Here is a 56,857-nt window from a genome sequence, read left to right as displayed (position 1 = left end):
CTCGGCGGGCCCTCCCCGCCTACACCTCGCTCTAGTCTGTTCAGTTGCGCACGCCAATAGCCCCGAACATCTCGCGATCTTCGGGGCTATCCTATCTGATGCAGCGGCGTCCAGTCGGGCGCAGGTTTTTTAAAGCGCGTCGCGATCTTTCAGATTCGCTACCTCCGCTTTAGGTCCTTGCTCTCTCGCATGTCGCGCAAAACCACCCTTTTGCGCGACATGCTTCAGTGGCTTCGCACGCTCACCTGCGGAACCGGAGAACTCAACTCGGCGAGATCCCTGGTCAGGCCCCCTCCCACTTCCTGTTTCACGGCCTCGAGTGCGAGATCGAGGCAATGCGTCGCAAATTGCAGTTTGACGTCTTGGGCGACCTGCCGCGCATAGGCGATCATTCGCGCAAGTGCGACGAGTTCGTCCAGACCGTCTTCCGCCCCTTGGTCTGTGTTTATCCTGGCAACCGATGTCACGCCCATGCCCTATTCTCCCACGAATTCAAGGCACAATACGCGGGCGGCGGCGTTCCAGCCCGTGAAAAAAGCGTGACACAACCCTTGGTGACGTTCGTCACATTCGGCTCACAGCACAGGTCGAGTGCGGAACGAGGTTTCGTGGAGCTTCCAGGGCAGAACGGCGCTCGAGCGGGCGTCTTCGGCTTCCTGCACGGCTTTCAGCAATTCCAGGGCATCGATGCGTTTTTGATCGATGGAATGGGCAATGAGCGCCGCCAGCAGCTGCGGGCGATCCGCTTCGACCAGGTCGGTGCATCGCTCGACAACTGTCCGCCATGTCCTTTTCTTGAAGAAAATCGCAGCTGCGGCTTTTTCGAGCGCCTCTCGCTGCCCGTGTGTCAGCAGCCCGTCACGCTCCATCTCATCGAGCGTTGCCGTGACATTGACCAGCGGCACCGTCAGCGGCTTGTTGCCGAGCGCGCTCGGAGCATGGGTCAGAGCGACGGCGGCATCGTCGACGAGCCGGCCGGTGCGGTAGTCTTCGAAAATGCGGCCGATGCCGATCATGCCGAACGGATGGCATTCCGCGGCCCGTAGCGCCCCCATGCTCGCTGCCCCCAGCACCGTCACGCCGAGCGACAGGGCATGAAGAATTTCCTTGTGCCAGACCGGCGCCGCATATTCGAAGCCGCCGTCGATCAGGCCGATGACATTGGCGCCCTCTGCCACCGCGGCCTGCACGTCGCCCTGCGTGGCGGGCGGCAGCACGCGTATCCCCTCGCCGGCATGCGTAGCCGCGTCGGGAAGACTGGGGCCCGCAAAAATGATCTTCAAAACCCTATCGCTTTCGCAAGCGCCCTCGTTCCAAATCGCCGCGCGCGCTCACCCTCAGGATTTTCGAGCTCGGGGATGACGGTTTTGACGACGCTGAAGGGAAGCGCCTCATCGCTGAGGCGCACGACGACGACCGAAGCGATCCCCCTGCTGCGCAGGCTATCGAGCACGTGCTGCAGCAGGAGCGGCAGATCCTGTTGCCCATCTCCCATCGCGCCGTCACGGCGGACGGCGGCAGCGGGCGGTGCGGCGACGGCATCGAAAGCCCGCCGCATGAACGGCGGCAAGGCTCCTGAGAACGTGGCCTGAGAAATATCGTCCCGGGCGCCACTGATATAGGTGAGCCGCGACTGCACCGCCTCCGTCACCGCGCGCATGGCCGCCCGGACGGGAGACGGATGCGCTCCCGCCCCGCCCGTCACTTCGACCAGGCGAATATCCCTGTCGCCCCGGACGTCGCCCGGGCCAAGCATGGCGGTAAAACACGGGATCGCGATGTCGCTGGTGATGTCGAAGAGCTTAAGCGCCAGGCCCGATGCCTCGATCCTGTCGATCAGCCCGGTAAGCGCGCTATCCCCAAAGCCGCGGGGATCGACGCAACGGGCATAACGTTCCGCTTCGCTGCCGACCTGCCACAGCATATGGGCGTCGCGCTCGATGCGCTCCAGCACGCCGTGAAAGACCGCCTCGTCGGCATTGTTTCCCGATGCCAGCCCATCCGACGACATCCAGTATCGGGCCTCGCGCGTGCGGTCGAGCACCACCGCCTCGAAGGGAATGTGAATGGTGTCGCCTGTCAGAATATTGACGCCGGCGACCCATTCGGTCTCCTCGTCCGGCCCGAGATCCAGCTTATGGACGGCGGTCAGGCAGTCCAGCCTGTCGATCATGCAGCCCTTTGCCTGGAGACCGGAAGCAGAACCATGGACGAGCTTGACGGAGGGTTCACCGGCAACCGCCCGTTCCAGGGCCTCCATGACGGCGGAGACCTTGGCGTCGAGATCTGTCAGGCCCTTTCCCTGGGCGATCACGATCGATCGGGAGTTCGGGGTATAGGCGCACCAGACGGGGATGCCGATATCGTCCAGTCCGGTATGCCTGGCGACCCTGGTAATGCCGAACCGCGTCAGCAAAGGTTCGACGCGGGAAAGGGTTTCCCGCGGCGAAATGATCCTGTCGGAATATAGGCTCGGCATCAGCTGTGTCAGAGAGCCCGCTCAGCCGTCGACGTGACCGGAAAGAGCAACCTGCACCGACGAAACGGCGACGGCGAGATCGACGTTGTTGGAGAACGTGCCGCCCTTTTTGCGCAGGCCGTTCGCTGTCGCCAGATCGCCGGTGGGATTAAGAGGCGTGACCGTGCCCGCATCGAGATCGGCGAGCCATAAACCTGCTTCGCCCGGTATTCCTATAATAACTGCCTTTGCCATGTAATGCCCCTCAATGATTGTTAAAAACCAGCCCTCAACAGGCCCTCCCGATACAGCTCCTTTTGCCAGTGCTCCTTGAAGGGAACGATGGCGAGCCACTTCTCGACGTCGAACACCGGGTTGATGCTCTCGGCGCGCTGCCGATGGAAAAGCGCCCGTTTTCGATCGCCGATCATTGCGCAACTGGCCGCCGCGATGCGATGGGCCGGCGCTTTGTCCTTCATCGCCTCGACATAGACGACAGCCTCCTCATACTGCTCCAGGAAGAAGCTCGCTCCCGCGGCACACCAGAGATAGGCGTCGGGCGCGAGCGGATTGAGCGAAATCGCCTTTGTGATCTTGGCGAGCGCATCGCCCGGGCGCGACGCATGCACGAGCGTGTCGGCGTGGCTGTAGATGACATCGGCGAAATGCGGGCTGAGCTCTTCGGCCAGATCAAGCGCCGCGACACTGGCATCGACATCGCCGAGATAGAGTTTGGTGACGCCGAGCTCGCGATGCCCCGCCGCCGAGGACGGGTCCCGCTCGATGGCGCGCAGCGCGTGCTGCTCGGCCAGATGCAGCAATTCGTTGTCGCCCTGCGCCGTCACGAGCCATTCGCTGGTAAAGGTTCTCGCCAGCCCGGTGAAGGAGGGCGAAAAATCCGGCTTGTGCGACAGCGACTGCTTGAATGCCTTTCTTGCCCGCCGGATATGCGGCAAGGTCAGCTTGCTCATCAGGCTCGAGCCGACGAGATAGGAATGATAGGCCTGCGGGTTGGCTTCGAAACGCAGCCGCTCTTCCTCGTTTTCAGCCAGTTCGCTCGCCACCGACAAAGTCAGTTGCTGGGCGATCAGCCGCCGCTGGCGCGGCAATATATCGGGCGTCATCGCAAAGCGATTGGCCCAGATGATCTCGTCCGTCGGGAAATAAATCAGCTGCGCGAACAATCCCTCTTCGGAGAAGCGCGTATCGAGCAGATAGGCGATCGAATGCCGGGCGACGATGGCCGCCTTCTCGGAGTCGCGGCGGATCTGTCCTGCCGTATGCGGCGCGACGATGGAAATGTTCCTCACCGCGCAGAGTTCGATCGTGACGTCTTCGATGAGCGCATTCGCAAGAGCAAGCCCGGCATCTGCATGTTTCGATGTCGGCGGGAGCAGCACCAGGCGGGGCAGGATCAGCGGCGCAGGCAATATGCGCCCGGTGTCGCCGGGCCCCTCGCCGCCGACCTCCGAACGCTTCACCTCCACTCTTGCGGGGCGATCGCCCAATCGCTCGCTTAACGAGGATCCACCGGACAGCTGATGCAGCAATGCCCTGACCTGCTCGTCATTCGGGTCGTGTTCGAGGATCTGCAGAGCCGCGCTGGAAATGACGCGCGCATCCCCTGGATTTTGCGCCTCGGGCAGCGCATCGAGCAAAGCCTGCCGCAATTGCAGCGCCTGGGCGTCCCGCTGCGCCCTGATCCAGGCATCGATCGGCTTGGTCGCCGGCTTGATATTTCCGATGAACCCGCGCTGGGTCAGTTCGGCGATCGCCTTCAGCCGCTCCAGCGGCACGCCGCCGGCGCGGAAGATATCGAGGTCGCTGGAAACCGCTTGGGCGTCGAGACGAACGCTGGTGGCCGTGAAATCGAAGGGCAGTTCGGCGCGTGCACCATCCATTTCGCGGATGCGCGAAAGCAGTTTGCGCAAATTGAGCCGCGCCTGCTCGGGCTCGACATCGCTCCACAGGAATTGCGCCAGTTCATACCGGCTGAGCTCACGGCTCGGGCCGGCATAGAGAAGGGCCATCATCAACAGGCCCTTGATCGGATAGCGAACCGGATCGCCACTCGTCTCGATCAACCGCAGATCGCCAAATGTCTGCAGGTGAAACACGATCCATCCTCAGCCGTTCACAACCGGATCCTGCAGGTCAGCATCGAAGTCGGACAGTCCCGCGACGGCCAGGCTTTTGGCCAATGCCACCAGCTTTTGCCGGATGTTCGGATCCTCGATCGCGATGAACGCCCGGTTGAGGGCAAGGCCCTCCTTCGACGACAGGAACTTGTTCAATTCGCTCGTTTCGCCTTCGATCGGCCCGGAGCCGCTATTCTCGAAGAAGAAGCCGATGGGCACGCGAAGAATCTCGGATATGCGCTGGAGCCGGCTGGCCCCTATCCGGTTCGTTCCCTTTTCATATTTCTGGATCTGCTGGAAGGTAATACCGAGAAGGTCGGCCAGACCGTGCTGGGTCATCCCGAGCGTCTTTCGCCGAACGCGCACGCGGTTACCAACATAGACGTCGATTGAATTCGGCGATTTAGCCTTCATGTGAACAACTCTCCCGCTTGATCAGCACGCCCCGCTGTATAATGGAGAGTTTAACCAAGAATGCAACTAAAAGTAAATACTTTAGTAAGGAATTTTTTCACCGCCCAACACAGTAAAAAACAACCTGTGGATTATTGGGGCGCGAGACGATTTGAGCCCGGCCCCGAGGCAGGCAGCAGGGCGGACAGGCCGCCTGCGACCGGCCGCCCGCTTTAAGCAGGCTTCTGGGCGACGGCGATCATCGACTTGGCGAAAGCCGGGATCCTGCCGACATATTCGAAACGAATATTGTCGAAGCCGCTGTCCATCAGCAGCGTGCTCAACGTGCTTTTCGACCAGAACTTGATATGTCCGTGATCCCTCAGCGGCATGAAATGATCGTCCATCTTCCCTACCGCTGCCAAGGCGAGGTTCTTCAGATAGCCGTGATAGGGCGTCGACATTACGGCGATGCCGCCGGGCTTGACGAGATCGTACATCGTCGAGGTGAATGTCTTCGGGTCATAGACATGCTCGACGACCTCGAGACTGATGACGGCATTGAATTTGCCGTACTCCTTGGAAAGGTCTTCATAGGCCGAGCCGACATTCAGCGGCAGGTCGGGATAGTTGATATTGGCCTTGGTGATACCGTCGTTGGACGGATCGACGCCGACGACATCATATCCCTTTTCCGCAAGAGCAGCCGCTGCCCCTCCGGTTCCACATCCCAAATCGAAGACGTCGTTTTCCAGAGACCCGTCGAAATGGTTCTCCAGCACGTCGAAGACCGTCGGCAAAATGTAGGAGTGCGCGGTCGTCGGTTTGGCGTGCACGTAGGTGGTCGCGTCTAGCTCTACAGACATGTGCCTCTCCTTTCTGCTCTGCGATTGCACCGGACCCTATAGAAAAATACGTCGAAAATTTGGTGAAAACCGATAAACCTGACAAAGCGGATAGGATATCGGAAATAAATCTATAGTTTAGTCACGGGAAAACAAAACCTTTTGCGCGAGAATTGGATATTTATGAAAATAAATAATGGAAAACCAAATGGATAAGCTATCGCTCCGACACAGGTAAGCTTACGCACCCAACCGGATTTTCAATAATATTTGAAAGCCATCTATGGGGACAGCAATCCAAGCCATCCTGCCGGCCGGCTCGCCGTTGTTCGAAAGCTCGGATTATCCTCTATCCCCCGTTGCAATTGTCGATAGCGGTATTGGAAATTCTCGGTTGAAATGGCGCCGAAGCGTCTCTGCCGAAATCTGTAGCGCCCCCGAGCCGACGGCGAAGGGAAAAGATGCCCAATTGCCGACATGAAGCCAAAGATATTTAACGGATGACTGTATACTGCTGGATTTAGACAGCCCGATCGAAACCCTTCTCGCGTTCCGGAGAAGACAAGCTTGCCCGATACCTCGCCCGCATATGCGAAACAGCCGGTAAAAAAGCCGCGGCTTCCCGTGGCTTTCTGGTTGTTGCTGGCGATTTCCCTGTCGCTGGTCATGGGAACGGTGCTTCTTTCCAACGACATGAAACACTTGAAGGAAGCCGGCCGTTACTTCGGCTACGATCTCTTCCCTCAGGAGGTGAAGCCGCCTCCACCCAAGGCCCTTCCCCGCCCGGCGCCGCCGACGACGTTCAAACTGCCTTTGCACGTCATCGAAACGCCCATGGCGCAGACCGCATCGGCTTTTCTGCGCACATGGCGGATATCCGGCCCGGCCATGTGCGCGGCGCTGCGCGATGCCGGCATTGAGACCAGCGAGTGGGCGGCGGCAAGCTTCAACGCCGACACATATGAATGCTTCTTCGAGCATAGCGGCAAGCGGGAGAAGGATCAGCTTCCGAGCTCCATCTTCGTCATCGTCCGCGGCGACGCCGCCGGCACGATCAACAATATGCGCGTGAAGATCATCAATCCGCAGACCGATCAGCACGGCCAGCTCGATCCCGGCATTCTGCGAATTTTCGAAATCATGCTGCGCCAGCCGCAATGGCTCGATTTCCACGAAACGCTGAACGCGATCCAGAATTTGCGGGACGTCAAGGAAGACGGCTTCGGAGCCAACATCAATTTCAGCCGTGAGGTGCTCAACGAGGGGCGGTATAATTTCACCCTTTCGCTCGATCCGACCTCGCCTCGTCAGAAACGAACGAGGAATTATTTCTCCGAGAGAAGATGGCTTCTCTCGCCGGACCCCTCGGGCAAGACCGGCGACGCGCAATCGGAAGCGGCAGCCGAGCCTCCCGATGCGGCCGCGCAGACGGAAGATCCGCAGCAGCGGCCTTAAAGCACGTCGCCACGATAGCGAAAACCAGAACCTGGAGCCGCAGGCCGGGTTCGGACCCGGTCAGGCTATGTGGCTTGCGTCTTTGTGGTGCCGGGAGAGGATCTTGTAAAGCTCGGTCAAACTGTCGGGATCCGGTCGTTCCGTGCTGTCACCGCCCGTCAGGCGCCAGACGCGTTCGACATTGAGGTCCTGCGTGACCTGCGCAAGGTCGTCGTTCAGTGACTGAATGACGACCGCCGATTGCCGCAGCCGCGAAGAGGCTCTGAGAAGCGCGACGAGCAGGGCGAGAATGATGCCGATGACGCCGAAAACGAGGGCTGAGAACAAGCGATCATCGAGATGGGATAGGTCGTTTCGGGCAGTCGCCATAAAAAAAGCGGCATTTTGAAATGCCATATGAAAACAGCTCGTCAGATAGCTAAACCAATCTTCCATTAAGAGCGTCCTCCATAGCGGCTTATATCTTGGAGCATGCTGAAAAGTCTAGAGAATACTGCCAGAGCCGCCCCACAGCGGAAGTATATTCGAAGTGGTATTACCCTATCGATTTGAGCGCGAACCGCGGAAGGATCGGCGCCGCCGAACCGGGCCTCGAGCTCCACCGCAGACGTGAAACCAGCGAACAGTGAGAGAAAGAATGAATAGAAGACGTTTCCTCGCCTCCGTTCCGCTCGCCCTGTTATATGCGCGTGCCGGTCAGGCGCTGGCGCAAGTGCCGCCGTCCGCCGGGCTGCGCGCCCTCGCCGACGGGAAATCGTTCCGATTCGGCTCGGCCATCGACGCGGCGGATATCAACGATCCCGTCGCTTCACAGCTCTACATCGACAGCGTCAACTCGATCACGCCGCGAAACGAGCTGAAGTGGAACGCGACGGAAAAGCGACCGGGCGTCTTTTCCTTCGGCCCCGCCGACCGGATCGTCGCGTTTGCACGCAAAAATAACATGAGGGTTTATGGGCACACGCTGATCTGGTATCGCGTCCCGGACTGGGTGTCCGCCATCAGCGATGCGCAGACCATTCGCACAGCAATGAACCGTCATATAAAACAGGTTGTCACTCGCTATAAGAGGTCGATCGATGCTTGGGACGTGGTGAACGAACCTTTGGAGTATGATGCGCCAGATCTGCGGGATTGTGTTTTCCGACGCCTTCTTGGCGACGACTATATCCGCATGAGTTTCGACATGGCGCACGAGGCCAATCCCGACGCGATGCTGGTTCTCAACGAGACGCATCTGGAGAAAAAGTCCGACGTGTTCGAGCAGAAGCGCGCGCGCATCCTGAAGATCGTCGAGGATCTCGTCGCCAGGAAAACGCCGATCGGCGCCGTCGGTCTGCAATCGCATTTCCGCCCCGGCCTCGACCGGATCGATCCGGAGGGAATGGGCCGTTTCTGCGCGGCGCTGAAGGATATGGGCGTCGGCGTTTTCATCACCGAACTCGATGCGTCCTGCCACTTCCTCCAGCGCGACAAAGGCTTCACGCCGGCCTCCTATGCCGAGATCTTCGGCGACGTCATCACCGTCGCTGCCGAGCGTGGTGACTTGAAAGGTGCCACCGTTTGGGGCATGTCGGAGAAATATGGCGAGCTTGACGAGAAGGACACCAATCCCGGCGCGGCATGCACGAAGCGCGTTAATCTTTACGACGAAAACAACGATCCGAGAAGTTCGGTTGATGGCATCAAGCGGGCAATAGAGGCAATGTGATCGCCAAGACAGCGGAGACGCGAATAGATTCATGAGAAAAGCCGTTATTTACGTGGAAAAATTTTTGCCTGCGAGCCAGGCATTTGTTCTCAACCAGGCGGTGGCATTTCGTTCTTTCGAAGCTGAAATTCTTGCCGGTTCGCGCATCTCTTCCGCCCACACGAAAAAATCCACTGTCCCGGTTCATGACATCCGCCGCTCTCCCGTGGCGCGGACCGGCGAGCTGCTTCTGAAAATCCCGCAGATCGGCCTGCCTTTCCTGTTTCCGGCGGTCGGCCAGGCCGATCTCGTCCACGCCCATTTCGGCAAGAACGGCTATGTCATCGGCCCCCTGGCCAAAGCCGCAGGCAAGCCGCTGGTCACGACCTTCCACGGCTTCGACGCCACCTATGGCGGCGACCCGAAGAAGCCGGGCGGCTTCAACCAGGTGCGCTTCTTCGCCAAGGGGCGCCGGGAAATGGCCGGCTGGAACAGCTGGAACATCGCCGTTTCCGATTTCATCCGCGACCGGCTGCTGGCGCTCGGATTCCGCCCCGATCGCGTCTATCGCCACCATATCGGCATCGATCTCGATCTCTTCAAAATGGAGCCGCGTCCACGAAAAAAGGGCTTGGTGGTTTCCATTGCCCGTTTCGTCGACTATAAGGGCCACCGCTTCATGATCGACGCGCTTTCACGCGTGGCGGCCGCCGGCACCCCGGTTGAATTCGTCATGGTCGGACAAGGACCATTGAAGGAGGAAATCGAAGCCCTGGCGCGTCGTTCCTTGCCAAGCGTCACGATCCATGAAAATCTGTCTCAGACTGAGATCAGGGATCTGCTCGCCAGTGCGGAACTCTATCTTCATGGCAGCGTGACCCTCGATAACGGTCATGCGGAAGCATTCGGCCTCGCCAATCTGGAAGCCGAAGCCGTCGGTACTCCGGTTGTCGCATTTCGCTCGGGAGGTGTGGGCGAAGCGATCGAAGAGGGGAAAACTGGTTATCTCGTGGAGGAGCGGGATGTCGCGGGCATGGCGGAAGCGGTCGGAAGGCTGCTCAACGATCAGGCCCTGTGGACAGCCTTCAGCGCGCGGGCACCGCTTCTGGTGACCGAGCGCTTCGACATACGTCGTCAAACGGGGATGCTAGAGGACTATTACAGTTCCGTTCTAGACGAATTTGCCAGCCGGGGTCGGACTTGATGGTGCAGACAGGAAAGAAGCCGAAGTGGGGACTGAACGTATTTCGGCCGCTGCGGAACGGGATCGTTAAGGCCAAGTGGCTCTATTATACGAAATTCTGGGGCATGGACATCGATCCGACCGCCAGCTTTTCCTTGAGCGTGCGCTTCGACAAGACCAATCCGAAGGGATTGCATATCGGCGCCGAAACCTACGTCGCCTTCGAAGCCGCGATCCTGACCCACGACCTCACACGCGGGCTCTACCTCCACACGAGGATCGGCAAACGCTGCTTCATCGGCGCCCGCAGCATCATCCTGCCCGGCGTCGAGATCGGCGATGAATGCGTCATCGGCTCCGGCTCGGTGGTGACCAAGAGCGTGCCGCCGCGCTCGCTCGTCGCCGGCAACCCGGCAAAGGTAATCCGCAGCGACATCAAGATCATTTCGCGTTACGGACGCATGGCCCGCGAGGACGAAACGGTCACGCAGATCGTGACGCACTTGCCGACTGGAGAAGCACGATGAAGATGTTTGCCTATCGTGGGAAACACGAGAATTTCGGCGACGAACTGAACCATTGGCTCTGGGAGCGTCTGCTGCCCGGCTTCTTCGACGAGGACGAAAGCCAGCTCTTTCTCGGCATCGGCTCGATCCTCTATGACAATTTCGATCCCAACATGCAGAAGATCGTCTTCGGCTCGGGCTATGGCGGCTACACCAATCCGCCGAAGGTCGACGGCAACTGGACGTTCTATTTCGTGCGCGGGAAGAAGACCGCCGAAGTCCTCGGTATCGATCCGAGCTACGCCATCGGCGATTCGGGCATCCTCACGCGCAGCTGCTGGGATGCAACGACCGTTGAGAAGCGGTATCCCATCTCCTTCATGCCGCATTATGAAAGCGCGATGTATGGCAGCTGGGACAAGGTCTGCGACCTCGCCGGCATCCACTATATCGATCCCCGCTGGTCGGTGGAAAAGGTCCTTACCGAGATCAGCGCATCGCAAAAGGTCGTCTCCGAGGCGATGCATGGCTGCATCATCTCGGATGCGCTGCGCGTTCCGTGGCGGGCGATCCGGCCGATTGCACCCGGCAACCGCGCCAAGTGGTATGATTGGGCGAGTGCGCTCGATCTGGAGATCGATTTCGATCCGATCGGCCCGTCGAACCTCGTCGAGGCCGGCGCGTCGCTGGTTCGGAAGAATACATATCTGTTGAAGAACATAACCTTCCGTCATCGCCGCATCCGGCAGCTGACCGGCAACTATGTCTTCGGCTCGACGGTCAAGACGCTGCAGCGGGTGGCTGGAAAGCCAGGCCAGCTCAGCTCCGATCAGGCGATCGTGAGAGCGCATGAGAAAATGCTGGTCGAGCTGGACCGGCTGAAGCAAGATTTTTCGAAGAAGACGGCAAGCGCCCTGTGATGTCGCAAACCGGGTTCCTGACGAGGCAAGAAGGCATGATGCTTTCCAACGCCATCAACACTTGCTGCTCCCTTCACGGAGAGAAGCACGCTGGCCGGGCGCGCAGCCCGCTTAAATGGTCAATGTCCCAGACCTCAGGAGCCATTCGCCCATGAGCAGCGTTACCGACCGACTGATTCAGGGCAGCATGTGGCTGAGCCTCTCCCGCGCCATCGTCAACGGGCTTTCGGCACTCAGCACCTTCGTGCTCGCCTGGTATCTCGTGCCGGCAGATTTTGGTCTCGTCGCCATCGCAACGACGATCCAGGTCATCCTGAGTTCGGTCACCGAACTCTCGCTCAACCAGGCGCTCATCCGCCACGAGTCGCCGAGCGAAACGCACTTCAGCGCGGTCTGGACGTTGAGCGTGACGAGAAGCGCGATCCTGGCGCTGCTGTTTGCCGCCGCCTCCTATCCGATCGCCGAGTTCTATAATGAGCCGCGGCTGACGAGCGTCATGCTTGCCCTGAGCTTCAGCCTGCTGTTGAGCGGCCTCGCCAATCCGCGCCGCGTCATGCTCCAGCGCGATCTGATCTTCTGGCAGGAATTCGTCCTCAACGTCTCGCAGAAGCTGGTCGGCTTCATCGTGACGGTGGCGATTGCCGCCATCTATCAGAGCTATTGGGCCCTCGTGATCGGCACGCTCGCCTATCAGGTGACCAATATCATCGTTTCCTATACCGTTCTGCCCTTCTGGCCGCGCATAACCTTCCGCCATGCACGGGAATTGTTCTCCTTCTCGGTGTGGCTGACGGCCGGGCAGATCGTCAACACGCTGAACTGGCGGATCGAATATCTGCTGATCGGCAAGATGCTCGGCGCCACGCAGCTCGGCCATTACACGGTCGGCAACACGCTTTCGACGCTGCCGACGCGCGAAGCCACGGCGCCGTTGAACCAGACGATCTATCCGGGCTTTTCCAAGGTCCGCAACGATCCCGTCCGGCTTGTCGCGGCCTATCAGCGCGCACAGGCGCTGCTGGCGGCCGTGGCGCTTCCGGCCGGTATCGGCATGGCTGTCGTGGCCGATCCGATGATGAGGCTTGCCCTGGGCGAGAAGTGGGTTCCGGCGATCTTCATCGTCCAGGCGCTGGCATCGGTCTTCGCCCTGCAGACCCTCGGTTCGCTCGTCCAGCCGCTCGGCATGGCCAAGGGCCATACCAAGATGCTGTTCATCCGCGACACGCAGATGCTGGTGGTTCGCGTTCCCATCATCATCGCCGGTCTCATGATCGGCGGACTTACCGGCGTCGTTTATGCGCGCGTGCTGACGGGCTTGATTTCCACCGTGGTCAACATGCTTCTCGTCAAGCGCCTGATCAACCTGCCGTTCTTCCAGCAGCTCGCGGCCAATTTCCGCGCGCTTGCCAGCGTCGCCCTGATGGCTGCCGGCGTCTGGGGACTGTCGCACATTGTCAGCATGCCCGCAGACAAGCTGCATTTGGCGCTGTATCTCGCCTTCCTCGTCATCACCGGCGGCATCATCTATGTCGGATCGAGCTTCGTTCTTTGGGTTGCGATGAAGAAGCCCGCCGGCCCGGAAACCGAAGTTCAGCGCATCGCTGTCAAGTTCCTGTCAAAAGCAAAACGTATTGCCGTACCCAAGTCGGCCTGAAGCTAAACGAACATCAACAAGAGAGGCAGAATGACCAGCCAATCCAGATCGGAGCTGATCGCAAAACTCAATGGCATGATTCATGATTGCCTGAAAGACTATGTCTCGCGCGATGAACCGCTTGCGATTCTCGACTTTCCCGACATCCGCAACTGCGGCGACTCGGCAATCTGGCTGGGTGAGATGGCCTATCTCAAAAATCGCTTCGGCAAGCGCCCGGACTATGTTTCCAGGCTGTACGATTTTTCAGCCGACGAACTGAAACGCCGCGTGCCCACAGGCCCGATCTTCATTCACGGCGGCGGCAATTTCGGCGATATCTGGGTTGCCCACCAGGATTTCCGTGAAATGATCATGGAGCGTTTCCCGGACCGGCAGATCGTCCAGTTCCCGCAGTCGATCCACTACAGCTCGGCCGAGCGCATCGAACAGTCCAAGCGGGCCATCGGGCGCCACAAGAATTTCGTGCTGCTGGTGCGCGACGAGGAATCGAAGGATTTTTCCGAGAAGCACTTCGACTGCGCCGTGCGGCTATGCCCGGACATGGCCTTCGCCATCGGCGCGCTTCCGGAACGGGCGACGCAGATTCCCGTGCTCGCCATGCTCCGTGAGGATGCGGAACGGGTCGGCGGCGGCGATCGCAAGATCCCTTCCGATATTCCTGTGGAAGACTGGATTACCGAGTCGAAACGCAAGGTGGATATTGCCAAAAAGCTGGGTGTCGCTTCGGCCTATCTCGCATTGAAGCCGAGCGAAGTTGCCTTGCGCAGGCTGGACGCAGCGGCTCACAACCGCTTCGAACGCGGCATCAGCCAGATTTCGCGTGCCCGTGCAATCGTGACCGATCGCCTGCACGTTCATATCTGCTCGCTGCTGCTCGGCCGCCCGCATGCGGTGCTGGACAACAGCTATGGAAAGATCCGCCGCTTCATGAACGCGTTCTCCGGCGGAACCGATCTTTCATACAAGGCGACCTCGCTCGAAGACGGCATCGAGTGGGCGCGTCAACAGGCGGCCAAGGGGCGGGTCGCTGAGAAAGAAGCTGTCGGCCTGCGGGCGTAAGGGGGTTATTGGATGCCACTTGTCACCTTCATCATCCCGGTCCGACATCAGGACAATGCCCGCGATTGGAGCAAGCTGAAGGCAAACCTCGGCCAGACCGTCGCCTCCATCGCCAATCAGACCAATGCAGATTGGCGCGGCATCATCGTCGCCAACGAAGGGGCCGACCTGCCTGACCTGCCGGAGAAATTCTCGGCGGTGCGCGTGACGTTTCCGCCGAACGACATGCATGAGCTTGGCAGGGGCAGCAAGGAAGACTTCCTCGATGCCTTCCGCGCCGACAAGGGCCGGCGCGTGCTGAGCGGCATGTTGGCCGCCGCCGACAGCCGCTTTTTCATGATCGTCGACGATGATGATTTCGTCAGTTCCCGGATCGTTCAATACGTATCGGAAAATCGCGATGCCAACGGCTGGACGATCGACCACGGCTATATCTGGGACGATGGCGGCAATTTCCTGCTTGGTCACGACGACTTCAGCCATCTCTGCGGCACGTCGCTGATCATTCGTGCCGATCTCTACGAACTGCCGCAGCGGTTCGAGGACGCTTCGCTCGACTGGATCAAGTCGATGCTGGGCAGCCACGTCCGCATCGCCAACATTCTCGCCCAGCGCGGAGCGCCGCTGACGAAACTGCCCTTCCGGGGCGCTGTCTATCGCGTCGCCCATGGCGGCTCGCACAGCCGGGCGCCGAGCCTGATGCGGCAGTATTTCCTCAATCGCGGCGCGCTGTCCAAGCCGCGGCGCTGGTTGCGCAATTTCCGCAAGCTGAGAATGCTCGGCGAGGGGCATAGGCGCGAATTTTTCGGCAAGGCGCGGTCGAATCCGGCGTAGAATGATCCGCTCGAACATCACACAGGAAGCCGCAATATGAGGCTTTTCACTTTCGACTTCACCAAGAGGGTTGGTAACTGATGTCGGACCCATTCGTCAGTGTGCTCTTTTCATCCTACAATGGCGCCAGCCGCCGGCTGCGCCATACGCTGGAATCCCTGGTCACCCAGGAACTTCCCCACGACCGATGGGAACTGATTGCTGTCGACAACAATAGCAATGACGACACGTTCAACCTTCTGAAATCGTACAGCGACAAGCTTCCGATCATCGTCCTTCAGCAGCAGAAGCCGGGAAAATCCGGCGCACTGAATATGGCGTTGGATCGGGTCAGGGGCGATCTCATCGTCTTCACCGACGACGACATTCGTGCCGAATCGAACTGGCTGAAGGCGATCGTCGACTGCGCCATCGCGCATCCGGGTTTTGGCGTCTTCGGCGGCCGGATCGTTCCCGATTGGGAAAGGGAGCCGAAGGACCGCTTCATCGATTGGATCCCGATGGGGTCCACCTTCGCGATCGTCGACGAAACGCAAAGCGGGCCATGCGACCCGACGAAGGTGTGGGGTCCGAACACGATCGTCCGGCGGGAACTGCTCGGAACGAGCGTACGCTACCGGGAGGATATCGGCCCCCTGCCCGGAAAGATGTTTGCAATGGGTGAAGATGCCGAAATCATCATCCGCCTGGCAGCGAGCGGCGCCAAATCCTATCGATGCGCCGAGGCCGTGGTTCACCACTGGATTCCGGCTTCGAGCGTGACCGAGGATTGGGTGCAGAAGCGCGGCGAGCGGCTCGGTTACGGCATGCCGGCGCTCTTCCCGGACGAGGTGCCCGAAGGCATAAGGCTGAGCGGCGTGCCGTTGCAGACCTGGCTTGAAAGCGCACAATGGGCCTTCCGGGCAGCCATGCTTTATCTGCTGCCGCAGTCTAAGAAGCGTTTCTGGGCGATCTGGAAATACTACTATATGCGCGGGTATCGTGCCGGCATCCGCCGATACGCGCCGCTGGCGCGGTGATCGATTGGCCAGGAGGCGATAATTTGAAACTCTCGGTGCTGATCAACAATTTCAACTATGGGCAATTCCTGCGCCCATGCATCGACAGCGTTCTGTCGCAGACCTATCCCGACTTCGAAGTGATCGTCGTCGACGATGGCTCGACGGATGATTCCCGGGAGATCCTCGCGTCCTACGGCGACAGGATCCGGTCGGTGTTGAAGGAGAACGGCGGCCAGGCCTCGAGCTTCAATGCCGGCTTTGCGGCCGCAAGCGGCGATATTCTCTTTCTCCTCGATGCCGACGACGCGTTTCTGCCCGGCAAGCTCGAGCGCATCGCCGAGATCTACGACCGCAACGAGATCGACTGGTGCTTCGACCGCGTGACGACCAATGAAGGCGATCAGCCTTCGCCGGAGCTGCAGGTAACGCTGTTCGACAAGCGGGAAACATTGCGCAAAGGCGGCTTTCCCTCGCTGCCCGTGCCGACATCGGGCCTGAGCTTCCGCCGCGACCTGCTGGCGCAGATCCTGCCGATGTCCGTCGCGAGGGATGTCGTACTCAGCGACAACTACATCAAATTTGCCGCCGCCTATCTCGGCCGCGGCGCGATCGTCGAAACGCCGCTCACCTTTCAGCGCATTCATGCATCGAACCGCTACACCGGCACGAACAGGGCAAAGACGCTGCGCCCGCGGATCATGATCGCAACCGGGCTGGAGCTGGCGCGCCGCTATGACGGCCTGCAGGCGCTCGGCAAGAGCCTGGTGGCCGGCGGCATTGCCCAGACTACATCGCTGCTGAAGCTTCACAGCGAAGCGCGCAATACCGTTGCCGGCGGCCCGTTCGGCGAGGATGCGGCGACCGAAGTCGCCTTGATGGCGGCGCGCAAGCGTCTCGGAAACATGCTGCGGAGAAGCCAGTCATGAACCAGCAGGATACGTTTCCGCAGTCCTCCGCCGGCGCCGCTCAGGCAGGCGCGGCGCCCTTGAACATTGCCGTCGGCGTACTGACCTACCGGCGTCTCGACGGGATCGCCAAGCTGCTCGACGTGATGACACGCCAGATCAGAAGTCCCGCCCGTCCCTATCATCTCACTATGGTGATCGTCGACAATGACGCGGCCGGCAGCGCAAGGGCGACGGTCGAGAGCTTCGGGCAAACCGGCGCCTATGACCTGGTCTACGTTGTCGAGTCCAACCAGGGCATACCCTTTGCGCGCAACCGCGCGCTGGATTCCGCACCCGCCGGCACCGATCTCTTCTGCTTTCTCGACGATGATGAATGGCCGGTCGATGGCTGGCTGGACGCGATGCTGGAGACGCGGGAAAAGAACCGCGCCGACTGCGTCTACGGCCCCGTGCAGCCGGTCTATCCCGAAAATCCGCCGGAATATTTCATCAAGGCGAAGGTCTTCGAGCGCAAGAAGAACAGCGACGGCCAGCGCATTTATTATGCCGCCTCCAACAACGTCATGTTCGATTATCCCCTGATCCGCTCATGGAACCTGCGCTTCGAGGAGAAGATGCGCTACACCGGCGGCACGGATTACCTCTTTTTCAATCAGGCCGTCCGCCGCGGCATGAAGGTTTTCTGGGCCGACAAGGCGCTGGTCCATGATATCGTGCCTGCCAGCCGGATGACCTGGAAATGGGTGCTGCAGCGACAATACCGGCTCGGCAATACTTTCGCGGTCAGCGAGGTCCTGCATGGCAATCTCAAACGCCGGATCTATCGCGCGGCCTATGGCGCCACGCGCGTGATGCTCGGAGTGGCCATGCTGCCGGCAATCCTGATTTCGCCCTATTGGGGCATGCGCGCCCTCACCCATCTTCTGCGTGGCGCCGGCATGGTCAACGGGATCCTCGGACATGCATACCAGGAATATAAGCCCAATGCCGCTCATTAGTATTCGTTGCGGCTTTTCTTCTGCTGCGGATAGAAAAGTTCGCCGGCCGCGAGCCTTCGGTAAATATCGTCAGATGAAACATTGTTTCGAATCGCGAGTTTCCACATGATCCTCAAGTTTCGAGTTTCGGTCAGTAATAGTAGAATTCCATTGAACTGCCACGGTGGAGCCACGGTTTCGGTGGAACGGTCGTACGCTCTTATCGTCGGTCCAACATGAGGGATGCCTTGATATGGCTGAGAAAAAATTGAAGGTTCTCGCGGCCTCCTCGGGAGGCGGCCATTGGGAGCAGCTCATGGCCATGCGCGGCGCATTCGAAGGCTGCGATATCATCTTTGCAACGACCATCCCGGGACTGCTTGCCAAATACGACATTCGCGACGGGCTGGTGCTTCCCGATTGCAGTCGTGACTCGATCACCATGTCGATCCGCTGCTTTTTCAGCGCCTTCGCAATCGTCATCAAACACCGGCCGGACGTCATCATCTCGACCGGCGCTGCGCCCGGGCTTTTCTGCCTGCTGGCCGGCAAGCTGACGGGCAAGCGGACGATCTGGATCGATAGCGTCGCCAATGTCGAGAAGCTCTCCCTCTCGGGCAAACTGGCCGGCCATATCGCCACGCTGTGGCTCACGCAGTGGCAACATCTGTCGCGGCCGGATGGCCCCCATTACGCAGGAGCCGTCCTTTGATCCTTGTTACCGTCGGAACGCAGCTGCCCTTCGATCGCCTCATCAAGGCTGTCGATAGCTTCGCGAAGGACTTGACCAAACCTGTCCTGGCACAGATCGGCAAGGGCACTTACACGCCGCAGAACATGAAATGGATCAAGAATATCGAGCCTCAGGACTTCGATAAGGTCTTTCGCGACGCAACCGTTATCGTCTCCCATGCGGGGATCGGAACCGTGCTTACGGCAAAGCGCTTCGGCAAGCCGATCATTCTCGTTCCCCGGCAGGCATCCCTCGGCGAACATCGAAACGATCATCAGCTCGCTACCGTCAGCCAGCTCGAAGGCAGGCCGGGCATTTATGTCGCTCATACAGAGGAGGAGCTGAAGAACTACCTTCTCGATGAGCTGGACAGCCCCTCCCAGGAGGATTCGTCCGAGGCCGGAAGGGCTTCGCTGGTCAACTACCTCAAGGGCTATCTCGCCGAAGTCTGAGCCGAAGGCCGACGCAGACGCTGCCGGCAAGGCAGAAAGATTTCATTCCCCGCAATTGCGCCGGGCAATGTGTTCGACCAGTTCGGGCACGATGATTTTGGCAGCCATGCCAGGCAGGGGATGAGCGCCATCGGGAATTGCGGCGGCCAGATCGCCCGGCGCCATTCGTTCCCAGTTCGACCGGTGGTCAACGAATTCCAGGCCGCGTTTTTCCGCCTCGGCCCGATGCGCCGAGATATAGCTGCCGACAAAGGGCCGGATCAGGCCGCGCATCCCAGAAAACGGGTTCATCGCCATCACGATAATCCGCGCCTGCGGCAGGCGCTGGCGAAGTCTGTCGAGGATATCGCCGATATTTTTTCTGCTTTGCGCAAGCGACACGAACCGATGCAGCGTCGCGTCGTTGGCATAAAGCTCGATCAGGACGATATCCGGCTGCTCGGCAACGACGCGATCGATCTGGGTCAGAGCCCAAAACGTCGTCTCGCCGCTTTTCGCCACGCTGTCGACTTCCACGGGCCTGTCCAGGCAGGCCGCAAGCTCCGCCTGAAGCGCAGGCTGCCAGCCGCCGCGGGCCGTCAAGGATGTTCCAAAAGCGACGATCTTCAATGGGGAAAGATTCTCCGCGGAAGCGCTATTCGACATCGAGAGCGCCATGAAGCATGCCAAAAACAGAACAAGTCCAGGGACCCGCCGTCTCTCAGATGGCGCCGGACGCCTGAACCGCAAACCTATCATGGAGAGACCATATCCCGGCGGAAACGATACGTCACGCGACCAGCAAGGACGTGCCGCTCATCCCTGACCAAGCCCGCTTACAGCAGGCTTGAGACAATATCATGGAGATGGCCGCGCCTCTTCAGCGCGAGAAGAAGCTCGCATCCGTCAGGATGCACACTGTGCTGCCGTGCCGTTGGCTCGCTTACGCGGCCCGACACGGCTGCCGATCACTCCTCGCGGAACACGTGCTGCATCTGATCGGTCAGCGGCTTCGTGAGATAGGAAATCACGGTCCGGTCGGCGATCTTGATGAAGACTTCGGCCGGCATGCCGGGATAGAGCTTTATCGACTTCAGCTTCGCAATGCTGTCCGCCCTCGGCTTCACCCGGAGAGGATAATAGCTGATGCCGGTCCGCTCATCCTTGACGATATCGGGCGCGATGGACGTGATCTCGCCCTGGACATCCGGCGTCGTGCGCTGATCGAAGGCGCTGAAGCGCACATCGACGGATTGGCCGACATGAACCTGGTCGATGTCGCGGGTGGCGACTTTTGCCTGGACAGTCAGATCCTCGTTCTCGGGAACGACAAGCATCAGCGTCTCGCCAGGATTGATGACGCCGTTGATCGTGTGAATTGCAAGCTCGTGAACGCGCCCGCTGAGCGGCGCGGTAATGTCGAGACGGCGAAGCTGGTCGAGGGCGGTTCCGCGCCGCTCTTCATATTCGGCGATCTGCGCCTCGACGTCGGTCAGGTCTTTCGCGATCTCCGAACGACGATCTTCATCCAGCTGGATCGACTGGCGATCGATCTCGATCGCCTTGCCCTCGGCCTCCGCCTTTGCGGCGATTTCCTGGCCGCTATTGCCCTGGAGGTCGGCGCGCGCACGCTTCAGGGTGTTCAAACGCTGCAGCGTGACCAGCCCCTTCTTGTAGAGGACATCGATGCCCTCGAGCTCCTGCTCGATCAGGGCAAGGGAGTCATTCGTCGCATTGATCTGCACGACCAAGCCTTTGATCTGCTCGGCCAGCTGATCCTTGCGTGACGCCAGCTGGCTCTTCATGCCGATCAGCGCCGATCTGCGGCTGTCGAACAGCTTCGTCTCGCCGTCGAGCAGATCCCGCGCGGCGGTGCTGGACGTCAAATCGCTAATATTTTCCTGAACCTCGAACGATTCGGCACCGATCCGCTCCGCCTTCAACCGTGCACGGCGGGCATAGAGCTGGGCGAGCGTGCTCTCGACGATCGAAAGCTCCGCCTTCGTCTTCGTTCCATCGAGCCGTATCAGGACCTGTCCGGCCGACACATGGTCGTTCTCGGCAACGAGGAGTTCCGAGACGATACCGCCCGTCAGATGCTGCACCTTCTTGACGTCGCCGTCGACGACGACCACGCCTTCGCCGATGACGGCGCTCGAAAGCTCTGTCGTTGCCGCCCAACCGCCGATGCCGCACACGAGGGCAATGGACAGGGCGCCGACAACCGCCACATGGCGATTGAGGGAGCGTTTCGATTCACTGATAACCTTACTCACGATATTCCTTCCGGTCTATTCGGCCGCATTCATGCCGTCGACAACGACCTTGAGCTGAGCGACCCGATCGGCGATCGGCGTGCGCGCCGCCGCAGCCGCTGCCGGTTCCGGCCGGCTGACCCGCGCCAATACTTCTTCCTTGGGGCCGAAAGCGATCATCCGGCCTTCCTGCATCATCAGCACGAAATCGCATACGGCCAGAACGCCGGAGCGATGCGCGATGACGACGACGATGCCGCCGCGTGCACGCACGCTCATGATCGCGGCACTCAGCGCCCGTTCGCCTTCTTCATCGAGATTGGAGTTCGGTTCGTCGAGCACGACGAGGAAGGGGTCGGCGTAGAGCGCTCTCGCAAGTGCGATGCGCTGTCTCTGGCCAGCCGAAAGCGCTGCCCCGCCTTCGCCGATTTCGGTTTCGTAGCCGTTCGGCAGGCGCAGAATGAGATCGTGGACCCGCGCCGCGCGCGCCGCGGCAACGACCGCCTCCGGCGACATATCCTTGGCGAAACGGCAGATATTCTGCGCAACGGTGCCGGAGAAAAGCTCCACATCCTGCGGGAGATAACCGATATGACGGCCGAGCGCATCGCCATCCCACTGATCGAGTGCCGCGCCGTCGAGACGGATGGAACCTCTGACGGTCGGCCAAACGCCCATCATTGCCCGCGCCAAAGACGATTTACCCGAGGCGCTGTAACCGATGACGCCGAGCGCGCTCCCTGCCCTCAGGCCGAAGCTGATATCGGAGATGACCAGGCGCTGGCCGGCCGGCGGTCCGCTCGCCAGTCCTTCGACCGTGACCTGCTTGGAAGGTGCGGCAAGCGCCAGCGGAGCCGGAACCTCCGGAATGGTTTTCAGAAGGTTCGACAGCCGCGCCCAGCTCTGCTGGGCGGAGACGAAGCCGCGCCAGTTGCCGATCGCTGCTTCCACAGGCGCCAGAGCGCGGGAGGTCAGGATCGAACCGGCGATGATGATGCCCGAGGAGGCCTGGCCTTGAATGACCAGGATTGCGCCGGTTGCCAGCGTTGCCGACTGCAGCGCGATACGGAAAATCTTCGAAAGCGTCGCATAGCCGTTGCCGACATCCGATGCCTGCCGGTTGATGGCCCGGTATTCCTCGTTTTTGCGGTTCCAGATCTCACCCATGGTGCCCGCCATGCCCATGGCGTGAATGACCTCCGAGTTGCGGATCGAGGTCTGCGCGAAGGCATTGCGCATATTGGCGGCTTCGGACTGTTTTTTCGACAGCGTCCGCGTTCCCTGGTTGGTCAGGAACGTCAGGATCGCCAGAATGAGCGCGCCGCCGATCGCGATATAGCCGATCGCCGGATGAAACAGGAAGCAGATCACGATATAGAAAGGCAGCCACGGCAGATCGAACATCGCGGTCGGGCCCATGCCGGACAGGAAGGTTCTGATCTGATCGAAGTCGCGCAGCGGCTGAAGCCCGTCTCCGCCGATCTTGACCTTCATCGGCGCCTTGATCAGCGCCCGGAACACGCGCCCGTTCATCATTTCGTCGAGCGCACCCGCCACACGGACGAGCATTCGGCTGCGCAGAACTTCGAACGCTCCCTGAAAGGCGTAAAGAGTTAATGCGAGTATAGCCAAGGCCGCCAGCGTGGGTATGCTTTTGCTCGGGATGACCCGGTCATATACCTCAAGCATAAAAAAGGAACTGGTGAGATAAAGGATGTTGACGAGCGCGCTTGCAATTCCGATGAAGACAAGACCACCCTTGCATTTGCGCAAGGCTTTTGACGGCTCGCTGATATCAGCTGCTGAATTCTGAAACACCAATTAATCCTCTCCTGCCGCATCGCACACAAGCAAATAGGCCTGCACACATTGCAGCAACGGGTCGTCAGGCCCGAACATTGACACACCTGCTTTTGGATCCCGGCGCCGGCGCCGAACTTCCGATTGCAAGCCGATAACTTATTATATGAATCCCACTGAAAAATGACCAAAAATGCAAATTTATAACGAGCGATTTCAGGGGGCCCAAGCTTAACGCTACGCTAAACAGACCGGTCCAAGCAAGTGAAAATCGCGAAATCGCCCAATAACGGTTCAAAGTTATGAACGCACCACGTGCATAGACGCGATATTTACTGGGGAGTTAACTATAGTTTCAATCTATAGTTTTCCGCCTGTGATCGACGGAACATTTCGCCTGCGAGATCCGCCCGCCGCTTTTCCCATCTGCAACCGGGCGGCTGCCCGGTTAGAGTGTCGAGAATAAGGCATCCGCTTGGGCGGCGCGGACGGTCACACCAGCAGGTGCGAAGCCTGGCTGCTATGGAACGAATCCACGTTGATGAACACACTCAGGCTATCCGTGTCGATGTGCGAAGCGCCATCGGAGATCTTGTATTGGAAGGACTCGCTGACCTTTCCGCTGAGACCGGCGATTTTCGCCTCATCGACCGTGTAGGTATAGTCGCCATCCTTCTCCACATGGATGACACCGTATTTCCCGGTCAGCGTCAGGCCGTTCTTCTCCACCGCACTGTCGCCGAAGCGGCGAAGCAGAACCGTTCCATTGGCCGCACTGTCATTTTCGAGAAGATTGCCGTGATAGGCGCCGTCCGTGTCGGTCGAGATCTTCAGGCTGTCATGGACGGCGAGAATCTTTTGAACGACGCCGGCGGATACGATCGGTGTCTGGACTTCAGGCGTGGGCGCCGGCACTTCGACAGGCTCGGTCGGCGTGACAGGGGTCGAAGCGTCGATTTCGGCTTGCGCCTGTTCGAGCGTCTTGTTCTCGCCGACGGAGAAGGTGTTCAGAGCGGCAATCGTCGCGGGCATCGTCAGCGTCGTTACATCGCTGTCTATGATGTTGTCGTAGAAGGAACCCGATGCCGGCTTGTCCACCTTCAGGGCCGAAGAGGAGAGATCATCGAAAACATTGCCGTGAATATCGATATTCTCGCGGATGTAGCTTGGATTGCCGACAGCGCTGACCAGGACGCCATATACGCCATCATGAAGATAGTTTCCGCTGATGTCGTAATTCTTCGCATCGCCCTGATCGCCGAGACCGATGCCGTAGGACCAGGTATAACCACCATATCCTGAGATATCATTGTCGTGGATGACGATATTCGTGCCGGCCTGGGCGCTCAGCCCGAAGCCGCCGCCGACCAGCGTATTGTCCTCGATAAGAGCATTCTGAGCCCGCACCAGCACCAGGACGCCCTTGGCGCTGTTGCTTTCCGTCTGATCCAGGACATTGTCCTTGATCACGATATTGCTGCTGTCGTTGAGTTGCACGGCGTCCGCCGCACTGCCTCGGCTGTTGGTGATAGTATTGTTGAGCAGGGTGACGCCGTTGACCTTATCCATCCAGATCCCGTCGGAACGCACACCCGTCAGCGTGCTGTTCTCGATCGTGATGTTCCAGCTGCTTTGGAAGCTGACCGAACCGGGCTTTCCGGCAAGGCCCGTGTTTTCCACCTCAACGTTGCGCACGACCCAGTTCGAGACGTTGCCTGCATAGATCGCGTTCGCGCCGGTATCGGCGATCTTGATGTTCTCGATAACGATATTGGAGGCTTTCGACCCGTGAATGCCGTCATTGCTGCTGCGAATAACCGGCGGATCACCGGCGCCGTAGCTGCCGATCGTGATCGGAGCGGCGACAGTGCCGGAATACTTCAAGTCGAATTGTTCGTTGAATACGCTTCCCGCGGCGAGCAGCACGCTGTCGCCTGGGTTCAGCTTCAAGGCCTCTACGGCGGAAAGCGTTGCAAAAGCTGAACCCTCGCTGGTTCCGCTGTTGGAGTTGGAACCCGTTGCTGAATTCACATAGTAGACGGTCATGCGGCGCTCTCCAAAGATATGGAAACCTTCTAACCGCGGACCTCTCTCTGCCTGCTAAAATGAAACACTAAAATGCATTGCATCTGGCCGTAATTCTTCAGTCTTCAGCATAATAATTGCCGAAAGCGGCATATTTCGCGGTGCAGCAATTAGATTTCAAGAAGAACACGCATACTAATCTGCGAATCCCTCGATATTCTACTAGCGCTGGTTGCTTAACGAGGAAGCGTTTACCCAATTTTTTTCCCGGTCTGAGATGGGAACGATCGGTTTGGGGATACCATCCCACGACGAAGGGCTATATGCGGGCTCGCCCAACCTCAATAACCCAAAGTGGTTAGATGGAGGTCCGCCCAGCACAAAAGCGAACACTCCTGTTCGCATAAATGTCACATAAATAAAAAAATGTTTCATTCGAATAAATAACGTTTTCAATCTAAGCGCTTACGCCATGAATTTTTATTAACGCTATAATATTCAGGCGGTTGATCATATTATACGTATTTAGGGTGCGCGATTATTACAATACGTACCCAGAAATGTTCACTCCGTGTTAATTATGTTCTTGACTCAATGTATTAACACATCCTTAATCGGCTAGCTCGCCTGTGTCAGTATTGACCAGCGAATAACAATTCACGGAGAGAGAACAATGGCTATTCACGCAACAGACGATACAGCAACATTTCTAGAAACCGATGTAATTTCTGGAAATCTGCTTGCAAATGACACATCCGACGGCAATCTTTTCCTTCGTTTCTTCGACCAGCAGAGCGTCGGCGCCAAACAGGGCAACAGCCAGATCACCGAAATCCAGGGTGATTACGGCACGTTCTTCGTCAAGCCTGACGGCAGCTACACCTATGTTCTGAGCGATGCTGCCAAGGTGGGCTTCACCAACGGCGAAATTCTGCAGGAGAAGGTCTCCTACAAGATCTCCGATGGCGCCGGTCACACCGACGTCGGCCTGTTCACCCTGAACATCCAGGGCGTAAGCCAGGTCAAGCCGATCGCAGTCGACGATTCCTACAGCTTCAATGAAGGCAGCCCGATCGGCGGCAACGTTCTCGACAACGACATCCCCGGTGACAACGGTCACCTTTTCCTCCGTCAGTTCGACGGCACGAACGTAGCGGCCGCCTCCGGCGCCGTGACCGATATCGCCGGCACCTATGGCACGTTTCACGTCCAGGCGAACGGCGAATTCACCTATGAGCTGACATCGGACCTCGCTCCGGGCGAGCAGGTCAAGGAAACCGTCGAATACTACAAGATCTCCGATGGCGAAGGCCACACGGATGTTGGCGTCCTGACGCTCAACATCACCGGCACCGACGTCGTCTCCGGCGTCGGCGTCTAATCGTCAACAACCGATCGTCATGCAACGCCCGCCGCCCAAGCGGCGGGCGTTGCTGTTAAAGAGTTCGACTAACCGGATCAGCAACTCGCCCTGGAAGAATTGGGGTGCGCCGCACTCCACGCTCGGAACGGCTCGGCGGATTGCTTCTCGTGAGCTGGGATTGTTTCCAAGCAGCCGCGGGAAATGCTCACTTGCTGCAGCGTTGCTGGAAGCGTGCCGTTGCCCCCGTCCCGACACTCTCCCAGGCGCTATCGAAGGTCGGACGAAGCTGGGGGCTGATCTCTTTTATGGCAGCGTTGACCCTGCAACGATCGCCAAGCTTCAGCATCGCCGTGAGATCGCTATCGAGCGCGCGCTTTGCCGCCGAAAGCGTTGCATCGGTAAAATCGTTCCAGAAATAAAACCGGGTTAGGATCATCGACTCGTCGTAGGGCGCAAGAGCGACGGAGCGCTTCATCATGCCCGCAATCGACTGCGGCTCTTCGGCAATCACAGACTGAACGGCCGCAAGACGAAGCCAAAAGTTGCTGTTTGTCGGCATGCAGGAAAGCGCATAACGCAGATAGCTGCGGGCGCTCGATGCAGCCGTCGCCCAAGCATCGTAGTCGAGATTGACGTTCTGCCGGTCAAGCTCCGCCAGAACGAGGGTCACACCGGGAGCGACGACGTCGGATCGACAATAATGCCCCTCGATCATGTCGATGGTCCGTGAAGCATATCTGGCCGTCACGTCGTCCGCGACGGTATCGCCACGCTCGATCCTTTCGGCAACGATCGAGATGCTCGCCACTTTTATCGAAGCGTAGAGCTCTCTGCCGGCCAGCACCGCGAAGGTGGCGGTGGCGACGACGAAAACGATCCTGGCAACCGAAACGGACGGACTGCGGAACATCAGCTTTCGGTATAGTACCGCGAGTAGCGCTTATAATAATATTCGCTCGAGCCGAATGTCCGATAGAGCTTCATTTGCGACGGGTCGACCTTGGTCAGGATCGCACCCACGCATTTCGTATAAAGATCCGGCTCGGACAGGAGTGTGGACTGAACCACCTTGCGAGAGGTCTTGCCCCACTCGATCACGAAGACAACTGCGTCGAGCCGCGAGTTGATGGCACGCGCGTCCACCACGGGAGCCAAAGGAGGCAAGTCGACGATAATGTAATCGAAGCTTTGACGCGCCGTTTCCAGCAGCATTTCCATGCCTCGTGACGCCAGCAGTTCCGAAGAATGCGGAACGCGATAGCGTGCAACTGTCGGCAGGAATGCGAGCTTCGTCTTTGGATCCAGAAGGATGAGATCCTTAAGCGGGCGGTTGTCGACGATCGCTTCCAGCAAGCCGGCTTCCGCATGGCGGCCGATGGCTCGGGTCGCGCCGGGATTTCGCATATCCCCGTCGATCAGCAGGCAACGCGCGCCCTGCATTGCCAGAAGCTTGGCAAAGTTGATGGCCGTCGTCGATTTACCCTCGCCGGGCAAGCTCGATACCACGCCGATGACCTTGCAGCGCTGATCGGCCGCACTGATATCGATGGCGATTTTCGCGCTTCGCAGCGTCTCGGCGAATGCCGAGAGCGGATGTTCCTCGACATAGGTGGTGGTCTTGCCGCCTCTCGCGATGCTTCGCGGATTGCCTGGATCGACAAGCGACGGATCGTCGAAGTTGTTTTCAACCAGCGGCATGACGCCAAGAGATTCGACGTCGAGCACTTCCTTGACGTCATCGCCGGTGCGGAAGAAGCGATCCCGGAACTCCCGGAAGGCTGCTATTCCGCTTCCGAAAGCGCATCCGAGGAACATCGCAAAAGCGACGACGAGGCTTCTCTTCGGAGCGCTCGGCTTCGTCGGGGTCTCCGCCATGGTGATGATGCGCGCGGCGGTAATCGGGAAGCTCTGCTGCTGGATTGCTTCCTGGTAGCGCGTCAGGAAGCTCTGATAGAGGTTCTTATAGGTATCACGCGTCCGCTCGAGCTCGCGAAGCTGGACCTGCGTTTCGCCGGCACTCGCAGCGATGCCCGTCGCCTGATCGACACTCGTCCGCAGGGAGTCCTCACGCGATTTTGCGACCTGCAGCTCGCTCTGATAGCTTTCGGCGATGCGGTTCAGTTCATCGAACATGAGGCGGCGATATTCCGCCATTTCAGCGCGAAGCCGAACCGCCTGAACGTGATCGGGGCCGAGCCGCGCCTCGATTTCCGTTTCGAGCTTCGAAGCTTCGAGATATTTTTTGCGCAGCTCGTTCGAAATCGAGCTGTCGAGAACGTCGGTGACGATCGCGTCGGTCTGGTTGGCGTCGATGATCGCCTTGATGCGGGCATACTTGGCCTCAGCCTGCGCCGTATCGGCCTGAGCTTTGATCAGTTGGGTGTTCAGCTCCGAAAGCTGCTGCTCGCTGAGCAGTGTGCCGGATCCCGCCTCGACAAGTCCATGCTCGCTGCGGAACTTCTGGACGGCGAGGTCGGTGTCCAGTGCCTGCTGACGGAGTTCTTCAATACGCTGCTGCAGCCATTCGCCGGCCCGGCGTGTCGCCTCATACTTGGAATTGAGCTTGTCGACCAGATAAACGTCGGCAATGGCCGCCGCGATCTGACGCGCCATATCGGGTGACTGCGAGGTATAGCTGACATCGAGGACGTAGGATTTGCCGACGCGTTCGACATCGATGTTGCCTGCGACGGTTTCCGCCGCATAGCGGCGCTTCATTTCCGCATCGGGCGCGACGGCGGCGTCATCGGCAAACCACGATTTGAAATTCAGCAGGGATTTGAACGTCGCGATTGAAAACAGCGAATTCTGCTGTGCATTGAACACCGGATCGTCGACGAGTTTCAGCTTATCGACGACGGCATAGGCGATCGTGTCGGACTTCAACAGCTCTACTTGGCTGAGGACCGTACCCTCGTCGTCGTCCATCTGGCCGAAAGCCGCAAGTTGGTTGATCACCTGATTGTCGCTGCGATCGATCAGCACGCTCGTGTCGGCGGTATAGACCGGCACCGATGTCAGCACATAGACCACGCCCAGTATAGCGAAGGCAAAAGCACAAGCCGCGACAACTCGCCACTGCCGGCGGGCAATTGCGATGAGCTTGTCGAAATCGATGAAATCTGCATCGTTTCCGGTATCGCGGGAGGGGTCGATACGCGGGGTAAGTTTATCTGGCGATAGCAATTTCGATCTCCAACAAAGGCGTCAAGCGCTAAGATCTACAGGCAATTCCAGCTATTGTGTGACCGGCGTGCTTGGGCTCGTCGACTCGGTCGTATCGGAGGATGATTGAGCCCTTGAGACCTTCAGCGTTCCGGCTGTGGTCTCGGCGCCCTCGAACGGCGTGCCGTCGTCGGAGCCGGGGCCTGTCCGCCCGATCGACCCATCATTGCCGATGCCGGCTGCGGCAGCGGCTGCACTTGCGCCCGGGCCGAGCGCCGCGGTCCCGCCTTCGGCGAGGACCTTTGCAAAGGCAGCCAGCAACGGCGCGAGATTCGGATCGGCGCTCGCCGCCTCGGCGACCGCCTTTTCGATCGCCAGCTTGAACTGCGGATCGCTCACCTGGCAGCTGTTTGCCGCCCGGCCGAGACCGGAGCCGATCGCCGCCATCTGCGCGGCATCGGCCTTCTTGGCCTGTTCGATCACCGGCGCCAGCGCATCATTGCTGCTTCCGACCAGCGCACGGACACGCGACGACAGAACCAATGGGTCGGACATATCGAGCAGAGCAACAGGATTGGCAGTGAATCCGCTGATATCGACGGAAGTGAGGTTTGCAGGCCCAAGGCAAGCTGCCGCGAAGGCGCTTGAATTCATGCCGGCAAACATCGCAACAGCAATTCCGCCATATGCAAGTTTACGAGAAACACCAAACCTTGCCATATCAGTGGTTTCCTTCATCAAAACCGCTAATGAAAACAGCGCGCGGCGTTGGCCGTTTGCGACCAACGCCGGCTATTTCAATCAATTGCCAAGATCCTGTATCGCATTACGGGTATCGTTGGCGTCATCCGTTACACCTGACACAGTGGACGATACCGAATTTACGATGTCAAGGAACTTGACCAGTTCGACAGAGTCCGAATTGGAAATATAGATAATATCCTTGTCTTCCATCTTGAACTGCTGGGCGGCGAACAAGGTGGCAGGATCACGAAGGTTGGCGCGGATGATCACCGGCACCGTGTCGCCTGCAAACTTCGTCGTGTCGACATGCATGGCTGCAAGCGTCTTCTTCGGGACAAGGCGATAGAGCAGGACCTGAGCCGGATCGGCGCGGTCATCACGCAGGCCGCCCGCCTTGGCGATGGCCTCGCCGAGGGTCAGGTCGGATTCTTCGAAATCGAAGCGGCCGCTGACGCCGGCGGCGCCGAGCGCAAGGTAGGTGCGGCGCTCATGATCGACCGAGACCGTATCGTTCGGCGCGACATAGATATTCTCCGCCGGATTCTTCAACAGCGTGTTGTAGGCGACGGTTGCCGTCTTGCCGCGACGCTGCAGCGTTACGTTCGTTTCGATATTGTTGGTCGTCAAACCGCCGGCGGCGGAAATGACATCGAGAACGCGCTCACCGGCCGGGCTGATCGTGATGCGCTGAGGATTGTTGACATCCCCGAGCACTGCCACCTGGCTGGAGCGGTTGGTCGTCGTCGTAATGACCACCTGCGGCTCGATCGCGCGGCTTGCAAGCCGATCTTCGACGTCCTGCTCCACGGTCTCCTTCAGGCGACCCGCGGCCGGAACGCGACCAGCGTAGGGAATCGTGATCGTTCCGTTTCTATCGATGGTCTGCTCTGGCAGAGAAATGTAATTGCCGGGTCGGCTTCCGGCATCCGAGGGAATGAACAAGCCGCCGGACTGAGCTTCGAAGATAGCAACCTGGACAACGTCGCCATAACCAAGCGGAATTTCAGGCGCCCCGCCACGACCGCCGCCGAACCCCTTGAAGGAAGTCGGCTGGACGGAGGTAAAATGCGGCAGAACGTTCTTGCTGAGGTCGACGAGGGCGTAGTCAATGCCGACACGCCGCTTCTCTGTGGTGACCTTTACCGCTGCATCTCGATCAACGTCTTTGTGATCAGGACCGGATCTTGGCAAGGACGTGCAGCTTGCCAATATAGTGGTTAGCGCAACAACAATGGCGACGCGTGTACTAGCTACAGGAAAACAACTCATAGAATATCCCGTGTTAACGCCCTTGAAGCTACTGCCCCGCAATCTGACAAAATACAAGACAATCCCCGATCCATCATCACTGAAAGCCGATTAACATTTCTCTAACTGTGGCAGCCCGGCAACGCCCGGACCTTCAGCAAACGAAAACGGCCCCAATCCGACTCTTCTGGCGTCGGCAATAATCTGAAGGCTGCCCCCGCTATAAAATCTCTTGCATTTGAGAGTCAACACCGCGGCACTGCAACAATTACCGTTTTCGAAAAACCTTCATAAAATCCATTCATTTAGCCATTCGTTACTTAGCAATCACGCATATTGCCGATCCGTCTCCGCCTGGCTGCGGCCCAGACTTATCGCGACGGTTGCGCTGAGGAAGGCGGCGAAAAAGACGGCGAAACCCGGTATCTGCAGCGAGAAATCGACAGCTGCATGGAGGGCAACCAGAACCGTCGCCGCGACGCCCAGAAGAACATAGTGCCGCAGCCGCCGCCTCTGGGCGAGCCCACGCCGGAACACCACGGCGAGCACTCCGAAAACAACAAGCGTTGCGATGGGAAACACGATCCCGAGGCCGAGAAATCCTTCGAGGTAGAAATTGTGTGCGCGGTCGAAAACCCCCAAAATTCCGCAGGCCGGATCGCGATAGGCGGGAAAGACGGTCCGGAAGGTTCCGAGGCCAGTGCCTGTCAGCCAGTGATCCGAAATGGCACGCCATATGCCCGGCAGCATGCAGAACCGCTGATCATCTTCGAGCCGCCGTTCCTTTGCACGCAGGATCGCCTGGCCTGCAAACACCGCCAGCAGCACGACGACGAAACCGATCGCCGAGAAAAGCTTCAGCATCGAGCGCCATCTCGGCGCCACCCTCAGATGACGCGTCGAGCCGTTCCAGTTGATGACGAGCCAGGGAAAATAGATCAGAGCGGCAACGAATGTCGCGAAGATCCCGGCGCGCGAGCGGCTCAGCATCAGGGCGCTGAAGCATGCGCACAGGAGCAGGATGTAAATCCAGGACCTCACGAGCAGCATGTTCCGGCCCGGTTCGTCCGGCGGATACTTCGCAAGCGCCCGGGTGATATCCCTGATCAGGGTCAGCATGAGCAGCGTTCCGAGCCCAAGGAAGGTCGCGGCGGTGTTGCGGTTGACGAAGACGGCCGTCAGGCTGTCGAGGTAGGCGTGTTTTTCGATGACGATCAGGATTTTGGGAAACATCGAAAACTGCAGCAGGCCGAAAACCGCGATCGCGCCGGCCGAAAGCCCAAGCGCGCTCAAGACTTTCCTCGCACGCTGATCGGTATCGCACAGAAGAAGGCCGGTCAGGAAGGTGACGAAGGGCAGCGCGATCCAGAGGATCGAAGCGAGCGTATCGGCCGGCTCGACCGAGATCGCTGCATATTGCACACCTGCCAGCTCACGCGCGGCACGCCAGGCGGGATTTGCCGGCCAATCGGAAGGCATGTCGATGGTCTGCACGAACGTCCAGCCCGTCACCACGACCAGCACCAGCAAGGCGCTGCTGAAAACCCATCTGCTTTGTCTCGGCTCCCCGAAGATCAGCGCGGAAATAATGGCGAGGCCAAACATCGCAATCGCGGCGAAGGCGAAGGGAAAGGGCGTGACGCTGCCAAACGGAATGAGCGTCAGTATAACGAGGCCGATGAAGGCGAAGAGGAGAACCTCTCGTAAAACCTGCCTGTTGATGAAGTTGGATAACATTCGATTTCATTTACCAAGGCAGGCAGCAATCGAAGCCATGCAACCGAAGCGGTTAATTTACACGTGCTAACATAAGTTGCATATCAAGCGCTTGCGTGCTAAATCGTAACAGAATTCCACATCGTTTAAAATTGTCGCGAAAGGTTTAAACCAATCGAGACAAGCCCCGGCTATGCTCCTGTCAAAGCAGCAAGAACGGGACAGACGTTCTACAGCCAATACTTGGCAGATCACTCAATCGCCATGCCATTGACTGGGAAAAAAGGCAAGCCTGATCTCAATAGGTTGTCCTGAACGGGGATTACGACATGAAGAAAACATTTGTTACACTTCTGGCACTCACCTTCGCAGCAGGCAATGTTAGCTCGGCATTGGCCGCCGGTCCCGCAGGTCTTGCCCGCGACCTGAACAGCAATTCGGCGGTCAGCTATATCTCTGAAAAAGGCAAGATCATTCCGCCCTTCGCCCAGGTGCTGTTCTGCGCCCAGAACCCCGCCGAATGCCGCGACAACAACGGTTCTGCGGTCGTCGCGCTGACGGACAAGGAAATGCTGCAGTTGAAGGATGTAAACCGCAGCGTCAACCGCACGATAATCGGCCGGAACGACTCCCGCAGCGAATTGAACGGCGACGTCTGGAAGGTGAATGTGCGCAGCGGCGACTGCGAAGATTTCGCTTTGACCAAGCGCAGCCGGCTGATGGCGATGGGCTGGTCGTCGCGCGCTTTGCGCATTGCCACGGCCTATACACCCTCCGGTGAAGGCCATGCGGTCCTTGTGGTCAGAACCGACAAGGGCGACCTGGTGCTCGACAACAGGCAAAGCAGCATCAAGAACTGGCGCGATACCGATCTGCGCTGGGACAAGATTCAGTCGGGAACGGACCCTTACGTCTGGTACCGTCTGTAATCACCGGCCCTGCACCGACAGGCGAAAATGCCAAGGCGCGAGAGGAGCGAATGCAAAATTCGCGGGTGCGCTTTCAGCAGCGCATTGACCTATACACCGTCTATTGAATTGAAGCCGAGCCGGCTCTGACGAACGGCTCGGCTTGTCATATCGCGCACACAAATCTATGTTTTGGCTGTCGACGGGGCCGCCGGCAACGAGCAGTGGCACCCCGACTACGACTTCCGATATGGGTATCAAGCGATCTTCGATATTGTCTTTTGGCCCAGATTCAGTATGACGAACGCATGCTGCGACGCAGCATGACGCTCTACTCTAATGATTTGAGGGAAATATGCGCATCACGATGATTGGATCAGGCTATGTCGGCCTCGTTTCAGGCGTTTGCTTTGCGGATTTCGGCCACGACGTCATCTGCGTGGACAAGGATCTGAGTAAGATCGAAGCCCTTCGCGAAGGCCGCATTCCGATCTACGAGCCGGGTCTCGATCAACTCGTCGCCGAAAATACCAGCACCGGCCGGCTGTCCTTTTCCACGGATGTGGGCGAAAGCGTGCGTGGCGCCGACGTCGTCTTCATCGCGGTCGGCACGCCGTCCCGGCGCGGCGACGGCCATGCGGACCTGTCCTATGTCTACGCGGCTGCACGCGAGATCGCCACCTATGTCGAAGGCTTCACCGTCATCGTTACCAAGTCGACCGTTCCGGTCGGCACCGGAGACGAGGTCGAGCGCATCGTGCGGGAAACCAATCCTTCGGCCGATGTCGCCGTCGTCTCCAATCCCGAGTTCCTGCGCGAAGGCGCTGCGATCGAGGATTTCAAGCGTCCCGACCGTATCGTCGTCGGACTGAATGACGACCGCGCACGCGAAACCATGACCGAGGTCTATCGTCCGCTTTATCTGAACCAGGCTCCCCTGGTCTTCACGAGCCGCCGCACCTCCGAGCTCATCAAATATGCCGCCAACGCCTTCCTGGCGATGAAGATCACCTTCATCAACGAGATCGCCGACCTCTGCGAAAGGGTCGACGCCAACGTCCAGGACGTTTCGCGCGGCATCGGTCTCGACGGCCGTATCGGCTCCAAGTTCCTGCATGCCGGCCCGGGCTACGGCGGTTCGTGCTTCCCCAAGGACACGCTTGCCCTTGCCAAGACGGCGCAGGATTACGATGCACCGGTCCGTCTCATCGAGACGACGATCTCGATCAACGACAACCGCAAGCGCGCAATGGGCCGCAAGGTCATTTCGGCCGTCGGCGGGGACATTCGCGGCAAGAAGATCGCGATCCTCGGTCTGACCTTCAAGCCGAACACCGACGACATGCGTGATAGCCCAGCGATCGCCATCATCCAGACCCTGCAGGACAACGGCGCCCAGGTCGTCGGCTACGATCCGGAAGGTATGGAGAATGCCCGCAAGGTCATCGACAACATCGAATATGCCAGCGGCCCGTATGAAGCCGCCGCCGGTGCCGATGCTATCGTCATCGTCACCGAATGGAACCAGTTCCGCGCGCTCGATTTCAACCGCCTGAAGCAGTCGATGCGCTCTCCGATCCTCGTCGATCTGCGCAATATCTACCGCAGCGACGAGATCCGCAAACACGGCTTTACCTATGCCGGTATCGGCACCAATCTCTATCAGGATGCGGCCAAGGCCTGATCGGTCCTGGTGATATCTGAAGGTTCTGACGCCGCGGGGCACAAATCCCGCGGCGTTCGCTTTTGAGCGGTCGGCGAAACGGAAACCTCCGCATCTCGCCCTTTCCTCTAAAGGAGGCCGACGCGCGTGCCCTTGATCGTCAGCACCGTCAGGCGGCCCGTTGCCGACACCGCGGTGTCGATACCGATGCGTTGCGGCCCGAATGTCGGGGTTCGCGCCGGCGTATGCCCGTGAATCACCAGAACGGGAAGCTGCGGCCCCAGATCCAGGAAGGGCTGGCGGATCCACATGAGGTCGCTGTCCTTCTGCTTCTTGAGATCGACGCCGGGCTTGACGCCCGCATGAACGAAGACGACCCGTCCCATCCGCAGCATGATCGGCAGCGATTCCAGAAACTGGATATGCCGTTCGGGTATCATGTTGTGAATGACGCGGGCGATCGCCTCGTTTCCAGCCGCCGACTGCAGCAGATGCTCGATGTCGATGCCGTATGAGTGCAGCGTCTCCGGTCCGGCAAAGTTCAGCCATTCGATAATGCGCGCCGGTTTGCGATAGAGCTTCACCAGTTCCGCATCATGATTGCCGCAAAGGGCCAGACGCTGAAATCCCGCCGGCGGCCCCTTGCTAAGGAACTCCAGCACCGCGCTCGAATCCGGTCCCCGGTCGACATAATCGCCGAGCATGACGATCAGCTTTGGCCCCGCTATGCGCGCGGCATCCTCTTCGATGCGACGATGCACTTCGACGAGTTCGTTGTAGCAGCCGTGAATATCGGTCATTGCGTAGACCGCAGCGAATTCCCCCTCGGCAAATGTCAGCCGAGCGCGTCCTTTGCGGTTACCGGCCAGTATCGGTATCTGTTCTCGCCACGGCCCTAGATAGTTAAACATGTAACCCATTTACGGGATCCGACCGAACATAAGGCTCGGGTGCGGTCCATTGCTGATTCATTGCGGCATGTGGCTCAGTGTTCAAGAGGAAATTGGCCTGATCACGGCCTCCTCGAGAGGTAACCGGAACCGCTGCCACATTTAGAACGACGTTATCCCTTCCCAATTGCTACACCAACTGCGTCAAACCGGTCGGCCGCCGAGCACGGCGGGCCAGCACAACGGCAAACGACGATCGTTCATCCTTGTAGCTCCTGCCTGAAAGTGCAAGGTCCTCCTGCAACCCACCAGCGACGGCAACACTGCTGTTACGAGAAACGACCCATGTCTTCGACCATTTTGGAAAAGATTCGCGGTCAATATTGCGCTGTATTTTGGTATATGATGGTTAAACCGGCGTTAAGCCATACTGTTCGCCCGATCAGCATCTGTGCCGGCTGCTCGGTCTTCGCGCTGGAGAACTGCGGGCAACCGGATTTCCACAGATCGAGATCTCCGAAAAAGCTGTATAAATCAACCATGGCGAGAGCGATTGGAAAAAAATGAACGTTTAAGCTTATCGTGCTTGACGCCCTTGCGGCGGCGCATGATGATGGCGCGTTGCGAACGTGAACGACGTTCTCGACTCAGTAATCTCAGATCCAAAAATCGCGGGGTGCAAAGTGGAGACTGCGGTTGATTCGAAACTTATCGAGGCGATTACCTACGACGAAGACAGCCGGCATCTACGGGTCTATCTGACAAATGGTCAGAGACGAGAATATGAAGGCGTTCCCAAGGGAGTCGTCGTTGGTTTGACGATGGCGGAATCGCCCGGGAATTTTTACATGAAGGCAATCCGGGGCAAATATCCTCCCCGCCCCTAGCCATCGGGCCCGAAAATCGGAAACGGTTTTCGGAAAAGATGGATATCAATTAAAAAAGCATTCTATCGGTCAATGACGACGGGATCATCGTTCCGGTAAAGATGCGGGGCTGGCGCCAGCCGGTCCCGCAAATCGGTTTACAGCCGATCGGCCATCAATAGCCGCCGAGAAAATCGCGAACGGCATCGACTTCAAGCGGCGCGATCTCGTGGCCGCCGGGATGCCAGACCGTCCTGACCTCCGCCCCCCGATCTTCCAGATGTTCAGACAGCGCCTCGGTCATCGGTACGGGCGCAATCGGATCCCGCCGCCCTGCCGTTATCAGCACCTTTCTTCCCGCAAGGGTCGACCGGGCTTCGGGCTGAAACGGAATAAGCGGATGCATCAGAACCGCGGCATCGAAAATGCCTTTCTCGATCAGCACATTGGCAAGGATATTCGCGCCGTTCGAAAAGCCGAGGCCGAGAATGGCGGAGGCCTGATATTCCCCAGCGAACGCCTTGACGTAAGCCGCCATCTTCTCGGTTGCGCGAGAAAGGTCGGCCATATCGTAGACCCCCTCCCCGGTGCGGCGGAAGAAGCGCGCCGCGCCATATTCGGAAACATCGCCGCGCGGCGAGAGAATCGTTGCGTCGGGCAGCAGGCGGCGGCCGAAGTCGAAGAACTGGCTTTCGTCGCCGCCGGTACCGTGCAGAACAACCAGAATGGGCTGATCGGGCGCACCGGCGTGTAGCCGGTGCGCATATCCTGTTTCGGTCATCTCTTTCTCCTTAACCTTCGAGCGGCTGCAGATGCTGCTCGAGCAGATTGCGAAGATGGGCGTGCTGCTGCGGCAGCTTCAGCGCTTCGCCGAGATGGGCCGTATCTTCGTCGCGGTCGAAGCCCGGCTCATTCGTCGCGACCTCGAACAATACGCCGCCCGGCGTGCGGAAATAGATCGCCCAGAAATAATCGCGGTCGATCACCGGCGTCACCTGATAGCCCGTATCCATCAGCGCCTTGCGCACGTCGAGCTGCTTTTCGCGGTTTTCGACGGCGAAAGCGACATGGTGGACGGAGCCGGCGCCGGGAAGCGCACGGGCGATATTCGGCATCGTTTCGAGATCGATGAGATGCGCGCCGTTGCCATCGGGCTTGATCAGCCGCTTCACGCCATCCCTTTCCTCGGCCACCTCATAACCCATGAACTTCAGCAGCTCGGCTGTCGCGCCTTCGTCCCTCAGCCGCAGGGCGACGGAGTGGAAGCCGCGAATGGCATGGTCCTCGCTGATGCCGCCATGCGTCCAGGGCTGGCGGGCATCATCCTTGACCTCGACGAGCGCGAAGCCGTCGCCATCCGGGCCGGAGAAATTCAGCCGCTTTTGGCCGAAACTTTCCTCGGCCTTCAGGCCGCCGAGACCGAGCGTGGCGAAGCGGTCGCTCCAGAAGCCGAGCGAGCCCTGCGGAACGGAAAACACCGTCGTGCCGACCTCGCCGGTGCCCGGACGGCCCTGCGCCATCTTCGGGAACGGGAAATAGGTCATGATCGTCCCGGGCGCACCGGTCTCGTCACCGTAATAGAGGTGATAGACGTCAGGCGCATCGAAGTTCACCGTCTTCTTGACGCGGCGCAGGCCGAGCGCATTGGTGAAAAACTGATTGTTGGTGCGGGCGTCCTCCGCCATCGATGTGACGTGGTGTAGACCCTTGATCTGATCGAGCATGTGAGACCCCTTTCTTGCCCGCCTCTCGCGGGCTTTCGATGGATCATAAATGCGCGCGCCGAGGCCCTGCGGATAGAGCCGCAGACCAAAACGCATTGTCTTCTTTTAGTGAACGAAGATCAGACTACGTTCACTTCATGCGCCATGAGGGTCGGCCGGCAATCGCCAGTCGATCGGCTCGCGCCCGCGCGATTGCAGGAAGGCGTTGGCCTTCGAGAAATGCTTGCAGCCGAAAAAGCCGTTATGGGCCGAAAGCGGCGAAGGATGCGGCGCCTTGAGCACCAGATGCCGCGCCGTGTCGACAAAGGCGGCCTTGCGCTGGGCATAGGAGCCCCAGAGCATGAAGACGACGGACTCGCATTCGTCGTTCACCTTGCGGATGACGGCATCGGTGAAGCGCTCCCATCCTTTGCCCTGATGGGCCGCCGCCTGGCCCTCCTCGACGGTCAGCACGCTGTTCAGCAACAGCACGCCCTGCCGTGCCCAATGTTCGAGAAAGCCGTGCCGCGCCGGGGCGATACCGAGATCGGCCTCCATCTCCTTGTAGATATTGACGAGCGAGGGCGGTATGCGCACGCCCGGCCGGACACTGAAGCAGAGGCCGTGGGCCTGCCCCAGCCCGTGATAAGGATCCTGGCCGAGGATGACGGCCTTGACCTGGGCGACCGGGGTCAGGTCGAGGGCGCGGAAATATTCGCTGCCCTTAGGGAAAATCCGCTTGCCGACCTGCTTCTGCGCAAGCAGGAAGGATTTGAGCTGCTGCATGTAGGGGCTGGAAAACTCCCCCGCCAGCGCGGCCTTCCAGCTCTCCTCGAGACTGACGGATGTATCGCTCATCAGGAAACCTTCAGGACATGACGAAACAAGTTGCGTAACGTTCTAGCAAAATAGCCTGATGTCGCAATGCCTGCCGGCAGGGCGGACTTGCCAAAGCCTGCCGGAACATTTCGCCCGTGTTTAACTATATGCCCGCTTCGGTATTTACGCCGACAGTCGGCCTGAGTAGAACCTTGATGGTGACAATCGGAGCCATGTGTTCATATGAAATTCGGCACGAGCGGCCTTCGCGGACTTTCAGTCGATCTCAAGGGACGCGCTTCCGCCCTTTACGCCGCCGCGTTCGGCAAATATCTGCTGCAGACCGGCAAGGCGCAGGCTGGCGATGTCGTTCTGCTCGGCCGCGATTTTCGTGATTCCAGCCCCGACATCTCTTCAAATTGTGCCGGAGCGCTCACGGCGCTCGGCTTCCGGGTCTTCGACTGCGGCAACGTGCCAACGCCTGCCCTTGCTCTCTATGGCCTCGAAAGCGGGGCCGCGTGCCTGATGATCACCGGCTCGCATATTCCGGCCGATCGCAACGGCATCAAATTCTACCGCCCCGACGGCGAGATCGATAAATCCGACGAGGCAGCGATTACCGCGCTGGCGGCCGAGATCGAGGCAAGCGGCGAAGCGGTGGCCGAGGCGCCGGGCGCAACGGAAGATCGCGAGGCGGTCTGCCGCCAGCTCTTCTTCGAACGCAATGCATCCCTGCTTCCGGCAGGCGCGCTGTCGGGGTTGAAGATCGGCGTCTACCAGCACAGCACCGTCGCCCGCGATCTCCTTGTCGACGTCCTCGCCCATTACGGCGCCGAGATCGTTGCTCTCGGCCGTTCGGAAAGCTTCATCCCGGTCGATACCGAAGCCGTGTCCGACGAGACGATCGCGCTGATGAAGCGTTGGGCGACCGATCACAAGTTCGATGCGATCGTTTCGACCGACGGCGACGGCGACCGCCCGCTGGTCGCTGACGAAACGGGCACACCGCTGCGCGGCGACCTTCTGGGGCTCGTGGCTGCCGGTTTCCTGGGAGCCGGCACGGTGGTGACACCCGTTACCTCCAATTCCGGCATCGAGGCCGCAGGCTCTTTCGCCGTAACACGCACCCGCGTCGGCTCGCCTTTCGTCATATCAGGGATGGAAGGGGCCGTTGCTGCCGGGCGGGACCACGTCATGGGCTTCGAGGCAAATGGCGGGCTGCTGACGGCAACCCCCTTCGACATCAACGGCAAAACCGTGCGCGCCTTGCCGACACGCGATTGCTTCATCCCGATGCTGGCGATCCTGTCGCTCGCCGCCATTCGCAGGCAGCCGCTTTCCGCCATTGCCGCCTCCTACCGCCTGCCCTTTGCCGCGGCCGACCGTCTGGAGAATTTCCCGGTGGAGACCAGTGCGGCGCTGATGGCCTATCTGCGCGCCTCGGACGAAAATCTTTCCGCCTTCCTGCAGCCGATCGGCGAGGTCGCGGCGAAATCCGATATCGATGGACTCCGGGTCACACTGAGGGATGGCAGGATCATCCATTTTCGCCCGTCCGGCAATGCGCCGGAAATGCGCTGCTATGTGGAAGCCGAGAGCGAAGCCGCGGCTCTTCACCTTTTGGATGCAGGGCTCAATCGAATAAGGGACTGGGCAAATGCCCGGTAAGCATGCGACGAAAAAGTCGTCTATTTCAAGGAATCCGCCAATGACGCAGAAAATCGTTCCCGTGATCATGGCCGGTGGCAAAGGCACGCGGCTCTGGCCGCTTTCCCGTGCCACTGCCCCGAAGCAGTTCATCCAGTTCGTCGGCGACAAGACGCTGTTTCAGGCAACCCTCGAACGCGTTTCCAATCCAGCGCTCTATGAAGCGCCGATCGTCGTTACCAACGAAGAATTCCGCTTCCTGGTCGCCGAGCAGGCGCGTGCGCTTGCCGTTCCGCTTGCCGCCGTGCTGCTCGAACCGGTGGCGCGTAACACCGCCGCGGCCGTGGCGGCAGCCGCGACGCTCGCCGCCGAGCTGTTCGGCAAGGACACCATCATCCAGATGCTCGCCTCGGATCACGAGATCCTTGCCGACGACAGCTATTTCGATTGCATCCGCATCGCCCGCGATGCCGCCGCCGATGGCAAGCTCGTCACCTTCGGCATCAACCCGACCGAGCCGGCAACGGGTTATGGCTATATCGAGATCGGCGAGGCGCTCGGAAACGGCGCCCACAAGGTCAGCCGCTTCGTTGAGAAGCCGGCTTTGGAAAAAGCCGAGCGGATGCTCGCCGACGGCGGCTTCTACTGGAATTCCGGCATCTTCATGTTCCCGGTGACGGAGCTCATCGCCGAACTGGAGGAATATGCGCCTGACGTGCTGAAGGCGGCAAGCAAGGCGGTTTCCAAGGCAAGCCGCGACCTCGACTTCACGCGCCTCGATGCCGACCATTTCGCCAAGAGCCCCGATATATCGATCGACTACGCGATTATGGAAAAGACCGCCAAGGCCGCCGTCGTCCCCTCTCCGTTCAGATGGTCGGACATGGGAAGCTGGGATGCCGTCTGGAAATCGGGCGCCCGCGACGACAATGGCAACGTCGCCGCTGCCAATACGACCGTCATCAATACCCGCAACTCGCTCGTCATGACGCATGGCGTGCACCTTGCCGTCCAGGGGATGGAAGATGTCGCCGTCATCGCCAGCGAGGACGCCGTCTATGTCGGCCCCCTCAAGGACAGCCAGAATGTCGGGCAATTGGTGAAGATGCTGGCGAACACCTCCGCCACCGCCAAACTCACCGAAACCCATCCGACGTCCTATCGTCCCTGGGGCGGCTACACCTCGATCTTCAACGGCGACCGCTTCCAGGTGAAGCGCATCTTCGTCACCCCCGGCAAGAAGCTTTCGCTGCAGAAGCATCACCATCGCTCCGAACACTGGGTCGTCGTCAAGGGAACGGCTGAGGTGACGGTCGGCGAGACCGTGCGGATGCTGCGCGAGAACGAAAGCGTCTACATCCCGCTCGGCGAAGTCCACCGTCTCGCCAATCCCGGCAAGATCATCCTCGAACTCATCGAGGTTCAGACGGGTTCCTATCTCGGCGAGGACGACATCATCCGCATCGTCGACGAATTCGGAAGAACCTGAGGCAATGGCCGGCGGGCCGAGATCGTCCGCCGGCATTTCCGGCATGGCCGCCATGCCTGTTGAATTCCCCTCGGGGATTCTCGTAGAATGAATGCGCCGACAGACCTGACAGGAGATGTCCCTGATGCGTACCCTGCCCGCCCTTGCCGGTTTGCTTTCACTCGTGCTGCCGGCGATGGCCCTTGCCCAGACGGCGAATATGCGAGCCGCAAGCGAAGCGGAAATTCGCCAGCACCTGCCCGGCACGTCGGAGCTGAAAGAAGCCAAGAACGGCTACGAATATCGTCAGGGCAACAAGAACGGCTACAAGATCAGCAATGGCCAGGTCTGTGTCCGGTTTCCCGACAAATCGACCGATTGCGTCAGCGTGAAGACCGATGGGAAGAAGTTTCAGATGATCGACCGAAAGGGCGGCCGGACCAGATTCTGATTTCGGACCGATTATCGCAGCGGTTAAGGTTCACCATCCTTGTCGAGAACGAACTCGGCGATCAGGCCTGAATGGTTCGAGCCGAGATTGTCGTCGAGGCGTTTCAGCGATGTCAGATGCAGCGGCGCGCGCGCGAATATGTGGTCGATGGCGATCCCGAACCGGCCGGCTGCGATCGGCCATGTCGCCGGTTCGGGCGCCACCGTCTTCAGCTGCTGCTTGCGCAGGAAAGCCTGAATGCCGGGGGCGATCGACGACGAGTTGAAATCGCCCGACAGCACCAGCGGACCTGAGATCGCACCGAGTGCCTTGCCGAGATCTCCCAGTTCTTCCGCCTGATAGTCATCGAAATAGGGCTTGGTCAGGTGCGCCGAGACCAGATTGACGGTTTGCCCGCCGAATTCGACGCTTGCGACGACCAGCCTGTCTTTCCGGAGGCTGCCGATGCTCGCGACCTGCCGTGTGACGAACGGGCGCTTGGACAGGAGCAGCGTATCGCAGCTGTCTTTGCCGTGGTCGCAGCCGATATGGTAGGGATAGACCTTGTACAGTCGCTGCAAATGAAACGTCAGCGGCTTGGCTTCCATCAGATTGACGACATCGGCATTCGAGGCGATCACCATATCGGCAATGGCGGTCGAGTTTTTCCAGTTGTCGATCGCGACATTGAACGACATCAGGCGGAAAAGCGGCGCCCGCACCCCTCTGTTTTCCTCGCCGAATTCGCGCAGCATGACCACGCCATGCGTGGTGAGAACAAGCGAAGCGAGCAGAAGCACGAAGCCGTAGGCGTGCCGCCTGACCGCCAGGATCACCAGGCTGGCGGCGACGAATAGGACGCCGAGATGGATCTGGAAACTGTAGATGAACGACAGCAGCCAGAAGTTCGTGATATAGCGCAACGACGCGAGCGCTATGGCCAGGGTGAGAAATGCCGAGAGAATCCAATAAATTATGTTTCTCATCGATCCCTGGTTCCGATCGCAGACGACCAGCCGGCCATAACACGCCAATCCATATGGTGCAACGCAGCATGATTTGGACGAATGACGGCAGCGGCGGCGCTCAAGGCTTATCTGTCAAAGGCCTATCGACTCGTCCTGTTTTTATCTTGTAAGTGGGGGCCACTTTTATACGGAATCGGCTTTTTGCCGTCGGCAGGGAGCCGAGAAAAGGTGGGAATGCGCTACTTCATTACGGGCACTGCCGGCTTCATCGGTTTTCATCTGGCCAGGCGCCTGCTGCAGGAAGGGCACGAGGTGACGGGCTTCGATGGCCTGACACCCTATTACAATGTCAAGCTCAAGGAGATGCGCCATGCCGCCCTCTCCCAGTTTCCCGCCTTCAAACCCGTCATATCGATGCTTGAGGATCGCAAAGCGCTTGAGGCGGCGGTCGTCGCGGCCAAGCCCGATATCCTGATCCACCTCGCCGCGCAGGCCGGCGTGCGCTACAGCCTGGAAAATCCCGAGGCCTATATTCATTCGAATGTCGAAGGCTCGTGGAACATCATGGAAATCGCGCGGCGCGTCGAAATCCGCCACCTGATGCTCGCCTCGACCTCGTCGATCTACGGCGCCAATGCGACCGTTCCCTTCCACGAGACCGATCGCGCCGACGAGCCGCTGACCATCTATGCAGCGACGAAGAAATCGATGGAGCTGATGGCGCACAGCTATGCGCACCTCCACAAGATTCCGACCACGGCCTTCCGCTTCTTCACCGTCTACGGTCCCTGGGGCCGGCCCGACATGGCGCTGTTCAAATTCGCCAAGAACATGCTCGAGGGACAGCCGATCGAGATCTACGGCGAAGGCAATATGAGCCGTGACTTCACCTATATCGACGATCTCGTCGAAGCGATCGTCCGGCTGTCGGCCATTGCCCCGAGCGAGGAAAATCGTTTGGCCGATGCAAGCATCGAGACGCTCTCGCGCCAGGCGCCCTTCCGTGTCGTCAATATCGGCGGCGGCCAGCCGGTCAGCCTGATGGATTTCGTCGAAACGGTGGAAAAGGCGCTCGGCCGTCCTGCCATCCGCAAGATGCTGGCCATGCAGAAGGGCGACGTGCCGCGCACCTTCGCCGCCCCCGATCTGCTCGTCGCGCTGACGGGCTACAAGCCGGGCACGACACTCGATGTCGGCGTCAAAGCCTTCGTCGAATGGTATCTCGACGTTCGCCGCGAGTTGGGTGCCTAACGTTTCCGCGCTTCAGCGCAGAAACGCGATCGCTTCCACGGCACCGACCGTCTTCGAAAACACGTAGTCGATGGCAAAGGTCAGGCTCGTCGAATAGGCCTTGAGCTGATAGCCCTCGCCTTCGACGGCAGCCGGGCTGCGCAGAACGAAGGGAACGCCGGGCCGCACGAAACCCACTCGTGTCGTCAGCGGAACCTCGGGCGAATGGCCGATGGCGGAAGTGTACATCAGGTCTTGGGCAAGACCTGCGGGTCCGATGGCGAAGGCCGGACCGGCAGCCGCGGTGATGCTCAAGGTCAAGGCGATGGCGGCAAGAGTTTTCTGCATGTCGAAGTCCCCGTTTTCGGATCGCAGGGCTTTCGTTTCGCCCTGATCCAAGCGGTCGATGCGTCTGTCCACGCTTCTGCCGCCTTCATGAGAACACTCTACACACCAGTATTTGCAGTGCTTTTAAGCAGATCGGTCAAATTTTACGAAATTTGATTTTCTCTCAAGAGGCCGCCCGAGATGCGGGTAAACCAGCCAAACCGCGGCTGGAAGCGACGCCGGACGCGGATCGCAGCTTAGAGGATGCGATCCAGCCTCTTGTTGATATGCAGGTTCGGCATCAGGCCGGCGCTTTGCGCGGCATGATAGGATTCTCGCGCCGCATCGAACGAGATCGACCACATGATGGCGCTGAGCAGAAGCGCGATAATATAGATTTGGATACGCATCGCATTGGCGATACGGAAGGAGCAAGGCAGTTTTGTGTCAAAAAATGAGCGCATAACGAGAAAAACGACAGGCTTTCCGTTCCGCAGTGACCGGCGCCGGACACATCGGTGTCTTCAAAATGAGCGATGGCGTTTTGCCGCTGTTAGCAGCCACCCCGCCCCCTGAAAGGTCCGCTCCCCCGGATCTCTTTGCTTTTCGCCTGCCGGCGTGACGGATGTCACGTTACTTTAGTATCGCCTACCTATATGTATGGAGACAGACGCAACCGACGATAGAGCCGGTTCGCATCGAATCTACAGCGAGGCGGCATGGGTGGAGGGCTCATCGCCGCCGCGGCTGCAATCGTGATCTCGGCATCAACAAGGGGAGGCGTGCATGGGCAGGATTACCAAGGCAGGTGCATGGTGCAACGGCGAAGTCGCCTATATCGCCTGGATGGCGGATGGGCCGATTGCCGATTGCCTCGGTTTCATGATCACCCGCGTGCACGAGACCGGGCCGGACGCCGGCGCCCGGCGCATCCTGCCGACCTGGATCGCTTTCAACGATCAGTCCAATCCCGACTGGCTGGAGCAGGACAGTTCGGTCTGGCCGATCCAGCAATATCAGTGGCGCGACCTGACGCTGCGCCGCTCCCGCGACGAGGCCACCGTCAGGCCGATCGATTTCAGGATCCATTACGAGATCACCCCGGTCGGCCTCGCGGGTCCAGGCCGGGCGGAGGTTCCCGCCTCCGCCACGGCGCCCTATCGCGACGAGAACGGCAAGCCGCGCTACGAAGGACCGCAACGGCCGCTCTTCATTCTCGACGAGCCCTTCAAGACCGAGAGCATCGACGTCACCCACGATTTTCCGGGCGGCGGTTCCATCAAGGCGACCTATACCAACGGCATTCTTTCGACGCAGAACCTGCTGCGCCAACTGGAAAAGGTGCAGGGCGTCAAGCCTGAGAATGTCGCGCCCGGCCCGGCGATGCGCGTCACCGAAGGCCTGCTGAAGACGCTGAAGGAGCATATTCCCAAGGAGAACGATCCGATCCGCCTGTTCCTGACGGCCGATGTGCTGAGCTTCCTGACGCTGCTGATCGACCGTGCCGAGAACGGAAACGGCGAACTCTATCTGGCGCTTTACGAACTGCACGATCCGGAATTGGTGAGAAGGCTGACGGCGCTCGTCGAGGCGGGCAAGGCGCATGTCATCCTCTCCACTTCGGGATCGACCGATCTCAACAAGAAGGGCGATGCACCGCCGAGAAAACCGGTCGTCTGGGATACGGGCAACAATAAATCCCGCGCCGGCCTTCATGCCGCCGCCCCTGCGGCCGATCGCGTGCAGGATCGCCTTTTCAACAACAACAGCCACATCGGTCACAACAAATTCGCCGTCTATGTCGAAGGCGGCGTCGCCCGCACCGTCATGACCGGCAGCACCAACTGGACCGAAACCGGCCTCTGCACCCAGTCGAACAACGTCATCCTGATCGACGACAAGAAGGTCGCGGCACGGTTCCTCGCCTATTGGAAGCTCCTGCGGGATGATCCGCAGCCCGCTGGCGTGCCCTTGACCGTGACCAAACACGGCGAAACCGCCGTGGGATTTGCGCCGAGCAAGGGCGTGCAGGGCACGGCGCTGCGCCAAGCCAATGCCGAACCGGTCACGCCGATAAAGCTGGCGGACGGCAAGACCACCGTCGAAATCCTGTTTTCACCCAATACCAAGGCGCCGACCAAGAACAAGACCTCGCCGACGCCCGTCGATCTGAGCCGCGTCTATTCGCTGATGGAACATGCCGACGACGCGATCCTCTTCCTCACCTTCTATCCGGGAGTGCGCGGCGAACAGAACGTCATCGGCCAGGCGGCGGAGGCTGCCGCCAAGCGGCCGGATCTGCTCGTTCAGGGCGCGATCAGCAATCCGGCGGCGCTGCCGCCGGCAAAACCCGGCGAGCCGACGACCTTTACCAGGCCGGACGGCACGGTCCGGGATCTGCCGCAACGGGCGATCTGGTGGCCGGGCGGCGATGCCGGCCGCGTCGTGATGGTGCGGGCGGCGGCGATCTCCGCCCAGTTCGGCGATCTCAGGCCTGAATTGCTGAGCGCCGGCCATGCGATCATCCACGACAAGATCGTCGTCATCGACCCGCTCCATCCCGACAATTGCACCGTCATAACAGGCAGCCACAATCTCGGTTACAAGGCCTCCTACCAGAACGACGAGAACCTGCTGGTCATCCGCGGCAACCAGTCGCTCGCCATCGCCTACGCGATCCATATTCTCGATATCTACGATCACTACGTCCTGCGTGCCAAGCTGCAGGAGGAGCTCCGCCAGTCGCTGATTGCCACGGGCCGGCCGCCGAAAGCGGATACCGGCGGCGGCTTCCTCAACACCAAGGCGAGCTGGCAGGGCAAGTGGTTCGCCGCTGCCAAGGCGCCGTCGAGCCGGAATTATTTCCTCGGCCTTTGAACGATAACGTCGACGATTGGAAAGGGCACCCCGGCGGCGAGGTGCCCTTTTTCGCATTCACGAATACCTGCTTACTCATAATATATCATTCGATTGACTGATTTGAGTGTTGGTGTTATAAATCCGTCATGACCCGGAACAACGACACCCAAAACCCACCTGCCTCCGCCCGCGCCGAGATCGCGCGCCAGAAGATGCTGACGGCCGCGCTCGACGTTTTCGGGCGCTACGGCTTCGATGGCGCCTCGACCCGTCAGCTGACCGAAGCCGCCGGCGTCAACCTGCAGGCAATCCCCTATTATTTCGGCAGTAAGGAAGGCCTCTACATCGCCACCGCCGAATATCTGATGATGCGGATCGACGCCCATGTCAGCGGCATGCGGGCGCGCATCGGCGCGCATCTGATGGCGCTCGACGCAGCCGGCGAACCGCTCGGAGAAGCCGAGGCGCGCGCCTTCCTCACCGAAGTCCTCCAGACCATGGTGACCCTCTTCGTCGCCAAGGAATCCGAGCCCTGGGCCCGCTTCCTGATCCGCGAGCAGATGGAGCCGACCGAAGCCTTCAGGCGGGTCTATCAGGGCATCATGCGGCCGATGATCGAGATGGGCCGCCGGCTCGTCGGCGCCATTCTGCGCGAGGATCCGGCATCCGAACATGTGCGCCTGCGCACCTTCAATCTCGTCGGCAGCATCCTCATCTTCCGTTTCGCCCATGCCTCCGTGCTCGCCCAGATGGAATGGGAGACCTTCGGCCCCGAGCAGGTGGAAATCCTGCGGCGCCTGGCGGCCGAGCTGGCCGAAGTCATCGGCCAGCCGAAAGGCGGTGCAGCATGAAACGCATCCTTCCCCTCGCCATTCTTCTCCTCGCCGCCGGCGGGGCCGCCGCATGGTGGTACGGCCTGCCCGAGAAGCTCGGCTGGCTGCCCGAGGCCCGCCGCGAATTCGTCCTTTACGGCAATGTCGATATCCGCCAGGTCTCGCTCGGTTTTCGCGTCAGCGGGCGCCTCTCCGAGCTCCGCGTCGACGAGGGCGATGTCGTCAAGAGGGACGCGGTCCTGGCGAAGCTCGACGCCGCCCCCTATGAATTCGCCGTCCGCTCCGGCGAGGCCAATGCCGCAGCCCTTCGCGCAACGCTCGACAAGCTGAAGGCCGGCCCGCGGCCGACCGAGATCGCCCAGGCGCGCGCCGCCTATGACGAGAGCCTCGCCGATCTCGAAAACGCCAACCTCGCCTATGAGCGTGCCCGCCAGCTGCGCCCGCAGGGCACGATCTCCGAGGCGAGCCTCGACCAGGCGACCGCCGCAAAGGCGATGGCCACCGCTCGCTCCCAGTCCGCCAGCGAAGCGCTGAAGCTGCTTGAGGAGGGCTCGCGCGTCGAGGATATCGCCGCCGCCGACGCTCAGCTGAAGGCCGCCGAGGCGACGCTCGCCTCGGCCCGCACCTCGCTCGCCGATACGGAGCTGCGCGCACCGAACGACGGCATCATCCTCTCGCGGGTGCGCGAGAACGGCGCGATCGTCTCGCCGGCCGATACCGTCTTCGTGCTGTCCCTGACCGAGCCTGTCTGGGTGCGCAGCTACGTCGCCGAGCCCGATCTCGGCCGCATCCACCCCGGCATGAAGGTATCGGTCGCCTCCGATACGGCGCCGGACAAGCCCTATGAAGGCACGATCGGCTTCATCTCGCCGGTCGCCGAATTCACCCCGAAATCGGTGGAGACGCCGGAACTCCGGACCGATCTCGTCTATCGCCTGAGGATCGTCATCGACAGGCCCGGCCCGGATCTGCGCCAGGGCATGCCGGTCACGGTGCGGCTTTCCGAGCCTCCGGCGGCCAAGCAATGACCGCCGCCGAGACAGCCCCCCAGACAGGGCAGGACGACAGGCCGCTCGTCCGGATCGACGGCGTCACCAAGCGCTTCGCCGACGCGCCGCCGGCCCTCGACGCCGTCTCCGGCGTGATCGGCGGCGGCGCGATCACCGGCCTCGTCGGCCCCGATGGCGCCGGCAAGACGACGCTGATCCGCCTGATGACCGGGCTGATGCTGCCGGATGCGGGAACCGTGGAGGTTCTCGGCTTCGATACGCGAAAGAACGCCGCCGGCATTCAGGCGGCGATCGGCTACATGCCGCAGCGCTTCGGCCTCTATGAGGATCTCTCGGTGCTGGAAAACCTCAATCTTTACGCCGATCTGCGCGGCCTGCCGAAAAGCGAACGCGCCGGGGCCTTCGATGAGCTGCTCTCCTTCACCGACCTCAAGCGCTTCACCGGCCGGCTCGCCGGCAAGCTTTCCGGCGGCATGAAGCAGAAGCTCGGCCTTGCCTGCGCGCTGCTGAAAAAGCCGCGCCTGCTGCTGCTCGACGAGCCGGGCGTCGGCGTCGACCCGATCTCGCGCCGCGACCTCTGGAAGATGGTCGAGAACCTGACGAAGGAGGGCATCGGCGTGCTCTGGTCGACCGCCTATCTGGACGAGGCGGAAGCCTGCGACCATGTGCTGCTCTTGAACCAGGGCAAGCTGCTCTTCTCGGGAAAACCCATGGAGCTGACCGAACGCGTCGGCGATCGGGTCTTCAGGGTTTCCGGTGTCACGGGACGCCGCCGTCAGGTGCTTGCCGAACTGCTGCAGGCAGACGGCGTCATCGACGGCGTGATCCAGGGCGAGGCGATCCGTCTGGTGGCGGCCAAGGACAAGACGCCCGATATCGGCAAGGCCGGCGCCGGCGCATCGCTTGCCCCTGCCCCGCCCCGCTTCGAGGATGCCTTCGTCGACATGCTGGGCGGCGGTCCCGGCGGCCGTTCCAGATTGGCGGAGGCGCAGGAACCGTTGAAGGCCGAGGGCGACCGGCCGGTCATCGAAGCCAAGGGCCTGACCAAACGCTTCGGCGATTTCACCGCCGCCGACGACATCAGCTTCGATATCCGCCGCGGCGAGATCTTCGGCCTGCTCGGCCCGAACGGCGCCGGCAAATCCACCACCTTCAAGATGCTCTGCGGCCTCTTGAAGCCGACCGGCGGCGAAGGCCGCGTCGCCGGTTTCGATCTTCGCCGCGACGCCGCAGAAGCCCGCAACCAGCTCGGCTACATGGCCCAGAAATTCTCGCTCTACGGCGATCTCACCGTCATGCAGAACCTCGAATTCTTCGCCGGCGTCTATGGCCTGCGCGGACAGCATCGGCGCGAGCGCATCGCGCTGATGGCCGATATCTTCGATTTCGGCCGCCATGCCCGCGAGGCCGCCAAGGACCTGCCGCTCGGCCTCAAGCAGCGCCTGGCGCTCGCCTGCGCCGTCATGCACGAACCCCGCGCCCTCTTCCTGGACGAGCCGACCTCCGGCGTCGATCCGATCACCCGGCGCGAATTCTGGACCCACATCAATGCGCTTGTGGAAAAAGGCGTCACCGTCCTCGTCACCACCCATTTCATGGACGAGGCCGAATATTGCGACCGCATCTCGCTGATCTATCGCGGCCGCTCGATCGCGCTCGGCTCGCCCGACGAGTTGAAGGCCCGCGTCGCGACCAGGGATGAGCCGGACCCGACGATGGAGGATGCCTTCATCGCGCTGGTGCAGCAATCGGAAGCGGAGGATGCGGCATGAGCGCCTCGTCCGGCCGGATTCGCCGTCTATTTGCCCTGGTGCGCAAGGAAAGCTACCAGGCAGTGCGCGATCCGAGCAGCATTCTCATCGCCTTCGTGCTGCCGCTGATTCTGCTCTTTCTCTTCGGCTACGGCGTTTCGCTCGATACCAGCCGCACCCGAATCGGGCTGGCGACCGAAGAGATAACCCCGCTGACGCAGGATCTGGCGGCCGGTTTCCAGGCCTCGCGCTATTTCGATGTGGTGATCGGCCGCGACCGGCGCCTGTTCGAGGAGGATCTCGTGCTCGGCAAGGTGCGCGGCATCGTCGTCATCCCCGCCGATTTCACCACGCGCTATATCGCCGGCAACCATCCCTCCATCCAGGTGATCGTCGATGGCTCCGACCCGAACACCGCCAATTTCGTCCAGAATTATGCGCAGGGCGCTGTTGCCAACTGGGAGGAGCAGCGCCAGGCGGACGTCGCCTCCCGCAGTCCCGCCATTTCGGTCGAGCAGCGCTTCTGGTTCAATCCGGAACTCACCAGCCGCAATTTCCTCGTGCCGGGTTCGATCGCCATCGTCATGACGCTGGTCGGCACGCTTTTGACCTCGCTCGTCGTTGCCCGCGAATGGGAGCGCGGCACGATGGAGGCGATGATGGCGACGCCGGTGACGGCGGTGGAACTGCTCGCCGGCAAGATCCTGCCCTATTTCCTGCTCGGCCTCACCTCGATGACGCTCTGCGTGCTGCTGGCGGTCTTTCTCTTCGGCGTGCCGTTTCGCGGCTCGGTCGCGGCCCTTTACGCGCTTTCGGCCGCCTTCCTAATCCCGGCCCTCGGCCAGGGCCTGCTGATCTCGACGGCGACCAAGAACCAGTTCCTCGCCTCGCAGCTGGCGCTGATCACTGCCTTCCTGCCGGCCTTCCTGCTGTCGGGCTTCCTGTTCGAGATCAACTCGATGCCGCAGATCATCCAGTGGATCACCTTCATCGTGCCGGCACGCTACCTCATCCCCAGCCTGCAGACGGTGTTCCTCGCCGGCGACATCTGGCCGATGTTCGCCAAGGCGATCTCCGTCATGCTGACGATCGGCACCGTGATGTTCATGCTGGCGGCGCGTAGCACCAGAAAGAGGATCGGCTGAGATGGGATGGACAAGGCTTTACGCCCTCATCGTCAAGGAATTGCTCGCCGTGCTGCGCGACCCCAAGGGCCGCGCCATCCTGATCGGCCCGCCGATCGTCCAGCTCCTCGTCTTTTCCTATGCCGCCACGCTCGAAGTGCGCAATGTCGACGTCATGATCCTCAACCGCGACAGCGGCCATTGGGGCCAGGAACTGATCGAGCGCATCGACGGTTCGCCGACCTTTCGCGACATCGCATTCGCCGCCGACCAGGGTGAAGTCCGGGTGGCGATCGACAACCAGACGGTGATCGCCGCCGTCGAGATCGGCCCGGATTTTTCGCGCAGCATCGAGGCAGGAATACCTGCCGATCTGCAGGTCGTGCTCGACGGCCGCCGCTCCAACGCCTCGCAGATCGTCGCAGGCTACCTCTCGCAGATCGGCGCGGCCCTTGCCGCCGAGACGCCGGCTGGCAAGCGCGCCGGCACTGAGATGGTGTCGACGGTGCCCCGCAACTGGTTCAACCCGAACCTCACCTTCCAATGGTTCATGGTGCCGAACCTGATCGCCAGCATCGCGCTCCTGATCGGCCTGATCGTCACGGCCCTGTCGATCGCCCGGGAGCGCGAGCTCGGCACCTTCGACCAGCTGATGGTCTCGCCGCTGCGCATGCACGAGATCCTGATCGGCAAGCTGATCCCGCCGATGATGATCGGCCTCTTCCACATCACCGTCTATATCCTCGCCGCCGTCTTCCTCTTCGAGGTGCCGCTGCGCGGCTCGCTCTTCCTGCTCTACGGCAGCGCGATCTTCTATCTCGGCTCGGTCGCCGGCCTCGGCCTCTTCATCTCGGCGCTGTCGATGACACAGCAGCAGGCGATCCTCGGCGCCTTCCTGTTCATGGTCCCGGCCATGCTGCTCTCGGGCTTTGCGACGCCGATCGAAAACATGCCCGGCTGGCTGCAGCCGATAACCTTCATCAACCCGCTGCGCTACTTCCTGGTGATCGTCAAAGGTGTTTTCTTGAAGGACATCCCTTTGAGCGAGGTGGTGCACCAGACGATCCCGCTGGCGCTGATCGCCGCCGTCACCCTCAGCGCCGCCGCCTGGCTCTTCCGCCGTCGCCTGGAATGAGGCGATTTTGCCTCACAGAATGTAAACCGGGCTTCCAAAGCGTGAATCTCCTGCCGGAACATCGGCCAGGCGGCGTCGTTACCCAGACGCAACCCCAGCAAAGGAGAAGCAAAATGTACAAGATTCTACTTGTCTCCGGCGCCCTTGCGCTTTCGTCTTTCGCCACCAACGCGCTTGCTGACGGCGCTGTCACCGGCGCGGCCGGTGGCGCTATCACCGGCGCGATCGTCGGTGGCCCTGTAGGTGCTGCCATTGGCGGCGTCGCCGGCGGTGTCGCCGGTGCCGTGGTCGATCCGCCGCCGCGCGAGGTCGTCACCTATGTCGAGCAGCAGCCCGCCCCGACCTCCCGCGTGGTCGTCGAACAGCCGATCGTCGTCGGCAAGCCGCTTCCGGCCGATGTCGTCGTGACGCCGGTGCCCGACAACCCGAAATATGCTTACACTGTCGTCAACGATCGCCGTGTGATCGTCGAACCCCGCACGCATCGCGTCGTGCAGGTGATCGAATAAGCAGATAATCAAAAGCTCGAGACCGCCTGCTGCGGCTCGGCTACCTCAGGCCCCGCTTCGGCGGGGCCCTTTTTCATCCGGCTGCGCCAACGGCCGGCCGTTGGCGTCATGGCTCGAACCGCTGATCAGACCTTCAGCTCGCGCCGCTCGCGCTCGGTCACCATGGCGAGGTCGAGCACCTTCTGCAGGTTGGCGGCGTGGCGGAAGTTCGGGTCGGGCTGGATGCCGCTTGCGACCGCCTCGGCGAAACGCTGGTAGTTGGTCGGCACCGGCGTCACCTCGATCTCCTTCCAGGTCGCGGTCTCGGCATCCTCGCCGAGGCAGCCGCGCAGCTCGGAGCCGGCCGGCCGGTGGATGACCTCGAGGCTGCCCTTTTCGCCGTAGATGCGCAGCTTCAGCTCGTTCAGATGCCCGGTCGCCCAGCGGCTGGCATGGATGACGCCGAGCGCGCCGTTGGCGAAATCGACCGCCATGGTGAAGCTGTCATTGGCATCCAGCATATATTCGCCGATCTGGCCGCCCGGCGCCTTGTTGAAGGTCTTCAGCCGCGCAAAGACGTTGTCGATGTCGGTGGCAGCGCCATAGGCGGCGAAATCGAGAATATGGATGCCGACATCACCGAGCACGCCGTTCGAGCCGTGGCCGGTGGAAAGCCGCCACAGCCAGGTCGATTCCGTGCGCCAGTCCCCCCAGGCGCGCGAGACGAGCCAGCTCTGGAGATAGGAGGCCTCGACGTGCTTGATGGTGCCGAGCTCGCCCGATAGCACCATCTCGCGGGCGCGCTGCAAGGGCGCGACATTGCGATAGGTGAGGTTTACCATGTTGATGACGCCGGCCTTTTCGGCTGCCTCCGTCATCTCCAGCGCCTTCGGATAGTTTTCCGCCAGCGGCTTCTCGCACAGCACATGTTTGCCAGCGGCAATCAGCGCCATCGTCGTCGGGTGATGGATGCGGTCGGGCGTAATGTTCGTCGCCGCATCGAATTCGCCCCAGGCAATCGCCTCATCCAACGAAAGAAATCGCCTTTCGATGCCGAACTTGTCGGCGAAGGCGGAAAGCCGGTCGGGATCGGTATCGACGGCGCCGACCACGGTCACGCCGTCAATTTTGCTGAAGTGGGTGAGCTGGTTTTTCGCCATCACGCCCGTGCCAAGAACGAGTAGTCGCATGGATGCTCCTCAGCGGTAACCGGCTTCGCCGGCCTGGTGCAGTC

General features: G+C 60.3%; 54 protein-coding genes. 29 read left to right on the top strand and 25 right to left on the bottom strand.

Annotated features, from left to right (window positions below; translation table 11 throughout):
* Positions 1-224: 224 nt before the first annotated feature.
* From CO670_RS16155 to CO670_RS16125, 7 genes are all read right to left on the bottom strand, one after another.
* The gene (locus tag CO670_RS16155; RefSeq protein ID WP_088672921.1) at positions 225-473 is read right to left on the bottom strand and encodes a hypothetical protein; all 249 of its coding nucleotides are present in this window, start codon (positions 471-473) and stop codon (positions 225-227) included.
* A gap of 102 nt (positions 474-575) precedes the next feature.
* Positions 576-1,283, bottom strand: coding sequence for a TfuA-like protein (locus CO670_RS16150; RefSeq protein WP_097591167.1), 708 nt, complete (start codon positions 1,281-1,283; stop codon positions 576-578).
* Entirely contained in the window at positions 1,280-2,452 is a 1,173-nt protein-coding gene (locus CO670_RS16145; RefSeq protein ID WP_097591229.1) for a YcaO-like family protein, read from the bottom strand. Before CO670_RS16145 ends, CO670_RS16150 begins: the two co-directional genes overlap by 4 nt.
* 48 nt (positions 2,453-2,500) lie before the next feature.
* Positions 2,501-2,713 (bottom strand): hypothetical protein, encoded by a 213-nt coding sequence (locus tag CO670_RS16140; RefSeq protein WP_097591166.1) that lies wholly within the window; start codon positions 2,711-2,713, stop codon positions 2,501-2,503.
* Positions 2,714-2,733: 20 nt separating this feature from the next.
* The gene (locus CO670_RS16135) at positions 2,734-4,575 is read right to left on the bottom strand and encodes a peptide antibiotic resistance protein (RefSeq protein WP_097591165.1); all 1,842 of its coding nucleotides are present in this window, start codon (positions 4,573-4,575) and stop codon (positions 2,734-2,736) included.
* Positions 4,576-4,584: 9 nt separating this feature from the next.
* Positions 4,585-5,010, bottom strand: a complete 426-nt coding sequence (locus CO670_RS16130; RefSeq protein ID WP_097591164.1) for a helix-turn-helix transcriptional regulator — start codon at positions 5,008-5,010, stop codon at positions 4,585-4,587.
* A gap of 212 nt (positions 5,011-5,222) precedes the next feature.
* A complete protein-coding gene (locus CO670_RS16125; RefSeq protein ID WP_097591163.1) occupies positions 5,223-5,855 on the bottom strand; it encodes a methyltransferase domain-containing protein in 633 nt (210 codons plus the stop codon).
* 546 nt (positions 5,856-6,401) lie between these two features.
* On the opposite strand from CO670_RS16125, the gene CO670_RS16120 reads away from it, so the two are divergent.
* Complete coding sequence (locus CO670_RS16120) at positions 6,402-7,289, top strand: DUF6030 family protein (RefSeq protein WP_097591162.1); 888 nt, start codon at positions 6,402-6,404, stop codon at positions 7,287-7,289.
* A 60-nt stretch (positions 7,290-7,349) separates the two neighbouring features.
* Here CO670_RS16120 and CO670_RS16115 read toward each other — a convergent pair whose 3' ends face one another.
* Positions 7,350-7,616: a hypothetical protein gene (locus tag CO670_RS16115; protein ID WP_245425845.1), complete on the bottom strand. Its 267-nt coding sequence runs from the start codon at positions 7,614-7,616 to the stop codon at positions 7,350-7,352.
* Positions 7,617-7,926: 310 nt separating this feature from the next.
* Here CO670_RS16115 and CO670_RS16110 point away from each other — a divergent pair, with 310 nt between their 5' ends.
* The 12 genes from CO670_RS16110 (at position 7,927) to CO670_RS16055 (ending at position 19,209) form a co-directional block, all read left to right on the top strand.
* Positions 7,927-9,000 (top strand): endo-1,4-beta-xylanase, encoded by a 1,074-nt coding sequence (locus tag CO670_RS16110; RefSeq protein ID WP_097591161.1) that lies wholly within the window; start codon positions 7,927-7,929, stop codon positions 8,998-9,000.
* 31 nt (positions 9,001-9,031) lie between these two features.
* A complete protein-coding gene (locus CO670_RS16105; RefSeq protein WP_097591160.1) occupies positions 9,032-10,183 on the top strand; it encodes a glycosyltransferase in 1,152 nt (383 codons plus the stop codon).
* Positions 10,183-10,689, top strand: coding sequence for an acyltransferase (locus CO670_RS16100; RefSeq protein ID WP_097591159.1), 507 nt, complete (start codon positions 10,183-10,185; stop codon positions 10,687-10,689). Before CO670_RS16105 ends, CO670_RS16100 begins: the two co-directional genes overlap by 1 nt.
* Entirely contained in the window at positions 10,686-11,588 is a 903-nt protein-coding gene (gene pssM / locus CO670_RS16095; protein WP_097591158.1) for an exopolysaccharide glucosyl ketal-pyruvate-transferase, read from the top strand. The genes CO670_RS16100 and pssM overlap by 4 nt, the downstream gene beginning before the upstream one ends.
* 151 nt (positions 11,589-11,739) lie before the next feature.
* Entirely contained in the window at positions 11,740-13,242 is a 1,503-nt protein-coding gene (locus tag CO670_RS16090) for a lipopolysaccharide biosynthesis protein (RefSeq protein ID WP_097591157.1), read from the top strand.
* A 30-nt stretch (positions 13,243-13,272) separates the two neighbouring features.
* Positions 13,273-14,304 (top strand): polysaccharide pyruvyl transferase family protein, encoded by a 1,032-nt coding sequence (locus CO670_RS16085; RefSeq protein WP_097591156.1) that lies wholly within the window; start codon positions 13,273-13,275, stop codon positions 14,302-14,304.
* A gap of 12 nt (positions 14,305-14,316) precedes the next feature.
* On the top strand, positions 14,317-15,138 hold the full coding sequence (locus CO670_RS16080) for a galactosyl transferase (RefSeq protein ID WP_097591155.1): 822 nt from the start codon (positions 14,317-14,319) through the stop codon (positions 15,136-15,138).
* Between the two features lie 80 nt (positions 15,139-15,218).
* On the top strand, positions 15,219-16,157 hold the full coding sequence (locus tag CO670_RS16075) for a glycosyltransferase (RefSeq protein WP_097591154.1): 939 nt from the start codon (positions 15,219-15,221) through the stop codon (positions 16,155-16,157).
* A 23-nt stretch (positions 16,158-16,180) separates the two neighbouring features.
* Positions 16,181-17,065, top strand: coding sequence for a glycosyltransferase family 2 protein (locus tag CO670_RS16070; protein ID WP_097591153.1), 885 nt, complete (start codon positions 16,181-16,183; stop codon positions 17,063-17,065).
* Positions 17,062-18,045 carry a glycosyltransferase gene (locus CO670_RS16065; RefSeq protein WP_097591152.1) on the top strand — a complete coding sequence of 328 codons (984 nt, stop codon included), beginning with the start codon at positions 17,062-17,064 and terminating at the stop codon, positions 18,043-18,045. Before CO670_RS16070 ends, CO670_RS16065 begins: the two co-directional genes overlap by 4 nt.
* A 232-nt stretch (positions 18,046-18,277) precedes the next feature.
* On the top strand, positions 18,278-18,736 hold the full coding sequence (locus CO670_RS16060; protein ID WP_097591151.1) for a glucuronosyltransferase: 459 nt from the start codon (positions 18,278-18,280) through the stop codon (positions 18,734-18,736).
* Positions 18,733-19,209, top strand: a complete 477-nt coding sequence (locus CO670_RS16055) for a glycosyltransferase (RefSeq protein ID WP_097591150.1) — start codon at positions 18,733-18,735, stop codon at positions 19,207-19,209. The genes CO670_RS16060 and CO670_RS16055 overlap by 4 nt, the downstream gene beginning before the upstream one ends.
* A gap of 42 nt (positions 19,210-19,251) precedes the next feature.
* Here the strand turns inward: CO670_RS16055 and CO670_RS16050 are convergent, their stop codons facing one another.
* From CO670_RS16050 to CO670_RS16035, 4 genes are all read right to left on the bottom strand, one after another.
* A complete protein-coding gene (locus CO670_RS16050) occupies positions 19,252-19,947 on the bottom strand; it encodes an SGNH/GDSL hydrolase family protein (RefSeq protein ID WP_097591149.1) in 696 nt (231 codons plus the stop codon).
* A gap of 209 nt (positions 19,948-20,156) precedes the next feature.
* A complete protein-coding gene (locus tag CO670_RS16045) occupies positions 20,157-21,464 on the bottom strand; it encodes an HlyD family type I secretion periplasmic adaptor subunit (protein WP_097591148.1) in 1,308 nt (435 codons plus the stop codon).
* A 15-nt stretch (positions 21,465-21,479) separates the two neighbouring features.
* On the bottom strand, positions 21,480-23,261 hold the full coding sequence (locus tag CO670_RS16040) for a type I secretion system permease/ATPase (RefSeq protein WP_097591228.1): 1,782 nt from the start codon (positions 23,259-23,261) through the stop codon (positions 21,480-21,482).
* 474 nt (positions 23,262-23,735) lie between these two features.
* A complete protein-coding gene (locus CO670_RS16035; RefSeq protein ID WP_097591147.1) occupies positions 23,736-25,289 on the bottom strand; it encodes a right-handed parallel beta-helix repeat-containing protein in 1,554 nt (517 codons plus the stop codon).
* Between the two features lie 634 nt (positions 25,290-25,923).
* Between CO670_RS16035 and CO670_RS16030 the strand changes: the two genes are divergently transcribed.
* Positions 25,924-26,649 (top strand): Ig-like domain-containing protein, encoded by a 726-nt coding sequence (locus CO670_RS16030; RefSeq protein WP_280951350.1) that lies wholly within the window; start codon positions 25,924-25,926, stop codon positions 26,647-26,649.
* A 187-nt stretch (positions 26,650-26,836) separates the two neighbouring features.
* Here the strand turns inward: CO670_RS16030 and CO670_RS16025 are convergent, their stop codons facing one another.
* The 5 genes from CO670_RS16025 to CO670_RS16005 form a co-directional block, all read right to left on the bottom strand.
* Positions 26,837-27,541, bottom strand: a complete 705-nt coding sequence (locus CO670_RS16025) for a hypothetical protein (protein WP_097591145.1) — start codon at positions 27,539-27,541, stop codon at positions 26,837-26,839.
* Positions 27,541-29,817 carry a polysaccharide biosynthesis tyrosine autokinase gene (locus tag CO670_RS16020; protein ID WP_097591144.1) on the bottom strand — a complete coding sequence of 759 codons (2,277 nt, stop codon included), beginning with the start codon at positions 29,815-29,817 and terminating at the stop codon, positions 27,541-27,543. The genes CO670_RS16025 and CO670_RS16020 overlap by 1 nt, the downstream gene beginning before the upstream one ends.
* Before the next feature lie 51 nt (positions 29,818-29,868).
* Complete coding sequence (locus CO670_RS16015; protein ID WP_097591143.1) at positions 29,869-30,516, bottom strand: sugar transporter; 648 nt, start codon at positions 30,514-30,516, stop codon at positions 29,869-29,871.
* A gap of 81 nt (positions 30,517-30,597) precedes the next feature.
* On the bottom strand, positions 30,598-31,809 hold the full coding sequence (locus CO670_RS16010) for a polysaccharide biosynthesis/export family protein (RefSeq protein WP_176538954.1): 1,212 nt from the start codon (positions 31,807-31,809) through the stop codon (positions 30,598-30,600).
* A gap of 306 nt (positions 31,810-32,115) precedes the next feature.
* Entirely contained in the window at positions 32,116-33,525 is a 1,410-nt protein-coding gene (locus tag CO670_RS16005) for an O-antigen ligase family protein (protein WP_097591141.1), read from the bottom strand.
* A 308-nt stretch (positions 33,526-33,833) separates the two neighbouring features.
* On the opposite strand from CO670_RS16005, the gene CO670_RS16000 reads away from it, so the two are divergent.
* Both CO670_RS16000 and CO670_RS15995 read left to right on the top strand, forming a co-directional pair.
* Positions 33,834-34,433 carry a transglutaminase-like cysteine peptidase gene (locus CO670_RS16000; RefSeq protein WP_097591140.1) on the top strand — a complete coding sequence of 200 codons (600 nt, stop codon included), beginning with the start codon at positions 33,834-33,836 and terminating at the stop codon, positions 34,431-34,433.
* 334 nt (positions 34,434-34,767) lie between these two features.
* Positions 34,768-36,096, top strand: a complete 1,329-nt coding sequence (locus tag CO670_RS15995) for a UDP-glucose/GDP-mannose dehydrogenase family protein (RefSeq protein ID WP_097591139.1) — start codon at positions 34,768-34,770, stop codon at positions 36,094-36,096.
* Between the two features lie 107 nt (positions 36,097-36,203).
* Here the strand turns inward: CO670_RS15995 and CO670_RS15990 are convergent, their stop codons facing one another.
* Positions 36,204-36,995: a metallophosphoesterase gene (locus tag CO670_RS15990; protein WP_097591138.1), complete on the bottom strand. Its 792-nt coding sequence runs from the start codon at positions 36,993-36,995 to the stop codon at positions 36,204-36,206.
* Between the two features lie 315 nt (positions 36,996-37,310).
* Between CO670_RS15990 and CO670_RS32555 the strand changes: the two genes are divergently transcribed.
* Positions 37,311-37,532 carry a hypothetical protein gene (locus CO670_RS32555; RefSeq protein WP_141502313.1) on the top strand — a complete coding sequence of 74 codons (222 nt, stop codon included), beginning with the start codon at positions 37,311-37,313 and terminating at the stop codon, positions 37,530-37,532.
* 86 nt (positions 37,533-37,618) lie between these two features.
* Positions 37,619-37,852 carry a KTSC domain-containing protein gene (locus tag CO670_RS15985; protein WP_088673718.1) on the top strand — a complete coding sequence of 78 codons (234 nt, stop codon included), beginning with the start codon at positions 37,619-37,621 and terminating at the stop codon, positions 37,850-37,852.
* 154 nt (positions 37,853-38,006) lie between these two features.
* Here the strand turns inward: CO670_RS15985 and CO670_RS15980 are convergent, their stop codons facing one another.
* From CO670_RS15980 to ung, 3 genes are all read right to left on the bottom strand, one after another.
* Complete coding sequence (locus CO670_RS15980; RefSeq protein WP_097591137.1) at positions 38,007-38,612, bottom strand: alpha/beta hydrolase; 606 nt, start codon at positions 38,610-38,612, stop codon at positions 38,007-38,009.
* Between the two features lie 10 nt (positions 38,613-38,622).
* Positions 38,623-39,555 (bottom strand): VOC family protein, encoded by a 933-nt coding sequence (locus tag CO670_RS15975; RefSeq protein ID WP_097591227.1) that lies wholly within the window; start codon positions 39,553-39,555, stop codon positions 38,623-38,625.
* 135 nt (positions 39,556-39,690) lie between these two features.
* Positions 39,691-40,392 carry a uracil-DNA glycosylase gene (ung, locus tag CO670_RS15970; RefSeq protein ID WP_097591136.1) on the bottom strand — a complete coding sequence of 234 codons (702 nt, stop codon included), beginning with the start codon at positions 40,390-40,392 and terminating at the stop codon, positions 39,691-39,693.
* A 204-nt stretch (positions 40,393-40,596) separates the two neighbouring features.
* On the opposite strand from ung, the gene CO670_RS15965 reads away from it, so the two are divergent.
* The 3 genes from CO670_RS15965 to CO670_RS15955 all read left to right on the top strand — a co-directional run bounded on the left by CO670_RS15965 (position 40,597) and on the right by CO670_RS15955 (position 43,919).
* Positions 40,597-42,021, top strand: coding sequence for a phosphomannomutase (locus CO670_RS15965; protein ID WP_097591135.1), 1,425 nt, complete (start codon positions 40,597-40,599; stop codon positions 42,019-42,021).
* A gap of 40 nt (positions 42,022-42,061) precedes the next feature.
* Complete coding sequence (locus CO670_RS15960; RefSeq protein WP_097591134.1) at positions 42,062-43,489, top strand: mannose-1-phosphate guanylyltransferase/mannose-6-phosphate isomerase; 1,428 nt, start codon at positions 42,062-42,064, stop codon at positions 43,487-43,489.
* A gap of 124 nt (positions 43,490-43,613) precedes the next feature.
* Positions 43,614-43,919: a hypothetical protein gene (locus CO670_RS15955; protein WP_097591133.1), complete on the top strand. Its 306-nt coding sequence runs from the start codon at positions 43,614-43,616 to the stop codon at positions 43,917-43,919.
* Positions 43,920-43,942: 23 nt separating this feature from the next.
* Here CO670_RS15955 and CO670_RS15950 read toward each other — a convergent pair whose 3' ends face one another.
* Entirely contained in the window at positions 43,943-44,884 is a 942-nt protein-coding gene (locus CO670_RS15950; RefSeq protein ID WP_097591132.1) for an endonuclease/exonuclease/phosphatase family protein, read from the bottom strand.
* Between the two features lie 216 nt (positions 44,885-45,100).
* Here CO670_RS15950 and CO670_RS15945 point away from each other — a divergent pair, with 216 nt between their 5' ends.
* Positions 45,101-46,117: an NAD-dependent epimerase gene (locus CO670_RS15945; protein ID WP_097591131.1), complete on the top strand. Its 1,017-nt coding sequence runs from the start codon at positions 45,101-45,103 to the stop codon at positions 46,115-46,117.
* Between the two features lie 12 nt (positions 46,118-46,129).
* Here CO670_RS15945 and CO670_RS15940 read toward each other — a convergent pair whose 3' ends face one another.
* Positions 46,130-46,444, bottom strand: a complete 315-nt coding sequence (locus CO670_RS15940; protein ID WP_176538953.1) for a hypothetical protein — start codon at positions 46,442-46,444, stop codon at positions 46,130-46,132.
* A gap of 236 nt (positions 46,445-46,680) precedes the next feature.
* A complete protein-coding gene (locus CO670_RS32975; protein WP_176538952.1) occupies positions 46,681-46,833 on the bottom strand; it encodes a hypothetical protein in 153 nt (50 codons plus the stop codon).
* A gap of 376 nt (positions 46,834-47,209) precedes the next feature.
* On the opposite strand from CO670_RS32975, the gene CO670_RS15930 reads away from it, so the two are divergent.
* From CO670_RS15930 to CO670_RS15900, 7 genes are all read left to right on the top strand, one after another.
* Complete coding sequence (locus tag CO670_RS15930; protein WP_097591129.1) at positions 47,210-49,300, top strand: phospholipase D-like domain-containing protein; 2,091 nt, start codon at positions 47,210-47,212, stop codon at positions 49,298-49,300.
* Between the two features lie 128 nt (positions 49,301-49,428).
* Entirely contained in the window at positions 49,429-50,133 is a 705-nt protein-coding gene (locus tag CO670_RS15925) for a CerR family C-terminal domain-containing protein (RefSeq protein WP_097591128.1), read from the top strand.
* Positions 50,130-51,143 carry a secretion protein HlyD gene (gene hlyD / locus CO670_RS15920; RefSeq protein WP_088687036.1) on the top strand — a complete coding sequence of 338 codons (1,014 nt, stop codon included), beginning with the start codon at positions 50,130-50,132 and terminating at the stop codon, positions 51,141-51,143. Before CO670_RS15925 ends, hlyD begins: the two co-directional genes overlap by 4 nt.
* The gene (locus CO670_RS15915) at positions 51,140-52,897 is read left to right on the top strand and encodes an ATP-binding cassette domain-containing protein (protein WP_097591127.1); all 1,758 of its coding nucleotides are present in this window, start codon (positions 51,140-51,142) and stop codon (positions 52,895-52,897) included. Before hlyD ends, CO670_RS15915 begins: the two co-directional genes overlap by 4 nt.
* Positions 52,894-54,021 carry an ABC transporter permease gene (locus CO670_RS15910; RefSeq protein ID WP_097591126.1) on the top strand — a complete coding sequence of 376 codons (1,128 nt, stop codon included), beginning with the start codon at positions 52,894-52,896 and terminating at the stop codon, positions 54,019-54,021. Before CO670_RS15915 ends, CO670_RS15910 begins: the two co-directional genes overlap by 4 nt.
* Before the next feature lies 1 nt (position 54,022).
* Positions 54,023-55,135, top strand: a complete 1,113-nt coding sequence (locus CO670_RS15905) for an ABC transporter permease (RefSeq protein WP_097591125.1) — start codon at positions 54,023-54,025, stop codon at positions 55,133-55,135.
* Between the two features lie 113 nt (positions 55,136-55,248).
* On the top strand, positions 55,249-55,644 hold the full coding sequence (locus tag CO670_RS15900; RefSeq protein ID WP_097591124.1) for a DUF1236 domain-containing protein: 396 nt from the start codon (positions 55,249-55,251) through the stop codon (positions 55,642-55,644).
* A 125-nt stretch (positions 55,645-55,769) separates the two neighbouring features.
* Here CO670_RS15900 and CO670_RS15895 read toward each other — a convergent pair whose 3' ends face one another.
* Positions 55,770-56,813, bottom strand: a complete 1,044-nt coding sequence (locus CO670_RS15895) for a Gfo/Idh/MocA family oxidoreductase (protein ID WP_097591123.1) — start codon at positions 56,811-56,813, stop codon at positions 55,770-55,772.
* Positions 56,814-56,857: the final 44 nt, after the last annotated feature.

The sequence above is a fragment of the Rhizobium sp. J15 genome (assembly GCF_002531825.1).
Taxonomy (GTDB): Bacteria; Pseudomonadota; Alphaproteobacteria; order Rhizobiales; family Rhizobiaceae; genus Rhizobium.
The sequence above is the reverse complement of the archived record's forward strand: the minus strand, read 5'-3'. Positions and strand labels throughout refer to the sequence as shown.

What these genes read in the sequence shown, in the direction of transcription:
- CO670_RS15955 (WP_097591133.1), top strand. Translation starts at nt 43,614, where the DNA reads ATGCGTACCCTGCCCGCCCTTGCCGGTTTGCTTTCACTCGTGCTGCCG.
- ung (WP_097591136.1), bottom strand. Translation starts at nt 40,392, where the DNA reads ATGAGCGATACATCCGTCAGTCTCGAGGAGAGCTGGAAGGCCGCGCTG.
- CO670_RS15900 (WP_097591124.1), top strand. Translation starts at nt 55,249, where the DNA reads ATGTACAAGATTCTACTTGTCTCCGGCGCCCTTGCGCTTTCGTCTTTC.
- hlyD (WP_088687036.1), top strand. Translation starts at nt 50,130, where the DNA reads ATGAAACGCATCCTTCCCCTCGCCATTCTTCTCCTCGCCGCCGGCGGG.
- CO670_RS16155 (WP_088672921.1), bottom strand. Translation starts at nt 473, where the DNA reads ATGGGCGTGACATCGGTTGCCAGGATAAACACAGACCAAGGGGCGGAA.
- CO670_RS16140 (WP_097591166.1), bottom strand. Translation starts at nt 2,713, where the DNA reads ATGGCAAAGGCAGTTATTATAGGAATACCGGGCGAAGCAGGTTTATGG.
- CO670_RS16085 (WP_097591156.1), top strand. Translation starts at nt 13,273, where the DNA reads ATGACCAGCCAATCCAGATCGGAGCTGATCGCAAAACTCAATGGCATG.
- CO670_RS15905 (WP_097591125.1), top strand. Translation starts at nt 54,023, where the DNA reads ATGGGATGGACAAGGCTTTACGCCCTCATCGTCAAGGAATTGCTCGCC.
- CO670_RS16100 (WP_097591159.1), top strand. Translation starts at nt 10,183, where the DNA reads ATGGTGCAGACAGGAAAGAAGCCGAAGTGGGGACTGAACGTATTTCGG.
- CO670_RS15975 (WP_097591227.1), bottom strand. Translation starts at nt 39,555, where the DNA reads ATGCTCGATCAGATCAAGGGTCTACACCACGTCACATCGATGGCGGAG.
- CO670_RS15910 (WP_097591126.1), top strand. Translation starts at nt 52,894, where the DNA reads ATGAGCGCCTCGTCCGGCCGGATTCGCCGTCTATTTGCCCTGGTGCGC.
- CO670_RS16035 (WP_097591147.1), bottom strand. Translation starts at nt 25,289, where the DNA reads ATGACCGTCTACTATGTGAATTCAGCAACGGGTTCCAACTCCAACAGC.
- CO670_RS15925 (WP_097591128.1), top strand. Translation starts at nt 49,429, where the DNA reads ATGACCCGGAACAACGACACCCAAAACCCACCTGCCTCCGCCCGCGCC.
- CO670_RS16060 (WP_097591151.1), top strand. Translation starts at nt 18,278, where the DNA reads ATGGCTGAGAAAAAATTGAAGGTTCTCGCGGCCTCCTCGGGAGGCGGC.
- CO670_RS16005 (WP_097591141.1), bottom strand. Translation starts at nt 33,525, where the DNA reads ATGTTATCCAACTTCATCAACAGGCAGGTTTTACGAGAGGTTCTCCTC.
- CO670_RS16080 (WP_097591155.1), top strand. Translation starts at nt 14,317, where the DNA reads ATGCCACTTGTCACCTTCATCATCCCGGTCCGACATCAGGACAATGCC.
- CO670_RS15960 (WP_097591134.1), top strand. Translation starts at nt 42,062, where the DNA reads ATGACGCAGAAAATCGTTCCCGTGATCATGGCCGGTGGCAAAGGCACG.
- CO670_RS15915 (WP_097591127.1), top strand. Translation starts at nt 51,140, where the DNA reads ATGACCGCCGCCGAGACAGCCCCCCAGACAGGGCAGGACGACAGGCCG.
- CO670_RS15995 (WP_097591139.1), top strand. Translation starts at nt 34,768, where the DNA reads ATGCGCATCACGATGATTGGATCAGGCTATGTCGGCCTCGTTTCAGGC.
- pssM (WP_097591158.1), top strand. Translation starts at nt 10,686, where the DNA reads ATGAAGATGTTTGCCTATCGTGGGAAACACGAGAATTTCGGCGACGAA.
- CO670_RS15950 (WP_097591132.1), bottom strand. Translation starts at nt 44,884, where the DNA reads ATGAGAAACATAATTTATTGGATTCTCTCGGCATTTCTCACCCTGGCC.
- CO670_RS15930 (WP_097591129.1), top strand. Translation starts at nt 47,210, where the DNA reads ATGGGCAGGATTACCAAGGCAGGTGCATGGTGCAACGGCGAAGTCGCC.
- CO670_RS16015 (WP_097591143.1), bottom strand. Translation starts at nt 30,516, where the DNA reads ATGGCAAGGTTTGGTGTTTCTCGTAAACTTGCATATGGCGGAATTGCT.
- CO670_RS16000 (WP_097591140.1), top strand. Translation starts at nt 33,834, where the DNA reads ATGAAGAAAACATTTGTTACACTTCTGGCACTCACCTTCGCAGCAGGC.
- CO670_RS16065 (WP_097591152.1), top strand. Translation starts at nt 17,062, where the DNA reads ATGAACCAGCAGGATACGTTTCCGCAGTCCTCCGCCGGCGCCGCTCAG.
- CO670_RS16125 (WP_097591163.1), bottom strand. Translation starts at nt 5,855, where the DNA reads ATGTCTGTAGAGCTAGACGCGACCACCTACGTGCACGCCAAACCGACG.
- CO670_RS32555 (WP_141502313.1), top strand. Translation starts at nt 37,311, where the DNA reads ATGTCTTCGACCATTTTGGAAAAGATTCGCGGTCAATATTGCGCTGTA.
- CO670_RS15965 (WP_097591135.1), top strand. Translation starts at nt 40,597, where the DNA reads ATGAAATTCGGCACGAGCGGCCTTCGCGGACTTTCAGTCGATCTCAAG.
- CO670_RS15940 (WP_176538953.1), bottom strand. Translation starts at nt 46,444, where the DNA reads ATGCAGAAAACTCTTGCCGCCATCGCCTTGACCTTGAGCATCACCGCG.
- CO670_RS15895 (WP_097591123.1), bottom strand. Translation starts at nt 56,813, where the DNA reads ATGCGACTACTCGTTCTTGGCACGGGCGTGATGGCGAAAAACCAGCTC.
- CO670_RS15945 (WP_097591131.1), top strand. Translation starts at nt 45,101, where the DNA reads ATGCGCTACTTCATTACGGGCACTGCCGGCTTCATCGGTTTTCATCTG.
- CO670_RS16110 (WP_097591161.1), top strand. Translation starts at nt 7,927, where the DNA reads ATGAATAGAAGACGTTTCCTCGCCTCCGTTCCGCTCGCCCTGTTATAT.
- CO670_RS15990 (WP_097591138.1), bottom strand. Translation starts at nt 36,995, where the DNA reads ATGGGTTACATGTTTAACTATCTAGGGCCGTGGCGAGAACAGATACCG.
- CO670_RS16090 (WP_097591157.1), top strand. Translation starts at nt 11,740, where the DNA reads ATGAGCAGCGTTACCGACCGACTGATTCAGGGCAGCATGTGGCTGAGC.
- CO670_RS16130 (WP_097591164.1), bottom strand. Translation starts at nt 5,010, where the DNA reads ATGAAGGCTAAATCGCCGAATTCAATCGACGTCTATGTTGGTAACCGC.
- CO670_RS15980 (WP_097591137.1), bottom strand. Translation starts at nt 38,612, where the DNA reads ATGACCGAAACAGGATATGCGCACCGGCTACACGCCGGTGCGCCCGAT.
- CO670_RS16050 (WP_097591149.1), bottom strand. Translation starts at nt 19,947, where the DNA reads ATGATAGGTTTGCGGTTCAGGCGTCCGGCGCCATCTGAGAGACGGCGG.
- CO670_RS32975 (WP_176538952.1), bottom strand. Translation starts at nt 46,833, where the DNA reads ATGCGTATCCAAATCTATATTATCGCGCTTCTGCTCAGCGCCATCATG.
- CO670_RS16075 (WP_097591154.1), top strand. Translation starts at nt 15,219, where the DNA reads ATGTCGGACCCATTCGTCAGTGTGCTCTTTTCATCCTACAATGGCGCC.
- CO670_RS16010 (WP_176538954.1), bottom strand. Translation starts at nt 31,809, where the DNA reads ATGAGTTGTTTTCCTGTAGCTAGTACACGCGTCGCCATTGTTGTTGCG.
- CO670_RS16025 (WP_097591145.1), bottom strand. Translation starts at nt 27,541, where the DNA reads ATGTTCCGCAGTCCGTCCGTTTCGGTTGCCAGGATCGTTTTCGTCGTC.
- CO670_RS16105 (WP_097591160.1), top strand. Translation starts at nt 9,032, where the DNA reads ATGAGAAAAGCCGTTATTTACGTGGAAAAATTTTTGCCTGCGAGCCAG.